General features: G+C 70.5%; 52 protein-coding genes and 2 rRNA genes (2 of these 54 only partly in view). 33 read left to right on the forward strand and 21 right to left on the reverse strand.

Annotation, left to right across the window (positions count from 1 at the left end; genetic code table 11):
• From ACICHK_RS22415 to ACICHK_RS22465, 11 genes are all read left to right on the forward strand, one after another.
• Window positions 1-1232 (forward strand): 23S ribosomal RNA (locus ACICHK_RS22415) (it extends 1890 nt beyond the left edge of the window).
• An 89-nt stretch (window positions 1233-1321) separates the two neighbouring features.
• Window positions 1322-1438: ribosomal RNA gene (gene rrf / locus ACICHK_RS22420) — 5S ribosomal RNA — on the forward strand.
• A 68-nt stretch (window positions 1439-1506) separates the two neighbouring features.
• Window positions 1507-2151, forward strand: coding sequence for an HAD family phosphatase (locus tag ACICHK_RS22425; RefSeq protein ID WP_151470783.1), 645 nt, complete (start codon window positions 1507-1509; stop codon window positions 2149-2151).
• 134 nt (window positions 2152-2285) lie between these two features.
• Complete coding sequence (locus ACICHK_RS22430; protein WP_406838294.1) at window positions 2286-3098, forward strand: VC0807 family protein; 813 nt, start codon at window positions 2286-2288, stop codon at window positions 3096-3098.
• A 60-nt stretch (window positions 3099-3158) separates the two neighbouring features.
• Window positions 3159-4379, forward strand: coding sequence for an MFS transporter (locus ACICHK_RS22435; protein WP_406838295.1), 1221 nt, complete (start codon window positions 3159-3161; stop codon window positions 4377-4379).
• Window positions 4330-5502 (forward strand): acetoin utilization protein AcuC, encoded by a 1173-nt coding sequence (locus ACICHK_RS22440; RefSeq protein ID WP_151470781.1) that lies wholly within the window; start codon window positions 4330-4332, stop codon window positions 5500-5502. The genes ACICHK_RS22435 and ACICHK_RS22440 overlap by 50 nt, the downstream gene beginning before the upstream one ends.
• Window positions 5503-5721: 219 nt before the next feature.
• Window positions 5722-6537 carry a phosphatase gene (locus ACICHK_RS22445; RefSeq protein WP_406838296.1) on the forward strand — a complete coding sequence of 272 codons (816 nt, stop codon included), beginning with the start codon at window positions 5722-5724 and terminating at the stop codon, window positions 6535-6537.
• A 129-nt stretch (window positions 6538-6666) separates the two neighbouring features.
• Complete coding sequence (locus ACICHK_RS22450; RefSeq protein ID WP_192582492.1) at window positions 6667-6876, forward strand: helix-turn-helix domain-containing protein; 210 nt, start codon at window positions 6667-6669, stop codon at window positions 6874-6876.
• A gap of 142 nt (window positions 6877-7018) precedes the next feature.
• A complete protein-coding gene (locus ACICHK_RS22455; protein ID WP_003948845.1) occupies window positions 7019-7117 on the forward strand; it encodes a 30S ribosomal protein bS22 in 99 nt (32 codons plus the stop codon).
• Window positions 7118-7545: 428 nt separating this feature from the next.
• Window positions 7546-8607 carry an NAD-dependent epimerase/dehydratase family protein gene (locus tag ACICHK_RS22460; RefSeq protein WP_406838297.1) on the forward strand — a complete coding sequence of 354 codons (1062 nt, stop codon included), beginning with the start codon at window positions 7546-7548 and terminating at the stop codon, window positions 8605-8607.
• Between the two features lie 14 nt (window positions 8608-8621).
• On the forward strand, window positions 8622-9674 hold the full coding sequence (locus ACICHK_RS22465; protein WP_406838298.1) for a lysophospholipid acyltransferase family protein: 1053 nt from the start codon (window positions 8622-8624) through the stop codon (window positions 9672-9674).
• A 102-nt stretch (window positions 9675-9776) separates the two neighbouring features.
• Here ACICHK_RS22465 and ACICHK_RS22470 read toward each other — a convergent pair whose 3' ends face one another.
• From ACICHK_RS22470 to ACICHK_RS22480, 3 genes are all read right to left on the reverse strand, one after another.
• Window positions 9777-11009 (reverse strand): DUF5667 domain-containing protein, encoded by a 1233-nt coding sequence (locus ACICHK_RS22470; RefSeq protein WP_406838299.1) that lies wholly within the window; start codon window positions 11007-11009, stop codon window positions 9777-9779.
• Window positions 11010-11263: 254 nt separating this feature from the next.
• Entirely contained in the window at window positions 11264-12034 is a 771-nt protein-coding gene (locus tag ACICHK_RS22475; RefSeq protein ID WP_037627370.1) for an ECF subfamily RNA polymerase sigma factor, BldN family, read from the reverse strand.
• Window positions 12035-12691: 657 nt separating this feature from the next.
• Window positions 12692-13633, reverse strand: a complete 942-nt coding sequence (locus ACICHK_RS22480; RefSeq protein ID WP_406838300.1) for an HAD family hydrolase — start codon at window positions 13631-13633, stop codon at window positions 12692-12694.
• 139 nt (window positions 13634-13772) lie between these two features.
• Between ACICHK_RS22480 and ACICHK_RS22485 the strand changes: the two genes are divergently transcribed.
• The 5 genes from ACICHK_RS22485 (at window position 13773) to ACICHK_RS22505 (ending at window position 19536) form a co-directional block, all read left to right on the forward strand.
• On the forward strand, window positions 13773-14072 hold the full coding sequence (locus ACICHK_RS22485; protein WP_103553008.1) for a glutaredoxin family protein: 300 nt from the start codon (window positions 13773-13775) through the stop codon (window positions 14070-14072).
• 343 nt (window positions 14073-14415) lie between these two features.
• Window positions 14416-15174, forward strand: a complete 759-nt coding sequence (locus tag ACICHK_RS22490; RefSeq protein ID WP_151470773.1) for a redox-sensing transcriptional repressor Rex — start codon at window positions 14416-14418, stop codon at window positions 15172-15174.
• On the forward strand, window positions 15171-16886 hold the full coding sequence (locus tag ACICHK_RS22495; RefSeq protein ID WP_406838301.1) for a glutamyl-tRNA reductase: 1716 nt from the start codon (window positions 15171-15173) through the stop codon (window positions 16884-16886). The genes ACICHK_RS22490 and ACICHK_RS22495 overlap by 4 nt, the downstream gene beginning before the upstream one ends.
• Window positions 16883-17842, forward strand: a complete 960-nt coding sequence (gene hemC / locus ACICHK_RS22500) for a hydroxymethylbilane synthase (RefSeq protein WP_151470771.1) — start codon at window positions 16883-16885, stop codon at window positions 17840-17842. The genes ACICHK_RS22495 and hemC overlap by 4 nt, the downstream gene beginning before the upstream one ends.
• A complete protein-coding gene (locus ACICHK_RS22505) occupies window positions 17839-19536 on the forward strand; it encodes a bifunctional uroporphyrinogen-III C-methyltransferase/uroporphyrinogen-III synthase (protein ID WP_151470770.1) in 1698 nt (565 codons plus the stop codon). The genes hemC and ACICHK_RS22505 overlap by 4 nt, the downstream gene beginning before the upstream one ends.
• Before the next feature lie 76 nt (window positions 19537-19612).
• Here ACICHK_RS22505 and ACICHK_RS22510 read toward each other — a convergent pair whose 3' ends face one another.
• Together ACICHK_RS22510 and ACICHK_RS22515 are read right to left on the reverse strand one after the other, a co-directional pair.
• Complete coding sequence (locus ACICHK_RS22510; RefSeq protein WP_406838302.1) at window positions 19613-19807, reverse strand: DUF397 domain-containing protein; 195 nt, start codon at window positions 19805-19807, stop codon at window positions 19613-19615.
• Window positions 19804-20595, reverse strand: a complete 792-nt coding sequence (locus tag ACICHK_RS22515; RefSeq protein WP_406841287.1) for a helix-turn-helix transcriptional regulator — start codon at window positions 20593-20595, stop codon at window positions 19804-19806. Before ACICHK_RS22515 ends, ACICHK_RS22510 begins: the two co-directional genes overlap by 4 nt.
• 210 nt (window positions 20596-20805) lie before the next feature.
• Between ACICHK_RS22515 and ACICHK_RS22520 the strand changes: the two genes are divergently transcribed.
• From ACICHK_RS22520 to hemB, 6 genes are all read left to right on the forward strand, one after another.
• Window positions 20806-21231 (forward strand): ATP-binding protein, encoded by a 426-nt coding sequence (locus ACICHK_RS22520; protein WP_406838303.1) that lies wholly within the window; start codon window positions 20806-20808, stop codon window positions 21229-21231.
• A 360-nt stretch (window positions 21232-21591) separates the two neighbouring features.
• Window positions 21592-22557 carry a helix-turn-helix domain-containing protein gene (locus ACICHK_RS22525; RefSeq protein WP_406838304.1) on the forward strand — a complete coding sequence of 322 codons (966 nt, stop codon included), beginning with the start codon at window positions 21592-21594 and terminating at the stop codon, window positions 22555-22557.
• Between the two features lie 20 nt (window positions 22558-22577).
• On the forward strand, window positions 22578-22952 hold the full coding sequence (locus ACICHK_RS22530; protein WP_406838305.1) for a hypothetical protein: 375 nt from the start codon (window positions 22578-22580) through the stop codon (window positions 22950-22952).
• A 104-nt stretch (window positions 22953-23056) separates the two neighbouring features.
• Window positions 23057-23941: a DNA-processing protein DprA gene (locus tag ACICHK_RS22535; protein WP_151470766.1), complete on the forward strand. Its 885-nt coding sequence runs from the start codon at window positions 23057-23059 to the stop codon at window positions 23939-23941.
• A gap of 13 nt (window positions 23942-23954) precedes the next feature.
• The gene (locus ACICHK_RS22540) at window positions 23955-24704 is read left to right on the forward strand and encodes a hypothetical protein (RefSeq protein WP_406838306.1); all 750 of its coding nucleotides are present in this window, start codon (window positions 23955-23957) and stop codon (window positions 24702-24704) included.
• A gap of 98 nt (window positions 24705-24802) precedes the next feature.
• Window positions 24803-25795 (forward strand): porphobilinogen synthase, encoded by a 993-nt coding sequence (hemB, locus tag ACICHK_RS22545; protein ID WP_151470764.1) that lies wholly within the window; start codon window positions 24803-24805, stop codon window positions 25793-25795.
• On the opposite strand, the gene ACICHK_RS22550 is transcribed toward hemB, so the two are convergent.
• On the reverse strand, window positions 25755-26543 hold the full coding sequence (locus ACICHK_RS22550; RefSeq protein ID WP_406838307.1) for a DUF4232 domain-containing protein: 789 nt from the start codon (window positions 26541-26543) through the stop codon (window positions 25755-25757). The genes hemB and ACICHK_RS22550 overlap by 41 nt on opposite strands.
• Before the next feature lie 86 nt (window positions 26544-26629).
• On the opposite strand from ACICHK_RS22550, the gene ACICHK_RS22555 reads away from it, so the two are divergent.
• The 3 genes from ACICHK_RS22555 to ACICHK_RS22565 all read left to right on the forward strand — a co-directional run bounded on the left by ACICHK_RS22555 (window position 26630) and on the right by ACICHK_RS22565 (window position 30631).
• Window positions 26630-28267, forward strand: a complete 1638-nt coding sequence (locus tag ACICHK_RS22555) for a helix-turn-helix domain-containing protein (RefSeq protein WP_406838308.1) — start codon at window positions 26630-26632, stop codon at window positions 28265-28267.
• 75 nt (window positions 28268-28342) lie between these two features.
• Entirely contained in the window at window positions 28343-29245 is a 903-nt protein-coding gene (locus ACICHK_RS22560; RefSeq protein WP_406838309.1) for an SAM-dependent methyltransferase, read from the forward strand.
• Between the two features lie 177 nt (window positions 29246-29422).
• On the forward strand, window positions 29423-30631 hold the full coding sequence (locus tag ACICHK_RS22565; protein WP_406838310.1) for a PLP-dependent aminotransferase family protein: 1209 nt from the start codon (window positions 29423-29425) through the stop codon (window positions 30629-30631).
• Window positions 30632-30659: 28 nt separating this feature from the next.
• Here ACICHK_RS22565 and ACICHK_RS22570 read toward each other — a convergent pair whose 3' ends face one another.
• Window positions 30660-31538, reverse strand: coding sequence for a DUF4253 domain-containing protein (locus tag ACICHK_RS22570; RefSeq protein WP_406838311.1), 879 nt, complete (start codon window positions 31536-31538; stop codon window positions 30660-30662).
• Between the two features lie 396 nt (window positions 31539-31934).
• Window positions 31935-33704, reverse strand: a complete 1770-nt coding sequence (gene argS / locus ACICHK_RS22575) for an arginine--tRNA ligase (protein ID WP_406841289.1) — start codon at window positions 33702-33704, stop codon at window positions 31935-31937.
• 167 nt (window positions 33705-33871) lie between these two features.
• On the opposite strand from argS, the gene lysS reads away from it, so the two are divergent.
• Window positions 33872-35614: a lysine--tRNA ligase gene (gene lysS, locus ACICHK_RS22580; RefSeq protein ID WP_406838312.1), complete on the forward strand. Its 1743-nt coding sequence runs from the start codon at window positions 33872-33874 to the stop codon at window positions 35612-35614.
• Window positions 35615-35701: 87 nt separating this feature from the next.
• Here the strand turns inward: lysS and ACICHK_RS22585 are convergent, their stop codons facing one another.
• From ACICHK_RS22585 to ACICHK_RS22595, 3 genes are all read right to left on the reverse strand, one after another.
• Window positions 35702-37048 carry a DUF2637 domain-containing protein gene (locus tag ACICHK_RS22585; protein ID WP_406838313.1) on the reverse strand — a complete coding sequence of 449 codons (1347 nt, stop codon included), beginning with the start codon at window positions 37046-37048 and terminating at the stop codon, window positions 35702-35704.
• 189 nt (window positions 37049-37237) lie between these two features.
• Window positions 37238-38119 carry a DUF3558 domain-containing protein gene (locus ACICHK_RS22590; protein ID WP_406838314.1) on the reverse strand — a complete coding sequence of 294 codons (882 nt, stop codon included), beginning with the start codon at window positions 38117-38119 and terminating at the stop codon, window positions 37238-37240.
• A gap of 147 nt (window positions 38120-38266) precedes the next feature.
• Window positions 38267-39130: a DUF3558 domain-containing protein gene (locus tag ACICHK_RS22595; protein WP_406838315.1), complete on the reverse strand. Its 864-nt coding sequence runs from the start codon at window positions 39128-39130 to the stop codon at window positions 38267-38269.
• Between the two features lie 202 nt (window positions 39131-39332).
• On the opposite strand from ACICHK_RS22595, the gene ACICHK_RS22600 reads away from it, so the two are divergent.
• On the forward strand, window positions 39333-40526 hold the full coding sequence (locus tag ACICHK_RS22600; RefSeq protein WP_406838316.1) for an RtcB family protein: 1194 nt from the start codon (window positions 39333-39335) through the stop codon (window positions 40524-40526).
• Between the two features lie 40 nt (window positions 40527-40566).
• Here the strand turns inward: ACICHK_RS22600 and ACICHK_RS22605 are convergent, their stop codons facing one another.
• The 4 genes from ACICHK_RS22605 to ACICHK_RS22620 form a co-directional block, all read right to left on the reverse strand.
• On the reverse strand, window positions 40567-41436 hold the full coding sequence (locus ACICHK_RS22605) for a hypothetical protein (RefSeq protein ID WP_406838317.1): 870 nt from the start codon (window positions 41434-41436) through the stop codon (window positions 40567-40569).
• Window positions 41437-41626: 190 nt separating this feature from the next.
• Complete coding sequence (locus ACICHK_RS22610) at window positions 41627-41818, reverse strand: hypothetical protein (RefSeq protein WP_406838318.1); 192 nt, start codon at window positions 41816-41818, stop codon at window positions 41627-41629.
• Window positions 41815-42582 (reverse strand): SDR family NAD(P)-dependent oxidoreductase, encoded by a 768-nt coding sequence (locus ACICHK_RS22615; RefSeq protein WP_151470753.1) that lies wholly within the window; start codon window positions 42580-42582, stop codon window positions 41815-41817. Before ACICHK_RS22615 ends, ACICHK_RS22610 begins: the two co-directional genes overlap by 4 nt.
• 80 nt (window positions 42583-42662) lie before the next feature.
• Window positions 42663-43001, reverse strand: coding sequence for a YnfA family protein (locus ACICHK_RS22620; RefSeq protein WP_151470752.1), 339 nt, complete (start codon window positions 42999-43001; stop codon window positions 42663-42665).
• A gap of 427 nt (window positions 43002-43428) precedes the next feature.
• On the opposite strand from ACICHK_RS22620, the gene ACICHK_RS22625 reads away from it, so the two are divergent.
• Window positions 43429-43932 (forward strand): MarR family winged helix-turn-helix transcriptional regulator, encoded by a 504-nt coding sequence (locus ACICHK_RS22625; protein ID WP_406838319.1) that lies wholly within the window; start codon window positions 43429-43431, stop codon window positions 43930-43932.
• On the opposite strand, the gene ACICHK_RS22630 is transcribed toward ACICHK_RS22625, so the two are convergent.
• Window positions 43905-44318 (reverse strand): helix-turn-helix domain-containing protein, encoded by a 414-nt coding sequence (locus ACICHK_RS22630; protein ID WP_151470749.1) that lies wholly within the window; start codon window positions 44316-44318, stop codon window positions 43905-43907. The genes ACICHK_RS22625 and ACICHK_RS22630 overlap by 28 nt on opposite strands.
• A 122-nt stretch (window positions 44319-44440) precedes the next feature.
• On the opposite strand from ACICHK_RS22630, the gene ACICHK_RS22635 reads away from it, so the two are divergent.
• Complete coding sequence (locus tag ACICHK_RS22635; RefSeq protein WP_406838320.1) at window positions 44441-45337, forward strand: NADP-dependent oxidoreductase; 897 nt, start codon at window positions 44441-44443, stop codon at window positions 45335-45337.
• Here ACICHK_RS22635 and ACICHK_RS22640 read toward each other — a convergent pair.
• Both ACICHK_RS22640 and ACICHK_RS22645 read right to left on the reverse strand, forming a co-directional pair.
• The gene (locus ACICHK_RS22640) at window positions 45334-46752 is read right to left on the reverse strand and encodes an MFS transporter (RefSeq protein WP_406838321.1); all 1419 of its coding nucleotides are present in this window, start codon (window positions 46750-46752) and stop codon (window positions 45334-45336) included. The two genes, ACICHK_RS22635 and ACICHK_RS22640, sit on opposite strands and share 4 nt — an antisense overlap.
• A 102-nt stretch (window positions 46753-46854) precedes the next feature.
• A complete protein-coding gene (locus tag ACICHK_RS22645) occupies window positions 46855-47670 on the reverse strand; it encodes a DUF6597 domain-containing transcriptional factor (RefSeq protein ID WP_406838322.1) in 816 nt (271 codons plus the stop codon).
• Between the two features lie 103 nt (window positions 47671-47773).
• On the opposite strand from ACICHK_RS22645, the gene ACICHK_RS22650 reads away from it, so the two are divergent.
• On the forward strand, window positions 47774-48871 hold the full coding sequence (locus tag ACICHK_RS22650) for an LLM class flavin-dependent oxidoreductase (protein WP_406838323.1): 1098 nt from the start codon (window positions 47774-47776) through the stop codon (window positions 48869-48871).
• A complete protein-coding gene (locus tag ACICHK_RS22655; RefSeq protein WP_406838324.1) occupies window positions 48868-49536 on the forward strand; it encodes an FMN reductase in 669 nt (222 codons plus the stop codon). Before ACICHK_RS22650 ends, ACICHK_RS22655 begins: the two co-directional genes overlap by 4 nt.
• 289 nt (window positions 49537-49825) lie before the next feature.
• On the opposite strand, the gene ACICHK_RS22660 is transcribed toward ACICHK_RS22655, so the two are convergent.
• The 3 genes from ACICHK_RS22660 to ACICHK_RS22670 form a co-directional block, all read right to left on the reverse strand.
• Window positions 49826-51316, reverse strand: a complete 1491-nt coding sequence (locus ACICHK_RS22660; protein WP_406838325.1) for an ATP-binding protein — start codon at window positions 51314-51316, stop codon at window positions 49826-49828.
• Window positions 51317-52042 carry a response regulator transcription factor gene (locus ACICHK_RS22665; RefSeq protein ID WP_406838326.1) on the reverse strand — a complete coding sequence of 242 codons (726 nt, stop codon included), beginning with the start codon at window positions 52040-52042 and terminating at the stop codon, window positions 51317-51319.
• Window positions 52043-52222: 180 nt separating this feature from the next.
• Entirely contained in the window at window positions 52223-54184 is a 1962-nt protein-coding gene (locus ACICHK_RS22670) for an amino acid transporter (protein WP_406838327.1), read from the reverse strand.
• 428 nt (window positions 54185-54612) lie between these two features.
• Between ACICHK_RS22670 and kdpF the strand changes: the two genes are divergently transcribed.
• Both kdpF and kdpA read left to right on the forward strand, forming a co-directional pair.
• Entirely contained in the window at window positions 54613-54702 is a 90-nt protein-coding gene (gene kdpF, locus ACICHK_RS22675) for a K(+)-transporting ATPase subunit F (protein ID WP_018566520.1), read from the forward strand.
• 32 nt (window positions 54703-54734) lie between these two features.
• Window positions 54735-55907, forward strand: the 5' portion of a protein-coding gene (gene kdpA / locus ACICHK_RS22680; protein ID WP_406838329.1) for a potassium-transporting ATPase subunit KdpA. 507 nt of this gene lie beyond the right edge of the window; only the first 1173 of its 1680 coding nucleotides appear in the window; it begins with the start codon at window positions 54735-54737; its stop codon lies beyond the right edge, outside the window.

Below are 55907 nucleotides of genomic sequence, written 5' to 3' on the forward strand. Positions count from 1 at the left end.
AAAATGCCCCCGTAACTTCGGGAGAAGGGGGGCCACGTCCGGTGATGAGTCTTGCACTCTGAGCTGGGGGTGGCCGCAGAGACCAGCGAGAAGCGACTGTTTACTAAAAACACAGGTCCGTGCGAAGCCGTAAGGCGATGTATACGGACTGACGCCTGCCCGGTGCTGGAACGTTAAGGGGACCGGTTAGTCAAGATTCGTCTTGGCGAAGCTGAGAACTTAAGCGCCAGTAAACGGCGGTGGTAACTATAACCATCCTAAGGTAGCGAAATTCCTTGTCGGGTAAGTTCCGACCTGCACGAATGGCGTAACGACTTCTCGACTGTCTCAACCATAGGCCCGGTGAAATTGCACTACGAGTAAAGATGCTCGTTTCGCGCAGCAGGACGGAAAGACCCCGGGACCTTTACTACAGTTTGATATTGGTGTTCGGTTCGGCTTGTGTAGGATAGCTGGGAGACTGTGAAAGCCGCACGCCAGTGTGGTGGGAGTCGTCGTTGAAATACCAGTCTGGTCGTGCTGGATGTCTAACCTGGGTCCGTGATCCGGATCAGGGACAGTGTCTGATGGGTAGTTTAACTGGGGCGGTTGCCTCCTAAAGAGTAACGGAGGCGCCCAAAGGTTCCCTCAGCCTGGTTGGCAATCAGGTGTTGAGTGTAAGTGCACAAGGGAGCTTGACTGTGAGACCGACGGGTCGAGCAGGGACGAAAGTCGGGACTAGTGATCCGGCGGTGGCTTGTGGAAGCGCCGTCGCTCAACGGATAAAAGGTACCCCGGGGATAACAGGCTGATCTTCCCCAAGAGTCCATATCGACGGGATGGTTTGGCACCTCGATGTCGGCTCGTCGCATCCTGGGGCTGGAGTCGGTCCCAAGGGTTGGGCTGTTCGCCCATTAAAGCGGTACGCGAGCTGGGTTTAGAACGTCGTGAGACAGTTCGGTCCCTATCCGCTGTGCGCGTAGGAATATTGAGAAGGGCTGTCCCTAGTACGAGAGGACCGGGACGGACGAACCTCTGGTGTGCCAGTTGTCCTGCCAAGGGCATGGCTGGTTGGCTACGTTCGGGAGGGATAACCGCTGAAAGCATCTAAGCGGGAAGCCTGCTTCAAGATGAGTATTCCCACCCCCTCGAGGGGTTAAGGCTCCCAGTAGACGACTGGGTTGATAGGCCAGATCTGGAAGCCCGGTAACGGGTGGAGGTGACTGGTACTAATAGGCCGAGGGCTTGTCCTCAGTTGCTCGCGTCCACTGTGTTGGTTCTGAAACCACGAACAACCGTCGTAGCCGTATGGCCCCGGCTCCGGTTGACAGTTTCATAGAGTTTCGGTGGTCATAGCGTGAGGGAAACGCCCGGTTACATTCCGAACCCGGAAGCTAAGCCTCACAGCGCCGATGGTACTGCAGGGGGGACCCTGTGGGAGAGTAGGACGCCGCCGAACAAATTGTGAAGAAAACCCCCGTGCCGGGGATACCGGTACGGGGGTTTTCTGCGTTTAGGGTCTTTGGTATGCGCTACGACCTGATTATTTTCGACAACGACGGCGTCCTCGTGGACAGCGAGCCGATCTCCAACACCTTGCTGGCCGCCTATCTCACCGAACTGGGACACCCCACCTCGTACGAGGACTCCCTTCGTGACTACATGGGCTCCGCGATGCACCGCATCCACGACCTCGTCCTGGAGCGCACCGGCCGGCGGCTGCCGGACGACTTCGACGACGTGTTCCACGCGCGGGTCTTCGCCGCCTTCGAACGGGAGTTGAAGCCCGTTCCCGGTGCCGGCCAGGTGCTGGAGAAGCTGGCCGCGGACGGCGTGCCGTACTGCGTGGCCTCCTCCGGTAGCCATGAGCGGATCCGGGTCGGGCACCGGACGACCGGGCTCGACCGGTGGTTCGACGCGGGGCGGGTCTTCAGCTCGCAGGACGTCGGGCGGGGCAAGCCGGCACCCGATCTGTTCCTCCACGCCGCCGAGCGCATGGGCGTACGGCCGGAGAAGTGCGCCGTCGTCGAGGACAGTCCCCTGGGCGTCCAGGCGGCCAACGCGGCCGGGATGGACGTGTACGGGTTCACCGCCATGACACCGGCGGACCGGCTCACCGGTGCCACCCAACTCTTCTCCGACATGGGGGAGTTGGCTGACCTGCTGGTATGACGGCACCCATCGGCGGGCGCTGACATTTGTCATGCGGAGACCCGGACGATCGTTTCTGTCGGCGGGTGGGGTCCGACCGCGAAGCTGAGTACATCGAAACGGGACGTGCACAGCGACGACGGAGGGACCCGATCATGAGCATCACCGCCACCGAGATCAGCACCGGAGAGATCGCCCGCGCCGACCGGGCGGAAACGGCCACCGCTCAGGAGACCGCCGCCTCCAAGCCGAGCTTCCTGCCGCTGATCCTGGACGTGGCGGTGCCCGTCGGGTCGTACTACCTGCTCAAGAACGGGTTCGGGATGAGCACGATGGCGGCCCTCGGCTGGAGCAGCGTCGTGCCGGCCGTGCGCACGGTGTGGGGCGTGGTCAAGGAGCGCAAGTTCAACGCCCTCGCCGCGCTGATCCTGTTCGTGAACGTGGTCGGTCTCGCGCTCAGTCTGGTCGCCGGTGACCCCCGGCTGATGCTGGCGAAGGACAGCGGGGTCAGCAGCACGATCGGGATCGGCATCCTGGTGTCCGTGAAGCTCGGGCGGCCGATGATGACGCAGGGGATGAAGCCCTTCCTCGTGAAGGGCGACACGGCGCGGGCCGCGGCCTGGGACCGGCTGGCTGCGGGCTCGGAGGCGTTCCGGAAGGCCGAGCGGACGTTCTCGCTGGTCTGGGGCACGGTCCTGCTCGGTGAGTGCGTCGCGAAGGTCGTGGGCGCCTACACGCTGCCGATCGACACCATGGTCTGGCTCGGCACGGTCGTCACCGTCGCCTCGATGGCCCTCGCCTTCTTCCTCAGCGGGCGCTTCGCCGTCGTCCCGATGGAGAAGATGCTGGAGCAGGAGCTCGCCGCCGGGTCCGGGACGCACAGCTGGACCGCCCCGCCGGGCGGACCCGGACGGGTCCGCCGCGAAGACCTCGACCGTCTCTCCCCATCCCCACCCCCGAAGAGCTGAGCAAAATTCATCTTCGGCTTGATCTACCCACTGGTAAGCCGGGGCCCTACGCTCGCCGCCATGACAGATGTGCTGCGGCGCGGTAGGGCCTCTTTGGCGTTCAGCTTCTTCGCTCAGGGTGCCGCCTTCGCGCTGCTCGTGACGCGTATCCCGGCCATCCAGGACCGTTACGGGATCTCCGACGCGCTCCTGCCGGTGTTCCTGGCGGCCGTCCCGGTCCTCGCCGGGCTGGGCAGCGTCACCACCGAGCATCTCGTCAAGCGCATACGCCCCAGCCGGATCCTGCGGTGGTCGCAGCCGGTCGTGCTGCTGGCCCTGCTCGGCGTCGGCGCCGGTGACCAGCTCGTCGAGGTGGCCGTCGCCCTCGGCGCCTTCGGCCTCGCGGTCGGCGGGCTCGACGCCTCGATGAACATGCTCGGGGTGAGTCTCCAGCGGTCGTACGGGCGCAGCATCATGCTCGGTTTCCACGCCGCGTACAGCCTGGGCGGGATCGTGGGCGCCTCGCTCGCGTGGGCCGGGGCGCACTGGCACCTGTCGCTCTTCGTGTCGTACCTGCCGGTCGTGCTGGTGCTGCTGCCGCTGTGCCTGGTGGGCAGCCGTTGGTACGTCGACGGGGGCGCGGACGCGGACGGCGGGGCGGTGGAGGCCGGCGCCGGCGCGGGGCCGCTCGTCTTCAAGCTGCTGCTGCCGCTGTGCCTGGTGATGACGTTCGCCTACATCGGGGACTCGACGGTCTCCAACTGGAGCGCGAAGTACCTCAAGGACGTGCTGGGCAGCTCGGAGCAGACGGCGACCGTTCCGTACAACGTCTACATGGTGATGACGCTGGTGGGGCGGGCCGTCGGGGACTTCGGCGTGCGGCGGTTCGGGGCCGTGGCGGTGGTGCGGCTGGGTGCGGTGGTCGCCGCCCTCGGGTTCGGTGTGGTCGCGGTCGCGCCGGGGGCCGGGGTGGGCATGCTGGGCTTCACGCTGCTGGGGCTCGGGCTGTGCGTGATCGTGCCGCAGACCTTCGCGGCCGCGGGAAGGCTCTTCCCGGGGGCGTCGGACACGGCGATCGCGCGGCTGAACATCTTCAACTACGTCGGGTTCCTGATCGGGTCCCCGTTGGTGGGCGCGCTGGGCGACGCGTGGAACTACCGCGGGGCCATGCTCGTACCGATGGTGCTCGTCCTCGCGACCTTGGGGTACGCCCGCTCGTTCGAACCTCAACCGGACCGATACGGTGACGTGCATGAGCGGCCGCGCACAGCTGATGTGGGACGAGGCAGTAACGGGGTATGACTTCGGTCCGGACCATCCGATGGATCCGGTCCGGCTCCGGCTGACCCGGGGACTCGTCGACGCCTTCGGGCTCGACCGTGATGTCGCCGTCGTCGCGGCGAAGCCCGCCGGGGACTCGACCCTGCGGCTGGTGCACCGGGAGGACTACGTGGCGGCGGTCAAGGCCGCGTCCGCCGATCCCCGGTCGGCCGACCAGGCGTACGGCCTGGGTACCGAGGACGATCCGGCGTTCGCCGGGATGCACGAGGTGTCCGCGATGATCGCCGGACAGTCGGTGGGGGCGGCGGAGGCGGTGTGGCGGGGGGAGGCGCTGCACGCGGTGAACTTCGCCGGCGGGCTGCACCACGCGATGCCCGGCAGCGCTTCCGGCTTCTGCGTCTACAACGACGCGGCCCTCGCCATCGCCCGGCTGCTGGAGCTGGGCGCCGAGCGGGTCGCGTACATCGATGTCGACGTGCACCACGGTGACGGTGTCCAGGCGGCCTTCTGGGAGGATCCGCGGGTCCTGACGATCTCGCTGCACGAGCATCCGCGGACGCTGTTCCCGCAGACCGGGTGGCCCGAGGAGACCGGGGCGGGCGGCGCGGAGGGCTCGGCCGTCAACGTGGCGTTGCCGGCGGGGACCGGGGACGCGGGCTGGCTGCGGGCGTTCCACTCCGTGGTGCCCGAGCTGATCGCCGACTTCCGGCCGCAGGTGCTGGTCACCCAGCACGGCGCGGACACCCACTTCGAGGACCCGCTCGCGCACCTCGCCGTCTCGCTCGACGCGCAGCGGGCGGTGCAGGTCGCCTGTCACGACCTGGCGCACACGTACGCCGACGGGCGCTGGGTCGCGCTGGGGGGCGGCGGATACGCGGTGGTGGAGGTGGTGCCGCGCTCGTGGACGCACCTCGTGGCCGTGGCGGCGGGCCGTCCCGTCGAGCCCGAGACGGTGATCCCGGAGAGCTGGCGGCAGGAGGTCTTCGCCCGTACGCGGCAGTTGGCGCCGATGCGGATGACGGACGGACGGTGGCCGGTGCCCTGGAAGGACTGGGAGGCGGGGTACGACCCGGCGGACCGCCTCGACCAGGCGATCGTGGCCACCCGCAAGGCCGTGTTCCCGCTGCGGGGGATGCTCCCTTAGACCTCGCGCGGGCCGCTCGGCCGTCGTCCCGCCGCCGGTACCGCCGACGCCGTCACCACTTGTCACCGCTGTCACGGCTGTCACCGCTGTCGTCGGTGGCAGGACCGCTGTCGTCGCTCTCGTCGGTGTCGTCGGTGACAGGCGGACCGCTAGGCCAACTGTGGGGCATAGCGCGCATTCCGCGCATCCGGTACCGGCGGATGCGCGAGCATCGCCGATGTGTTGAGCACCGGAGCTTTGCGTGCACATCTGCTGGCCGCCCGGCTGGCCGGGCCCGTGGCCACCTCGCGCGAGGAGAGCCTGCGCAGCTACCGGCTCTTCGCCGCCCGCGACCCCCGTCTGCTGCTCGGACTCGACCCCGAATGGACGTGGGGCCAGCGGGATCTGATCGGGTTGATGGCCGACAAATGCGGAGTCTCGGCTGATCCGTCACACACTTCGGGGCATGATGTGATCGACCCGGAGCGGACCCTGTCGGCCCTCGACGCCTTCGCGGAACGGCTCGCCGAAGCGGCCCGCCGTCGTCACCCCGTGCTCCTCGGTACCGGTCACCCGCACCGGCTGATCGATTTCTACGCCGCGCTCGCGGACGCCCTGTCGGCGGCTGGATGTACCGTCCTCACCCCCGCGCAGGGTAGCTCTATCGACATAACGACCCGGTTCGGTCTACGCACGTACAACATCGACTACGTACAAGGTGTCGCGCTGGTGCGCGAACCGGAGGCGGGAGCCGCCGGTCGCACGACCGGCGCACACACCCATTCACCCCTCCCGGTCCGGACCGTCCTGGCGGCCGCGGCGGAGGGGGGAGGGCCCCTCCCGGAGCTGGTCATCGGAGACCACGGATGGGTCTGCGGTGCAGGTCAGCTGGGGTTCGATGCCATCGGGCTGGCCGATACGGACGACCCCGCGCTGTTCGTCGGGGAGGCGGAGGGGCGTGTGGCCGTCGCCGTTCCGCTGGATGACGCTGTGCGGTCTGATTACTACCGTCCGCTTACTCGCTATGTACTCGATCGGGCGTGTCTGTCACAGTAGGCGGCCGATGGCATCCCCTCTTCCCCACTCGCATCACCCGCCCCTACATTGGGGAGTGAGTGCGCAACGACGAAGAGTCACCGGAAGGGGAAGCCGGTGGCCGTCGAGTGCGGAAGGTTCAGGTGTGACATGGCTGCAGGCGACAGGCCTCTGAACGAGGTTCAGTTCCTTACCGTGGCGGAAGTCGCCTCGGTGATGCGGGTGTCGAAGATGACCGTGTACCGCTTGGTGCACAGCGGTCATCTGCCGGCGATCCGGGTGGGGAGGTCCTTCCGGGTGCCGGAGCAAGCGGTTCACGAGTACCTCCGTGAGAGCTATGTGGGGGTGGAGACCGCCTGACGGCGTTCCGGGAGACCGTTCGTGATCTCCCGGAAACACCTCGATTACGACCTTGGCCCTCGGGCGGGTAGGCTGGCCCCTCATAGGTCGTGTGGGCCCATGCAGCCCAGCACCGAGTAAAGAGAAGTGAGCGAGGGTAGTCGTGGGCTCTGTTATCAAGAAGCGGCGCAAGCGGATGGCGAAGAAGAAGCACCGCAAGCTGCTCAAGCGCACTCGCGTTCAGCGTCGCAACAAGAAGTAAGCGGCGCCGCGGAAACGCGTACTGTGGCCTCTCACCGGCTGGTGGGGGGCCACAGGCGTACCCGGCCGCGAAAGGGCCGCTCCAGGAGCGGCGGAGGGCCGGGACGGGGCCCGCCGGGCCGGCGGGCCGGCCGGAATCCGACGGGGGGCCTGACCGAGGTGTCCTCGCGGCCGCCGAGAACCGTCGGTACGACAATGGCAGAGAAGGAGCGCCCCGAAAGACCGCTCGGCCGTCGAACGTGTTCGGCCATGTGTGCCGCGTACGCCTGTGGGCCGAATGGCTGGGTCTGGTCGTATGTCCATGACTGTCGTCACTTCGTGCATCGGGCGGTCATCACAGCGCAACATCGACCCGCTAAGTTGGCCGCACACGGGGAACTCGGCAGTACGAGCGGAGCTACGTCCAGTTCAGGAAGGAAGGCGCTGATCTTGGGGAAGGTCGTGCTCGTGACCGGGGTGGCCCGGCAGCTGGGAGGCCGGTTCGTACGACGGATCCAGCGTGACCCCCAGGTGGACCGGGTGATCGCCGTGGACGCGGTGCCGCCCGAGCACCACATCGGCGGCGCCGACTTCGTGCAGGCCGACATCCGGCAGCCCACCGTCGCCCGGGTGCTCGCCGAGTACTCCGTCGACACGGTCGTCCACATGGACGTGACGGGCACGGCGCTGGGCTCCGGCAGCCGGACCACGGTCAAGGAGACCAACGTCATCGGCACCATGCAGTTGCTCGGTGCCTGCCAGAAGTCCCCGACGGTCAAGCGACTCGTCGTGAAGTCCAGTACGAACGTCTACGGCTCGGCGCCGCGCGATCCCGCCGTCTTCACCGAGACCACCGCGCCCAAGTCGCTGCCCAGCGGCGGCTTCGCGAAGGACACGACCGAGGTCGAGGGATATGTGCGCGGCTTCGCGCGCCGCCGGCCCGATGTCGCCGTGTGCGTGCTGCGGTTCGCCAACATCCTCGGCCCGAGCGCGGATTCGCCGCTCGCCTCGTACTTCTCGCTGCCGGTGCTGCCGACGGTGTTCGGTTACGACCCCCGGCTCCAGTTCGTCCACGAGAGGGACGTCATCGAGGTCCTGCGGCTCGCCTCGCACGAGCCGCGGCGGGGCACGCTCAACAGCGGCACGTTCAACATCGCCGGTGACGGTGTCCTGCTGCTCTCGCAGTGCGCGCGGCGCCTGGGCCGGCCCACGGTCCCGCTGCTGCTGCCGGCCCTCAGCTGGGCCGGTACGGCCGTGCGTACCCTGGGAGTGACGGACTTCTCGCCGGAGCAGCTGCGGCTGCTCACGCACGGCAGGGTGGTCGCGACGGTCCAGATGCGCGAGACCCTGGGCTACGAGCCGAAGTACACGACGGCGGAGACCTTTGCGGACTTCGCCCGGAGCAGGGGCCCCGGACTCCTGCCCCCCGAGGCCCTCGCGGGGGCCGTGGACAGGATCGCCGCACTGCCCGTTCTGGGCGGCGGTCACCCCCCGACGCAGAGCGCCAACTGAGGAGCGCATCAACGATGGCGGACGCCAAGGTCATTCCGTTCGACGACGACCGCTCGCGCGGGGCCGCTGTGCAGCGCCCGGCGAGGCGCCGGGCCGCGGGGAGCCGGCGCAAGGGTGAGCCCGTGGCCGTCCGCGAGGTCCAGCCCGCGCCCGGCCGGGTCCTCCCGCAGGATGATGTCCCCGTGACGCAGGAGGAACAGCCGGCCCCGGAGGCCCGGCCGGGCGGTACGAGCCTGGAGCGGCGCATCGCGGGAGGCCTGTCCTTCCTGCGGCGCAGGCTCACCGGCGACTACGAGATCGACGAGTTCGGGTACGACCAGGAGCTGACCGACCAGGTCCTGATGTCGCTGATCCGGCCGGTGTACGAGAAGTACTTCCGCGTCGAGGTGAAGGGCGTCGAGAACATCCCGTCCGACGGCGGTGCCCTGATCGTCGCCAACCACTCGGGCACCCTTCCGCTGGACGGCCTGATGATGCAGGTCGCCGTCCACGACAACCACCCCGCGAACCGGCATCTGCGCCTGCTCGCCGCCGACCTGGTGTTCATGCTGCCGGTCGTCAACGAGCTGGCCCGCAAGGCCGGGCACACCCTGGCCTGCGCCGAGGACGCCGAGCGGCTGCTGGAGCGCGGTGAACTGGTCGGGGTGATGCCGGAGGGCTTCAAGGGCATCGGCAAGCCGTTCAGCGAGCGCTACAAGCTCCAGCGGTTCGGCCGGGGCGGCTTCGTCTCGACGGCGCTGCGCGCGGGCACCCCGATCATTCCGTGCTCGATCGTGGGGGCGGAGGAGATCTACCCGATGATCGGCAACGCGAAGACCCTCGCGCGGCTGCTGGGCTTCCCGTACTTCCCGATCACCCCGACCTTCCCGTGGCTGGGCCCGCTCGGCGCGATCCCGCTGCCGACCAAGTGGACGATCCAGTTCGGCGAGCCGATCCGCACGGACGGCTATCCGCCGGAGGCGGCCGACGACCCGATGTTGATGTTCAACCTGACCGACCAGGTCAGGGAGCAGATCCAGCACACCCTGTACAAGCTGCTGGTGCAGCGCAGGTCCGTTTTCTTCTGATCATGCAGTTACGATTCTGTTGATCATGTCCTGATATGCCGATACGCGGATGGGGCGCCCTCCTCGAGGAGGGCGCCCCATCCGCGTATCGCGGTGGCCCGGTCAGTCGCTGTTCTGCGTGTCGATGCCGAGGCCCGGCAGGAGGCCGGGGAGCAGGGGCGGCAGGGTGACGTCGGGCTCGCTCGTCGTACCGCCCTTGCTGCTGGCGCTGGACGACGGGGTGGAGCTGCTGTCGTCCTTCGGCGGGTCGAGCAGACCGCCGGTGCCGCCGCCGAGCAGCCCCTCGGCGCTGCTGCTCGAACTGGACGGCTCGGGCTTGCCGCTGCTGTGGCCCGCGCTCGCGGAGCCGCTGCTGGCACTGGGCGTCGGAGTGTCCGCACCGGGGGAGCCGGCGGTCTCCTCGCTCTTGCCCCGGTGACGGCCGGTGCCCTCGGGGGCGGGCGTCCTGGGCAGCAGCGAGCGCAGCGGGTCGACCTCTTCGTCTATGGCCTCGAAGACCGACGAGACCTGGTCACTGACGTCACCGAGTTGCACGGGAAGCCGGTCACGCAGTGCGCCCCAGGCCTCGCGATGAGACTGGGAGAAGGCCGAGAGGGTCTGGATGGGACCGAGCGAGCCGTCCCGTTCGTACGCCTCGTGCAGCAGCCGGTGGCCCTCGGAGGCGTCGTGCTGCATGCCGGACAGGGCGCGGCGGATCTCGCCCATGGACTCGTGGTCGAGGTGTCCCGAGCGGCCCCGCTCCATCAGCCGACGGGCTTCGTTCAGGCGGGTCGAGGCCTGGTCGAGGTAGAGCTCGCCCCGGTCGTTGTCGCCGTCGGCCAGCCCCAGCTTGATGTCCTCCATGCCCCGTTTGAGCCCGTAGAGCGAGTCACCGGGCAGGGCGTCGGAACTCGCGGCGGCCACGCCGCCGAAGGCCCCGGCGGCCACACCGACGGTGAGCCCGCCCGCGGCGAGCCCCTTGGACAGCCGGGACCGGGGCCGCAGCTTCCCCAGCCCGGTCGCCCGGTGCGAGCCCTTGGCCCGATGGGACCGCTGCTCGGGCAGGGCGCGGTCCGGACCCTCGCCTCCGGCGGCGGTGCCTTCCTGCAGCATGGCCTCCATCGCGGCGACGAGCTGGGCTCGCTGCACGATCTTGACCTCGGGGTCCAGCTCCGGTACGGGCAGCTCGCCGAGACCGGTGGCGAGGGCCAACAGCAGCCCTTGCTCGGTCTGTTCCGCAGCAGCCCGGGACGGTGGCGACCCATCGGGCTGCTCGGCCGCCGTGCCCTGGTCGATCTCCTCCAGGGCCTGGGCGAAGGCGTTCGCCCGCCGGTGTGCCGATACGTTCGCGATCACTGGCGGCACCTCCTCTCGTCATGACGGTCGACTCCCCAGGGGGTCCTGAGGGTTGCGCCCCCTGACCGCACCCACACGATCGGGTGATCGGCGTCGGCCAAGGGGTGACCACAGGGAGCCTGTATCCCGCACAACGAGCGTCACGGCACCTTGGTTACGGACGACAGACATACGGCCCGTGAAGTCAACAGACTTTTACAGAAGGTGAGTTGGGCATCGCCGAGCGGGTGGGGTCCCGGTGGCCGGAAGCGGGCTCAGCGGACGTCGTCGGGCAGGAGCCGGGCCAGCGTACGGACGGCCCGGTACTGGAGGGTCTTGATGGCGCCCTCGTTCTTGCCCATCACCCGGGCGGTCTCGGCGACCGAGAGCCCCTGGAGGAAGCGGAGCGTCACGCACTCCTGCTGCTGGGGGTTGAGCCGGCGCACCGCGTCGAGCAGCGCGGCGTTCGACAGGGACTCCAGGACGGAGTCCTCGGGGGAGCGCTCGACCTCGTTGGCGTCGAGCATCTCGCCGGTGGTCACTTCCAGCCGGAAGCGGCTGGACTTGAAATGGTCGGCCACCAGGTTCCGGGCGATGGTCACGAGCCAGGCGCCGAAGTCGCGCCCCTGCCAGGTGAAGGTGCCGATCCGGCGCAGCGCCCGCAGAAAGGTCTCGCTGGTGAGGTCCTCGGCGGTCGCCTTGCCCCCCACCCGGTAGTAGATGTAGCGGTAGACGGTGTCGCTGTACTGGTCGTAGAGCCGTCCGAAGGCGTCGGCCTCGCCGGCCTGGGCGCGCTCCACGAGATCCATCATCCGGGCGCTGTCACTGTCCGCGGCCGGACGGCGTGCGGTGGTGGCCGAGCCTGAGCGGCCCCGCCTGCCGACCGCCGCGTTGCCGTCGGCCAGGGCGTAGCAGGGTCCGACGGGCGCGGGGAGGGCGAAGGCGGGGACGGCGTACGCGGTGGGGACGAAGCCGCGTAGACGGTCCAGGACCGTTGCGCGCAGCGTAGCCAGGCCCGAGGCGTCAACCCCGACGTGTGAGTACACGGGACTCCCAGAGGCAGAGCTTCCATCACGTGCAGTGCGGGACCTTTCACCCGTCGTAGCGACGGAGGGGTACCGGTTTGCGTCTGAGGAGAATAACGCTTCGTACAGGCAGCACTACACCCAGTTGCTAAAATCATCGATTGCGACGCTTTTGGCACGGATCGGTGCGCGTTCAAGTGCTGGCCGGTGACCGCTTGTTGATCGGAACGGTTCACGTTCCGTCTGAGTACAGAGCGTGTTGTGCCCGCCTGCGGAGGGCGTGACTGAGTCGCCCATGGCATGGGTAGGACGATGTGATTGCCTGCACGGCGGGCGCCCCCGTCCCAGCTCCGGACAGGTTTTCGCCCCTTCCGCCCCCACCCGTCTCAACCTGGGACTCCGCCCCCGGACCCGGCTCCTCAAACGCCGGAGGGGCTGAAATTTCCCGGCCGGGCTGAAACGTGCCTGCGGGACAGACATGGCGCCAGCCGCGAAGCACCCGCACCCGGCGACGCGCGGGAGGGGCCGTGCCGGTACATCGAATGCCCGCAGGCCGGACGGATCGGAACCCACCCGCACTTCGAAACCCCGGGGGGATCCGTTCGGATGCGGGCGGATGTACCGGCACGGCCCCGACCCACCCACCGGCACCGAACCCGGAAACGCCTCCGGCGAGGCTCAGCGGCGGCGCCGGTGCAGTGCGATCGCGGCCGCCGTGCCGCCGGCCACCGCGCCGACCCCGGCCGCGGCGGGAATCCCGACCTTCGCGGCCTTGCGCGCGGTGCGGTAGTCCCGCAGCCGCCACTCGAAGTCCCGCGCGTGCTTGCGCAGCTTCGAGTCCGGGTTGATCGCGTACGGATGCCCGACCAGCGAGAGCATCGGAATGTCGTTGTGCGAGTCGCTGTACGCCGCGCAGCGCGACAGGTCCAGGCTCTCCGCGGACGCCAGCGCCCGTACGGCCTCCGCCTTCGCCGGCCCGTGCAGCGGCTCGCCGACCAGTTTCCCGGTGTAGATCCCGTCCACCGACTCCGCGACCGTCCCCAGCGCACCCGTCAGGCCGAGCCGCCGCGCGATCACCGTGGCGATCTCCACCGGCGCCGCCGTGACGAGCCACACCTTCTGCCCGGCGTCCAGGTGCGCCTGGGCGAGCGCGCGGGTCCCGGGCCAGATCCGCTCGGCCATGTACTCGTCGTAGATCTCCTCGCCGATCGACATCAGCTCGGAGACCCGGTGGCCCTTCACGATCGACAGCGCGGAGTCACGCGCTTCCTGCATGTGCTCGGGGTCCTCGACGCCGGCCAGCCGGAACCACGCCTGCTGCCAGGCGAACTTCGCGAGGTCGCGGGTCTCGAAGAACTTCCGCTTGTACAGCCCGCGTCCGAAGTGGAAGAGGGCAGCACCTTGCATCACGGTGTTGTCGAGGTCGAAGAACGCGGCGGCCCTGTCGTCGCCGAGCACCGGGAAGTCGGGTTCCTCCACGGCGTCCGGTGGCGCCAGTTCTTCCAGTTCCTGCAGTTCCTGCGAGGTCTTGCGCGCTGCCTCCGCCGAGGCCTCGCCTGCCAACACGCTCCGCGCGGTCGCGGAGCGCCTACGGGGAGTGAGCCATCCGAGAGCGGCCATGTCGTGAGCATAGCCAGTCCGTTCGGCGCTTCCGGAGTCGACAGGATTCGGCGCTGTGAACTCTCCGCGGCCATGCCGTTAAACGACGAGTGCCCGAGCGTGCCCGCCGGGGCGTCCGGGGCGGGGGAATGGCGCGAGAATGGCGTGCATGAGCCCCATGTTCCGGCGCAGCGACCGCCGTACGGAGAGCAAGGCGCCCGCGGAGCACCTGGTCACGCTGATCAGGAAGCCCGGGTGTCATCTGTGTGATGACGCACAGGAAGTGATCGAGAAGGTGTGTGCCGACCTCGGGGTCCCCTGGGAGGGGAAGGACATCACCGAGGACGAGGAGCTGCACCGCCAGTACTGGGAGCAGATCCCGGTGGTGCTGGTGGACGGCGCCCAGCACACCTTCTGGCGCGTGAACGAGGAACGCCTGCGCAAAGCGCTCGCGGGGTGAGCCCGTGCCCGGCGGGGCCGTGGGTACTCGCGATGTATCCCGACTTGTGACCTGACGGACCAGTCCAGGGGGTCCGGAAAGTCGCCTAGGATCGACGGCGATTGGTCTCGGGGGCGGGAAACGGTGAGGAGAGTGTGCGTTTTTGCCCCCTTCAGATGCGCAGCGGAGTCGTCCGAGCGCCGGTCGCGAGCGGGCGTGTCGGGCCCGCGTGACCCCTGTCACGTTGGCCGGGCAAATCGGACATCATCTTTGTGCACGCGTTCACAAAGACATAGCCTGCACCGGACGGGGCGGTCTGGGGACATGTGACCGCCTGCAGCCCCGCTCTACCCGCAGGAGCACCGTGGCAACTGGCCGAACTCACCGACCGGCGACCCGCAGCCGAGGAATTCCCGAGGCCACCGTCGCCCGGCTTCCGCTGTACCTCCGTGCCCTGACCGCACTGTCGGAGCGCTCGGTGCCCACCGTCTCCTCCGAGGAGCTCGCGGCCGCCGCGGGGGTCAACTCCGCGAAGCTGCGCAAGGACTTCTCCTACCTCGGTTCCTACGGGACCCGTGGGGTGGGCTACGACGTCGAGTATCTCGTGTACCAGATCTCCCGCGAACTGGGCCTGACCCAGGACTGGCCGGTCGTGATCGTCGGTATCGGAAACCTCGGCGCGGCACTGGCCAACTACGGGGGGTTCGCCTCCCGTGGATTCCGTGTGGCGGCGCTCATCGACGCCGACCCCGCGATGGCCGGCAAGCCCGTCGCCGGCATCCCGGTGCAGCACACGGACGACCTGGAGAAGATCATCGACGAGAACGGCGTCTCGATCGGTGTCATCGCCACCCCGGCCGGAGCCGCCCAGCCCGTCTGCGACCGCCTGGTCGCCGCCGGAGTCACCTCCATCCTGAACTTCGCGCCGACCGTCCTGTCCGTCCCGGACGGCGTCGACGTGCGCAAGGTCGACCTCTCCATCGAGCTGCAGATCCTCGCGTTCCACGAGCAGCGCAAGGCCGGCGAGGAGGCCGAGGCGCAGGCCGGTGCCACCGCCCCGGCCGAGCGGGAGAACAACGGCAAAGGGCCCGACGGGGACGTTCCCGCCGTGATGCCGGCATGAGTCTCCTCGTCGTCGGACTGAGCCACCGCAGCGCTCCGGTCAGCGTCCTCGAACGGGCCGCGCTGTCCGCGGACGCGCAGGTCAAGCTGCTCCAGGACACCCTCGTCGCCGAGCCCGCCGCCGAGGGCGCGGTGCTCGCCACCTGCAACCGCATCGAGCTGTACGCCGACGTGGACAAGTTCCACGCGGGCGTCGCCGAGCTGTCCACGCTCCTCGCCCAGCACAGCGGCGTCGGCCTGGAGGAGCTCACTCCCCACCTGTACGTGCACTACGAGGACCGGGCCGTCCACCACCTCTTCTCGGTGGCCTGCGGCCTCGACTCGATGGTCGTCGGCGAGGGCCAGATCCTCGGCCAGATCAAGGACGCGCTCGCCACCGCGCAGGAGCTGCACACCGCGGGCCGTCTCCTGAACGACCTGTTCCAGCAGGCCCTGCGGGTCGGCAAGCGCGCCCACTCCGAGACCGGCATCGACCGCGCCGGACAGTCCCTGGTCACCTTCGGCCTGGAGCAGCTGTCCGCCGGACGGCCCGTCGAGGCCTGGGCCAAGGGCAAGAAGGCCCTCGTCATCGGCGCGGGCTCGATGTCCTCGCTGGCCGCCGCGACGCTCGCGCGCGTCGGTGTCGGCGAGATCGTGATCGCCAACCGCACCCCCGACCGCGCCGAGCGGCTCGCCGAGATCCTCAGGGGCGGCGACGACACGGACGTGCTGGCCCGCGCGGTACCGATGGACTCGGTGCCGGTCGAGCTGACACGTGCCGACATCGCCGTCTCGTGCACCGGTGCCACCGGGCTCGTCCTGACGGCCGACACCGTCGCCGCCGCCGTCGAAGGACGTACGGGAACGCCCGCGGCCCTGCGCGAGACGGCGGCCGGCCCGGCCGGTCACCTCGCTCCCGCCGACGTCTGCGGCGACGACGCCTGCCCGCTGGACCTGTCCGCCGTGCAGGGCGCCACCGGTTTCTCCGTCATGGGCGAGGCGGCCGTGGCCGGCATGGACGCCGCCACCCTGGAGCAGCACGCGGCCTGGGTGGACAAGGGCACCGGGACCGTCGAGCGCCGTGACGGCCGTCGTACGCCCGGCGAGGACGCCGAGGCCGACGCCGACCTCATCGCCGCGCTGGCCGCCACCGCCGCGACGGTCGGCCGCATCCCCGAGCGCCGGAGGCCCGAACCCGTCGCCGAGGCACCCCGCCCCGCGCCGGTGCTCGCGCTGCTCGACCTCGCGATGCCCCGTGACATCGACGCTACCGTTCACCGACTGCTCGGTGTACGGTTCGTCGACCTGGAGACCCTCGCCGAGGCCTCCGCGGACGCGCCGATGGCCGCCGACGTGGACCAGGTGCGCCGGATCGTCTCCGACGAGGTGGCCGCGTTCGGCGCCGCCCAGCGGGCCGCGCACATCACGCCCACCGTCGTGGCGCTGCGCGCGATGGCCGCCGACGTCGTCGCGAACGAGATCGCGCGGCTGGACGGACGGCTGCCCGACCTCGACGACAAGCAGCGCGGCGAGATCACCCAGACCGTGCGGCGCGTCGTCGACAAGTTGCTGCACGCCCCGACCGTACGGGTCAAGCAACTCGCCGCCGAGCCCGGCGGCGCCGGGTACGCGGACGCGCTGCGGACCCTGTTCGACCTGGACCCGGAGACGGTCGCCGCCGTCTCGCGGGCCGAGAACAACACCGAGAACGCCAAGAACCGAGGGCGAGCATGAGTGAGCAGGCTTTGAGGCTGGGGACGAGGCGCAGCAAGCTCGCCATGGCCCAGTCCGGGCAGGTGGCGGAAGCCGTGAGCCGGGTGACCGGACGGCCCGTCGAGCTCGTTGAGATCACGACGTACGGCGACGTCTCCCGCGAGCACCTCGCGCAGATCGGCGGCACGGGCGTCTTCGTGACCGCGCTGCGGGAGGCCCTGGTGCGCGGGGAGGTCGACTTCGCCGTGCACTCCCTCAAGGATCTTCCGACCGCGCAGCCCGAGGACCTCGCGCTGGCCGCCGTGCCGGTGCGCGAGGACGTCCGTGACGTGCTCGTGGCCCGCGACGGACTGACCTTCGAGCAGCTGCCGGACGGCGCGCGCGTCGGTACCGGCTCGCCGCGCCGCATGGCGCAGCTGAACGCCTACGCGCGCAGCCACGGCATGACGATCGAGACGGTCGCCATCCGGGGCAACGTCGACACCCGGATCGGGTACGTCCACGCCGGGGAGCTCGACGCCGTCGTGCTCGCCGCCGCCGGACTGAGCCGACTCGGCCGCATCGAGGAGGTCACCGACTTCCTGTCGGCCGACACCGTTCTGCCCGCCCCCGGCCAGGGGGCCCTGGCGATCGAGTGCGCCGCGCACGACGCGGACCTCGTCGCCGCGCTCGCCGAGCTCGACGACCCGTTCACCCGGGCCGCCGTGACCGCCGAGCGATCCCTGCTCGCGGCCCTGGAGGCCGGCTGCAGCGCTCCCGTGGGCGCGTACGCCGACCTTCTGGCCGACGGGCAGATTGTCAAGGAGATGCGCCTGCGCGGCGTCGTCGGCACGACCGACGGCTCGACGCTGGTGCAGCTGTCCACCACCGGTCCCGTGCCCGAGACGCATGACCAGGCGATGTCGCTCGGCCGTGAACTCGCCGCCGAGATGCTTGCCAAGGGCGCGGCCGGTCTGATGGGGGAGCGAGCACTTTGAGCCCCACCAACCTTCCCACCAAGCCGGTCCACGGGCACGTCACCTTCCTGGGTGCCGGACCCGGAGATCCAGGGCTGCTGACACTGCGCGCCGTGGAGGCGCTGGCGAACGCGGACGTCCTCGTCGCCGAGCACGACGTGCTCGACGTAGTGCGTGTTCATGCCAGACAAGGCGTCGCCGTCCTGAACACGGATCCGGACACTTCGCCGGTTCCGTACCCGGGCACGCCTCAGCTGACGGTCGTTGACGGCGCGTCGACGACCGTTGGTGACCCCGCGTCGAGGGACGCCGCCAATCTTGTCATGGCGGCCGCACGGGGCGGCAAGCGGGTCGTGCGTGCGGTGTCCGGGGACCCGGGACTTGATACGTACGCGGCCGAGGAAATGCTCGCCTGCGTCGCCGCGGGTGTTCCGTTCGAGGTCGTGCCCGGCATCGCGGCCGCCGTCGGTGTGCCCGCGTACGCGGGTGTTCCGCTGCGGGACGCCGAGGGCGCGGACGTACGGTTCGTCGACGCGCGGACCGCCTCGAACCGCTGCTGGACCGAGGTCGGCGCCTCCGACGGCACCGTCGTGGTGTCGGCGACGCTCGACTCCGTGGCCGCGGCCGCCGGTGAGCTGGTGGCCTCCGGCCGCAAGCCCGACACCCCGATGTCCGTGACGATCGCCGGTACGACGACCCGCCAGCGCACCTGGTCGGCCACCCTCGGCACGATCGCGCAGACGCTGAAGCAGGCGAAGGTGCTGCCGTCCCCGGACGGCGGCCGGCCGGTGATAGCCGTGGTCGGCGAGCGTTCCGCCGCCGCCCAGCGCGACCAGTTGTCGTGGTTCGAGTCCAAGCCGCTGTTCGGCTGGAAGGTGCTCGTGCCGCGTACGAAGGAGCAGGCGGCGTCGCTCTCCGACCAGCTTCGCTCGTACGGGGCCGTGCCCTACGAGGTGCCGACGATCGCCGTCGAGCCCCCGCGCACGCCCCAGCAGATGGAGCGCGCGGTCAAGGGCCTGGTGACGGGCCGCTACGAGTGGATCGCCTTCACCTCGGTCAACGCCGTCAAGGCGGTCCGGGAGAAGTTCGAGGAGTACGGCCTCGACGCGCGCGCCTTCGCGGGCATCAAGGTCGCCGCGGTGGGCGAGCAGACCGCGAACGCGCTCGTCGCCTTCGGCGTGAAGCCGGACCTCGTGCCGAGCGGCGAGCAGTCGGCCGCGGGCCTGCTGGAGGACTGGCCGCCCTACGACCCGGTCTTCGACCCGATCGACCGCGTCTTCCTGCCCCGGGCCGACATCGCCACGGAGACCCTCGTCGCCGGGCTCATCGAGCTGGGCTGGGAGGTCGACGACGTCACGGCGTACCGCACCGTGCGCGCGTCGCCGCCGCCGGCGGACACCCGTGAGGCGATCAAGGGCGGCGGTTTCGACGCGGTGCTCTTCACCTCGTCGTCGACCGTGCGGAACCTGGTCGGCATCGCGGGCAAGCCGCACAACGTGACGGTGATCGCCTGTATCGGCCCCGCGACGGCCAAGACGGCCGAGGAGCACGGGCTGCGGGTCGACGTGATGGCCCCCGAGCCCTCGGTGCACAAGCTGGCGGAGGCACTGGCCGACTTCGGCCTGCGCCGCCGTGCGGCCGCCCTGGACGCCGGTGACCCGGTGACCCGCCCGAGCGAGCGCCGTCCGGGCTCGCGCAGGCGCCGGACGACCTGACCGCAGGTGAGAACGCCCCGCTGCCTCCTACGGGAGACGGCGGGGCGTTCTTCGTTGTGTGCCCGGCCTGGCCCGGTCAGGCGGACGGCAGGAAAGCGGCCCAGGCGCCCGGGGTGAGGCTGAGGCGGGGGCCGTCGGGGTTCTTGGAGTCCCGGACGAGGACGCGGTCCCGGGCGGGGGCCACTTCGACGCAGTCGGGGCCGTCGGATGTGCTGTAGCTGCTCTTTATCCATTCCGGCTTGGTGCCGGTTCCCGGAGCCTTGAGCGTCATGTCCTTATATCTCCCAGTGCTTTCTCGATCAGAGGCAACGAGTCCTGTGGGCTGAGAGCCTGGGCGCGCAGAGCTCCGTAGCGGATGTCGAGGACCGTCGTTTCCTTGGGGTCTGCGGTCACTCTGCTGCTGAGGGGTGATTCGCTGAACGCGACTGTGGCTCCGCCCTTGAGCTTAAGCAGTCGGAACGAACCGCCAGTCCCGGAGTTCACTTCGCGGCCCAAGGGAAGGACTTGGAGGTCCACGTTGCGCAATTGGGCCGCCTCCAACAGTCGTTCGAGCTGCCGACGCATCACCATTCTGCCTCCCATCGGCCTGTGAAGCGTCGACTCGCACTGAACAAAGCTGAAGACGCGCCGCCCGGTCATGAGATCAAGGATCTCCTGTCGAGCCAAGCGTGCCGCGACCTGCTGCTCAACCTCGTCCTCGGTGAGCGCTGGTCGATGTGCGTTGAATACAGCCCGCGCGTACTCCTCGGTCTGTAACAACCCGTGGATGACAGAGTTGTTGTAAGACCCCAGCTCAACGGCTTCCGCCTCCAGTTTCTTCAGATCCCGTACCTTCTTCGGGTACCGGACCTCCGTCAAGTCCTCCTTCAGTGCCGCGATTCTGCCGCCCGCCGCGAGGGTCTCGTCCGCGCGGTCCAGGTACTCGGGCCGGGGGATGCGCCGCCCCCGCTCCACCGAGGAGACCAGTTCCTCCCCGTACCCGATGGCCGCCCCGAACTCGGCCTGGGTCAGACCCGCCGACTCGCGCCACAGCTTCAGCTGGCGCGCGACCGTTCTCATCACCGCTCCGGCCTCGTCGTCTTCCAGCCCCACGTCCCAGTCGTCCACGCAGTCCACCGCCTTCCGCCACGCCGCCAGTTGCCCAACCGTCGTCCTTCGTGCCGCGTCACCCCGTACGGCCCGTACGGAACCGGACACCATCCGGACGGACACCGTCCGCACGGGCCGCTCTCCTTCACAGGTTACGTACGGAAGAACACGCTGAGTGACGTGAATCAGCGAACTGCGCACCCCCCGCTCCACCACTTCTCGGTGCCGCTCTCCGCCACCCGGCGCGGCGCTCGCCTCGCCCGGCTGCTCGCGGCCGAGCAACTGCACGACTGGGGGCTGCCGTTGGACCCGGCCCGGCTCGTCGTCGCCGAACTCGCCGCAAGCGCCGCCCTGCACGGCCGGGTCCCCGGCCGGAGCTTCCGTCTGACTCTCTTCGTCCGCGCTCCCCAGACGCTGTGCGTGGAGGTCGCCGACGCCCGGGGGGAACGGTGGCCGGTGCGGGCGCGGGCCGCCGCTGGGGACACGGCCGAGTCCGGTTACGGGCTGCTGTTCGTAGGGGAGTTCGCGGACCGCTGGGGTGTGCGGTCGGGGCCCGTGCCGTGCAAGACGGTGTGGGCGGAGCTCGATCTCGGGCCCGGCCGGTGACGTCCGGACCGGAGCCCGGTGACACGTCCTTCGGTGGCGGGTCGGCCGGGTCGGCGGGCGGTAAAAGACCAAAGAACCCGGGGAAAAAACCAACCAACCAGCCAAACCGGGCCCATGTCACACGAGCGGGTGAAAGGGGCCGGTGCGGGTGGCGCGAGGACGGCTCGGACGTGCACGCTCGCCGCAGGCAACATCCACAACTGTGCGACCCCACACATGCTTCGGCCCCCGCCGGGACTGCAATCCCATTGCGAGGGCCTGACCAGCGAGGAAGAAGAGAGCTTCCCCATGGCTGTCATCAAGTCTATCGATGCCTTGCGCCCGAGTCAGGGAGTACGACGCAACACCACCCACTCCGGTGTGACCCACGTACGTGAGTACCAGCCCGACCAGTACACGATCGTCGGCAACCACCTCGCCCAGCACCGGGGTCTCTCCGCTGCCGCGATCGGGATCGCCGTGCACATCCTGTCGCTGCCCGAGGGCGCGCGGGTCGACATCCGCAGCCTCGCCGAGCGGTTCCCCGAGGGCCGGGACCGGATCGCCTGCGCGCTGCGGGAGTTGGAGGAGCGCGGCTATGTCGAGCGGGTGCGGGAGCGGCTCCCCTCCGGGCGGATGGTCACCCGTACGTACGCCTTCCACGCCCCCGCGCTCACCCGGGCCCGGCGTGAGGCGGAGCCGGAAACGGCGGCCGCCCCGGTGGCTTCGGCAGCCCCGGCCGCGACGGTCCCGGCAGCCCAGGCGTCCCCGACGATCCCGGCCGCGACGGTCCCGGACCTCGCTGTCCTGGACCTCGCCGTCTCCGGAGGTCCGCCCTCCGGCGTGGAGTCGGCCACCCGGACACAAGTCCCCGAGCCGGCCGCCGCCCGCGCCGAGCAGGAGTCGACCTGTGGTGAGCACCGCGACAAGGCCGAGGCGCTGCTCGCCGGGCTGCGCAGGACCGACATCCGGCTGACGCTGTCCGGGCGGGAGGTGCGAAGGCTGGCTCCCCTGGTCGTCGCCTGGTTCGAGAACGGTCTCGGCAGGGCGTCGGTGATCCACGCCCTGACCGACGACCTTCCTCTCCACGTGCGGCACCCGGCCGGCTTCCTCCGCAACCGCCTGCTGGACCTGCTCCCACCGGCGCTGCCACCGCTTCCGGGGGCGGGCGAGTCCGAGCCGCTCCCGAGTCGGCCTTTGCCACCTCCACCCGCCATGGCGACCTGCGAAGGCGGCTGCGACAGGGGTTTCCGAGCACCGTTCCCAGGGGCGTGGTGCCGCGACTGCCGCGCCGCCCGGCCCGGGGAAGCCCCCGTGGCTCCGGCGGGCGTGACAGCCCTCGTCTGAGTCTCCCGAGAGGAACGACCATGCACGTACACGCGACCCACTCCGCCTACGCGGACGTCTACCACGACCTGCTCCAGGCCTCCAGCGCCCTCGACACGCTGCGAAATGCCGGTACCGGTGACGCCCCAGACGTCGAGCCGTACGCGGGGGCGGCCATGTGGGGAGTCCGGTTTGCTCTGGCCATGCTCCACCGCGACCTGCCCTGCCAGCCTCCACCGCCCCACGGCGCCCGGACCACCGAGGAGCTCCTGGCCCTTTGCGCCAACTGGCGCGACGCCGCGCTGGGAATCGGCGAGTTCGCACCGGAACTCTCCCTGCGGCTCGTCACGGAAGACGCGGGACGGCAGTCCGATCCCGTGCCTGGTACCGATTCCGGAGGGGTGGCCGTGCGATGAAGACAGGACATCGTGTCGCTACCGGCTGTCAGGGGATCGTCCCGTCCCGAAGAGATCGCTCATGTTCAGCCGCCCGGCTGGTATCCCCTTCCTATACTTGCCGCATGGATCAGGAGCTGGAGCGCGCCGCCCTCGTCGCCCTGCTGCGGCGCGGCGATCGCTCCTGGCCTGACCTCACGGATCAGATCGAGACCGTTGGTAGCGCCCTCGAAGTCCTGGAGAACGCGCTGGACGCTTCGGGTCAGGGTGCGCTCTTCGACACCGGCCCCACTGCGGATCTCGACGAAGTCGCAGCCGAGATCGCGGCCTGGGAGCGCGAGGGCATGCGGTTGGTCACGATTCTCGACGAGGACTACCCGCTCTATCTCAGACTGGTCCACCAGCGTCCGCCATTCCTGTTCCTGCGCGGTGACTCCGCCGAAGCGGACCTGCGGGTCGCCGTGGTCGGAACCCGCACCCCCAGCCCCGAGGGTGTCGCCCACGCTCGTGCGATCGGGGGCGGCCTTGCCGAGCGTGGCGTCACCGTGGTGAGCGGGCTTGCCGCCGGAATCGACACCGCCGCCCACGGATCCGCTCTCGACGTGGGCGGGCATACAGTCGCCGTCATCGGCACCGGTCTGCGACACGCCTACCCCGCGCAGAACGCACTGCTTCAGCAGGAGATCGCCGAGCGTGGACTGCTGATCTCCCAGTTCTGGCCGGACACACCACCGTCCAAGACGTCCTTTCCCATGCGGAACGCGGTGATGAGCGGCTACAGCCTGGCGACCGTCGTCATCGAGGCGGCCTACCGCAGCGGCGCCCGAATGCAGGCCCGCCTCGCGCTGGAGCACGGTCGACGGGTCTTCCTCATGCGCTCCCTCATGACACACGAATGGGCGAGGGAATACGCGGCCCGGCCCAATACCACCGTCATCGACGGTCCCGAGGACGTATTCCGTCGGCTGGACTCCCTCGTCCCGGTCACGGGCGAGCTGACCTGGGCATAGGGGCGCTGCCAGGATGGCGACCGTCGTCGGGCTCTCCGACCGTTATGCCAACTTCCTCATCCACCCGTTGCCGTCCGGTCCGGGCGTGTGCCAGATCTGCCGGGGCCCGGCCCGAAGCGGATATCCGGCCTGCTTACGGTGCCAGCAGGCGGCCACGGCGCTCGGAGCGGGTATCGCCGACACCGTGGTCCCGATCAGCCTGGCCTTGAAGGGGGAGCAGTACGCCAACGAACTCTGGCGCTACAAAAACGCTCCAGGCGCCCAGCAGCGGTACTTCCGTACGGGACTCGCGGCCGTTCTGTGGCGCTTCCTCGCCCGGCACGAGCGCTGTATCGCGTATCAATGCCGGGTCCCTGGCTTCGACACCGTCACGACAGTGCCCAGCACGAGCGGCCGGGCGGAACATCCCCTGCGCGTCATGGCCGCCGACATGGTGGGTGTCACGCGTGAACGCTATCGCGACCTCCTTGTACCGGCACCGAAAGCGGCTGATCTCGGCCGCGAGGTATCGCTTTCGCGTTACGTCTCGACGGCACTGTGGGGTGAGAACGTGCTGCTGCTCGACGACACCTGGGTCACCGGAAAACATGCGCAGTCCGCGGCTGCCGCGCTCAGAGCCGCCGGCGCCGGAAGTGTCGCCGTCGTGGTCCTGGGACGTCATCTCAATAAGAACTACGGGGACACGGCAGTCCACATCGAGCAGGCACGGCTTCGGCGATTCGCCTGGGACGTCTGCCTGCCGCGCCCCTGGAGTCACGACTGACGGGTACGGTTACCCGTCTCCGGTCTCGGCTCATGGCCCTTCGGGCTCCGACGCCGAGTCGGTAAAGGTGCCCCCGTGGCGGGCGTAGCGTAGAGCGCATGACGAAGTACGGATCCTTCCCCGGTACGCGTCCCCGGCGGCTGCGCACCACGCCCGTCATGCGCCGGATGGTCGCCGAGACCCGGCTGCACCCCGCCGACCTCATCCTCCCCGCCTTCGTCCGCGAGGGTGTGAGCGAGCCGGTGCCGATCGGCTCGATGCCCGGTGTCGTGCAGCACACGCGGGACAGCCTGAAGAAGGCGGCCGTGGAGGCGCTGGAGGCCGGGGTCTCCGGGATCATGCTCTTCGGGGTGCCCGAGGACGAGAAGAAGGACGCCGTCGGGACGCCCGGCACCGACCCGGACGGGATCCTCCAGGTCGCGCTGCGCGACGTGCGCGCCGAGGTCGGCGACGAACTGCTCGTGATGTCCGACCTGTGCCTGGACGAGACCACCGACCACGGGCACTGCGGTGTGCTCGACGACCAGGGTCGCGTCGACAACGACGCGACCCTGGAGCGGTACGCCGAGATGGCGCAGGTGCAGGCCGACGCGGGTGCCCATGTGGTCGGACCCAGCGGCATGATGGACGGTCAGATCGGCGTCGTCCGCGACGCGCTCGACCAGATCGGCCGCGAGGACGTGGCGATCCTCGCCTACACCGTCAAGTACGCCTCCGCCTTCTACGGCCCGTTCCGGGAGGCCGTCGGCTCGTCCCTGCGGGGCGACCGCAAGACGTACCAGCAGGACCCGTCCAACGTCGGTGATTCCATGAGGGAGTTGGCGCTGGACCTGGAGGAGGGCGCCGACATGGTGATGGTGAAGCCCGCCGGTCCCTACCTCGACATCCTCGCCCGCGTCGCCGACGTGTCCGACGTGCCGGTCGTCGCCTACCAGATCTCCGGTGAGTACTCGATGATCGAGGCCGCCGCGGAGAGGGGCTGGATCGACCGGGACAAGGCGATCCTGGAGTCCCTGACCGGCATCAAGCGCGCCGGCGCGCAGAACATCCTCACGTACTGGGCGACCGAGGTGGCCCGCGGCCTGCGCTGACGCCGAGCGCGTCGTCCAGGCTCTGCTGCCAGTACGTCACCGTGAGGCGGTCGTCGACGTAGACGCCCTTCGCGGGCAGCGCCGGGGTTGCTCCGCGGCCCTTGTCGAAGCCGATCTCCAGGGTCTTGGCCGTGTAGCCGTTGCCCCCGCTGCCGTCGGCGGCGGACAGCAGCACGCCCGCGTAGCCGGATTCGCCGGGGGCGAGGGTGACGACCGCCTGCGGGTGGGTCTCCTCCGCGACCGGCGGAACGGACTGGGCCTCGCCGAAGCGGGCGATCGGATAGCCCGTCAGGTCGCAGTTGCGCGTACCGGTGTTGGTGACGGTGAGCAGCAGGTGGTTGAGCGGCCGGGACACGACGGTGGCCGTCGTCTTGGTGTCGGAGCCGTCGCAGGCCACGTTCCTGCTGCCGGTTCGTGCGGGCGAGCCGCCCTTGGAGCCGGTGCCGTTCTTTCCGGCCGAGCCGCCCGTGGAACCCCCGGTGGAGCCGGTGCCGGAGCCGTTCTCCTTCGCGTGCGAACGGCCTGCCGAGCCGCCGGTGCCGGTGCTGGTGCCGGTGCCCGCGGGCTTCGCCGTCGTCCCTCCGCCGGCCGTCGGCGCCGCCGACTGTGACGTGGACGCGGCGGGCGAGCTCTGGCCCGGACCCTCGCTGCGTACGCCCTTGCCGTTGTCGCACGCCGAGAGGGCGAGCGCCGCGAGCGCGACCGTCGTGGCGGCGAGCAGTCGGGTGCGGGTGGTGCGTGCGGACATGATTGATCCCCCTGTGGATGGTGCTGTGCGTGTGAGTGGCCTGATGGAACGGCCGCCCGGCCGGCCCGGAAGGGCGGCGTGCTTGGATGGCCACAGCTTGGGCGGTGATCCGTCCCGGCCGCCACGACCGGCGGCGGATACGGGACGCCGGAACGGCGGAACGGGGTCTGACCTGGGGGAACGACAGGCCCCTGGAACACCGGCCCGGAACACGGGGAGTGGAGGAACGGGTGGCGGGGAACGAGTTCGCGGGCTTACTGGGGGAGCTGAAGCAGCGGTCCGGGCTCAGTTACGGGGTGCTCGCCAAACGGCTGCACGTGAGTACGTCGACGTTGCACCGGTACGTCAACGGGGATGCCGTACCGACGGATTACGCGCCCGTGGAGCGGCTCGCGCGCGCGTGCCGGGCCACCCCCGAGGAACTGGTGGAGCTGCACCGCCGGTGGGTCCTCGCGGACGCGCTGCGGGGACAGGCGAACGGGACCGAGGCGAATCGGGCCGAGGCGAATCGGGCTGAGGCGAATCGGGCCGGGGAGAGTCGGGCCGAGGCGAACGGGGCCGGGGAGGGCGGGACTTCGGGCGGCTCCTCCGGGGCGGCCGACGGGCCCGACGGCAGCGCGGCGGACGTGCCGGGTTCCGCACCGGAGACCGGGTCCGGGAACGGGCGGGGGACCGGTTCCGAGCCCGGGAACGGGCAGGAGGCCGGGCCCGGGGACGTGGTCGGGGGCGAGACCGGTGTCGGACGGAAGCCGGGGCGTGCCGCCGCTTCGGTGCCGGTGCGATGGAGCCGCCGGGCCGTGGTGCTCGCCGGAGCCGGGGCCGTCGTGGCGGCCGCGGTCGTGTCCACCGCGCTGACCGCGCGGTTCGAGTCCGGTGCCGGCGAGGACGACACGAAGGGGAAGTCCGTCGCCCTCGGCGCCCCGCCCGTCCCGAGCGCGAGCCGCACCGGTGTGACACCCGGCACGCACCCCGGGTCCGCCTCGGCCTCCCCGTCGCACGGCGCCCGCCCCCGGCCGACCGGTTCGACGACCGCCGGGGCCGTCGGCGGGCACGGCGCGGTCGACGGCGGTACCGACGGCGGGGCGGCCCACGACGGCGCGGCCGGCAAGGGCGCGGACGGGGCCGAAGCGCCGATCGTCGTGGCCGACGCGTACAAGTGGGACACCCCGTGCAGCCAGCACTACCTGGTGAACCGGGACGCCCCACAGGTGCCTCCGCCGCCGCCGAACGAGTCGGACGCCCGGGGCTGGGTCACCGCGCTCGGCGGGGTCGCGAGCGGTGAGCAGATGATCGCGCTGACGGTCCAGGGCACCGGCAGGGCGACCGTCGTCCTGGAGGCGCTGCACGTGCGGGTGGTGCAGAAGGGTGCGCCGCTCGCCTGGAACGACTACGCGATGGGCGTGGGCTGCGGCGGCGACGTGCAGACGAAGTCCTTCACCGTGGACCTCGACGCGGGGAGCCCCGCGACCGGGCTCAAGGGCGGACAGCGGGATTTCCCGTACAAGGTCAGCGAGTCGGACCCCGAGGTCTTCTACGTGTTCGCCGACGCGCTGGCGCACGACGTGAGCTGGTACCTGGAGGTCGACTGGTCCAGCGGGACCAGGAGCGGCACGGTGCGCGTCGACGACCACGGCAAGCCGTTCCGTACGAGCGGGAACGCGGGACGGCCGGCGTACGACCATCCGCTCGGCAGCAGCGAATGGTCACCGGCTTCCACCGGGTGATGACGCCACCATCAAGTCCTTTCAGGAGTTAGGTTGTTGGCCGTCAGGTGACGCGACCCTCCAGGGAGATGCCCGATGTCCGGTGACGCCCTCAGTCAGGATCCCGCCGAGCTGAGAAGGAGGATCGACACCACCAAGGCGCACCCCGCCCGGGTCTACGACGTCTTCCTCGGCGGCAAGGACAACTACCCCGTCGACCGGAACGCGGCCGCCGCCGCTCTCGTCGCCAATCCGCGCGGTTACCTCGACGTCCGGCACAACCGCGACTTCCTGCGCCGTGCCGTGACCGCGCTGGCGGAGGAGGGCGGCATCCGGCAGTTCCTGGACATCGGCACCGGACTGCCCACGCAGGAGAACGTCCACCAGATCGCCCAGCGGATCATCCCGGACGCGCGGGTCGTGTACGTCGACAACGACCCCGTGGTCCTGGCCCACGCGCGCGCCCTGCTCACCAGCGGCCCCGAAGGCCGTACGGACTACATCGACGCCGACCTCAAGGAGCCCAAGCGGATCCTCGAACAGGCCGCCGAGACGCTCGACTTCGGGCAGCCCGTCGCCCTCGTCCTCGTCGCCGTCCTGCACTTCGTCGAGGACGCGGAGGCCTACCCGATCGTGCGCGGGCTTATCGACGCGCTGCCGTCCGGCAGCCGGGTCGTCATCAGCCACCTCACCGAGGACCTGAACGCCGAGAGCATCCGCGCCGTCCAACGGACCTTCACCGAGCGCGGGTTCACCTTCGTCCTGCGCTCCCGGGCCGAGGTCGAGCGCTTCTTCACCGACAACGGCCTGGTGCTGGACGAGCCCGGTGTCGTCCCCGCCCACCACTGGCGTCCCGACGGCAACACCCCGACCCCCGAGGCCGCCGACCCCGCCTTCCTGGCCACGCTCGACGACATCGACAAGGTCCGCTACCTCGGCATCGGCGACGTCACGGACGCCGACATCAACATCTACGCCGCCACGGGCGTCAAACCCTAGGCTCAGTAAGTGATTTGGCGTCGCGTCCGCATCCCGGAACCGACGTGTGTAGACGGCACGCAACGGCCTAGGGTGCGGTCGGGGGCGGCTCCGGCGCGACGGGGTCGCCCGCGAGGACGCCACCCGCGAGGACGCGTCCCGCGAAGACGCCGCCAGCAAGGACAAGGAGTCGTCACCGTGACCGTCATCGATCCCACCACCACGACCGCACCCGTGCCCCCGCTCGCCGCGAGGGCCACCGCGATCGGCGGTTCGCCGGTACGGGACATCCTCGCGGTCACCGCACGTCCCGAGGTGATCAACTTCGCGGGCGGGCTGCCCGCCCCGGAACTGTTCGACGCGGACGGCATCGCGGCCGCCTACCGGGACGTCCTCGCCGAGGAACCCGACCGCGCCCTGCAGTACTCGACGACCGAGGGCGAACCCGCTCTGCGGGCGGCCCTCGCCGACCGCACGAGCGCCCGCGGACTGCCGACCGGACCCGACGACGTCCTCGTCACCACCGGCTCGCAGCAGGCCCTGTCGCTGCTCGCCACCGCCCTGATCGAACCCGGTGACACCGTCCTGGTCGAAAGCCCCTGCTACCTGGCGGCACTCCAGGCGTTCGCCTTCGCCGGGGCGCGCGTGGTGGCCGTGCCGGGCGACGACGAGGGCATCGACCCCGAAGCCCTCGGCGAACTGGTGGCCCGGGAGCGCCCGAAGCTGCTCTACACCGTGCCCACCTTCCAGAACCCGACCGGACGCACCCTGCCGGCCGGCAGGCGGGCCGCCGTCGCCCGTGCCGCCGCCGCGCACGGCCTGTGGATCATCGAGGACGACCCTTACGGAGAGCTGCGCTTCGAGGGCGAGCGGGTCCCGTGGATCGCCTCCCACGAGGGCGCCGGGGACCGCACGGTCCTCCTCGGCTCCTTCTCCAAGGTGATGGCGCCCGGCATGCGGCTGGGCTGGCTGCGCGCGCCCGCGGCCCTGCGGCGCGCCTGCGCCGTCGCCAAGCAGGCCGCCGACCTGCACACCCCCACCGTGAACCAGCTCGCCGCCGCCCGCTATCTGGCCGACCGCGACCTGGACGCCCACGTGGCGAAGGTCGCGGCCGTCTACCGCGAACGGCGCGACGCCATGCTCGCGGGCATCGGCGCCGCCCTCCCGGACGGATCCACCTGGACCCGCCCGGAAGGCGGCATGTTCCTCTGGGCCCGCCTGCCCGAGCGGTACGACACCACGGCCCTGCTCCGCCCGGTGGTGGACCGGGGCGTGGCCTACGTCCCCGGCGCGCCCTTCTACGCGGGCACACCGGAGACGTCGACCCTGCGCCTGTGCTTCGTCACCCAGACCCCGGCCGAGATCGCCGAGGGGCTGCGGAGGCTGGGGACCGGGCTGCGGGGGTAGGGCCCACCCGGTGGGCCGGAGGAACGGCTCAGTCCCACCAGAAGGACCACACCCGCCCGTTCAGCACCTCGTGCTCGGCGTACTCCCGCAGGGTGTCGTGGTCGCCCTGGTCGATGTTGTCCGGGCAGAACGCGAAGTGCTCCGCCGCGACCGCCTCGGCCTCGGCCGCGGTGGCCGGCGGGGCCGCCACGGACAGCACCAGCCGGTCGAAGGTGAGGGCGACCACGCGTATGCCGAAGCGGTCCTCCCACGAGCGGAGCACGGCGCACAGCCGCGCCACGTCGTTCTCGTGGTTCAGAGGGCCGCACCAGCCGATGGCCGCCGGGATGTCAGCGCTACGGCGGGCCGGGACGAGCGCGACCCGGGGATCCTTCAGCCAGGAGCCGGATCCTGTCAGGGAGTCGGCGATCTCGGCGGCACGGGCGTCCGGATCCGCGTCGAGCGGGGTGGCGGCGGCCAGGCCCGGCCAGAGAGGCCCGTACGGCGCGATCGTCCCGTCGAGGGCGGGCTGCTCCCCGAAGACCTCGACGACCTTCTCCTTGCCGGGGTGGTCCTCGTCCGGATCGGGCGCGTCCGCCGCGTACTCCTCCCAGAACTCCGCCAGCACCTCTTCGGCGTCGTGGTCGCCGGGATACGACATCGCGTCGGGCGACAGCTCCCATTCCTCCGGGCCGCCGTGCGGGCCGCCCACGTCCAGCAGCACCGGCAGCAGACCGGAGGACCGGGCCGGGGACAGGGCCGCCCAGCCCCCGGGAGCCGGCCGGTCCTCGGCGTGCCACAGCAGCGGCTCGTGCCACGGGCCGTCGTCGGTCGCGTCGACCAGCCTGCCGGCTGGGAGGTCGAGTCCGAGCGCGCGCCCGCTCGGGTCTGCCGTCAGCCGCGGCAGCGGATTGGGAAGGGTCGCCATGCCGGTGACTGTAGGGCCCGGCACTGACACCGGGGCTGGGGCCCGTCCCTCCACCGGGGCCGGGACCCGCTGTCGGTGGCGGTGCCTACAGTGGCAGCACGTGAGGCGAACGGGGGACTGACGTGCTGGTGTGGCGGGTTGAGGCGGACGGGTACTCGGGCGGGCTGGACGAGGACCTGGAGTTCGCGGAGTGGCGCAACCCGCGGGGGCGGGTGCTCAAGCAGGTGCCGGCGGCCCTGGAGGGACACCGCTGCCGTACGCGCGAGAGCACCGGTCCACGGCGCACACGGCGGTCGTGCCGTGCGTGCCGGTCCCGGTGCTCTTCGAGAGGGCCTGGGTGCGGAGGGCCTGAACCCGGGCTTCCCGGGGGCCTGGACCCAGGCCCCCGGCGGGGTGTCAGAGGCGCTCGGGCGTCCTGATGCCCAGCAGGGTCATGCCCTGGTGGAGCGTGCGGGCCGTCAGGTCGCACAGGAACAGGCGGTTCTCCGCGACCTCCTGCTCCGGGGCCGGCTTGATGACCGGGCACTGGTCGTAGAACGCCGTGTACAGCGAGGCCAGTTGGTACAGGTACGCCGCCAGCTTGTGCGGGGCGTACTCGGCCGCGACCTCGTCCAGCGTCTCCCCGAACCGGTCCAGGTGCAGGCCCAGCGCCCGCTCCGCCGGGGCCAGTTCGAGCTCCGGGTGCGCCAGCGGGGTGCGGTCGCCGGCCTTGCCGAAGATGGAGCGGATACGGGCGTACGCGTACTGGAGGTACACGGACGTGTCACCGTTCAGCGAGACCATCTGGTCCAGGTCGAACTTGTAGTCCCGCACGGCCGAGGTGGACAGGTCCGCGTACTTCACGGCGCCGATGCCGACGAACCGGCCGTTCTCCTCGATCTCCCGCTCGCTCAGGCCCACCTTCTCGGCCTTCTCGCGCACGACGGCCGTCGCCCGGTCGATCGCCTCGTCCAGCAGGTCGACCAGCCGGACCGTCTCGCCCTCACGCGTCTTGAACGGCTTGCCGTCCTTGCCCAGCACCGTGCCGAAGGCGAGCTGGTGGGCCTTGACGTCGTCGTTCAGCCAGCCGGCCCTGCGCGCGGTCTCGAAGACCATCTTGAAGTGCAGGGACTGCCGGGCGTCCACGACGTAGATCAGGCTGTCGGCCTTCAGGTTGAAGACACGGTCGCGGATCGCGGACAGGTCGGTCGCCGCGTAGCCGTAGCCGCCGTCCGACTTCCTCACGATCAGCGGCACCGGGTTGCCGTCCGGGCCCTTCACGTCGTCGAAGAACACGCACAGCGCGCCGTCCGAACGGACCGCCACGCCCGACTCCTCCAGGAGGCGGCACGTCTCGTCCAGCATGTCGTTGTAGCCCGACTCGCCGACCACGTCCGGGTCCCGGATCTCCATGTCCAGCTTGTCGAAGACCGAGTAGAAGTAGATCTTCGACTCGTCCACGAACTTCTGCCACATGGCCAGCGTCTCGGGCTCGCCCGCCTGGAGGTCCACCACCCGGCGCCGCGCCCGCGTCTTGAACTCCTCGTCGGAGTCGAAGACGGTCCGCGCCGCCTTGTAGAGCCGGTTCAGGTTCGACATGGCCTCCTCGCCGGAGACCTCGCCGCCCTTGTGGTCCAGCTCGTGCGGGTGCTCGATCAGGTACTGGATGAGCATGCCGAACTGCGTGCCCCAGTCGCCGATGTGGTGCCGGCGCACGACGGACTCGCCCGTGAACTCCAGGATCTGCACCACCGCGTCACCGATCACCGCGGACCGCAGGTGGCCGACGTGCATCTCCTTGGCCACGTTCGGCTGCGCGTAGTCGATGACCGTCGTGCCCGGGTTCGCCGCGAGGGGCACCCCGAGGCGCTCACCGTCCGCGTACCGCTCGGCCAGGTTCGACACGATCGCCCGGTCGGTGATCGTGATGTTCAGGAAGCCGGGCCCGGAGACCTCGATGTCCTTGATCACGTCACCGGACTCGACCCGCTCCACGACCTGCGTCGCCAGCTCGCGCGGGTTCGCCTTCGCCTTCTTGGCGAGGGCCAGGATCCCGTTGGCCTGGAAGTCGGCCCGGTCGCTTCGGCGCAGCAGCGGGTCCGCGGAACCGGCCTCCGGCAGGGCTGCCGAGAGGGCGTCCGCGAGGCGCTGGTGGACGGAAGCGGTGAGGGACGTGACCGAGGCCATGGAGTGGCTGCCGTTCTGCTCGGGTTCCGGAGAGTGCGCGTACACGGTGAGTACGAGCTCAGTACAGGAAAGCCAGTATCCCACGCGGTGAAAAGCCGTTTTCGCGGTTCGGGTCCGAGCTGGGAGAATGGGCGCGTCAGCCGTACTCGCGTTTGAGGAAGAAGGACGTGCCGATCGTGGCTCAGAGCACCGAGACCACCGACTGGGTCTCCCGTTTCGCGGATGAGGTCATCGAGGAGTCGGAGCGTCGGGCCCCGGGCAAACCGGTCGTCGTCGCGTCCGGCCTCTCCCCCTCGGGCCCGATCCACCTCGGCAACCTCCGCGAGGTCATGACCCCGCACCTCGTCGCCGACGAGATCCGCCGCCGCGGGCACACCGTGCGCCACCTGATCTCCTGGGACGACTACGACCGCTACCGCAAGGTCCCGCTCGGCATCCCCGGCGTCGACGGCTCCTGGGCCGAGCACATCGGCAAGCCGCTGACCTCCGTCCCGGCCCCGGCCGGCTCGGCGTACCCGAACTGGGCCGAGCACTTCAAGGCCGCCATGACCGAGGCCCTGGCCGAGCTCGGCGTCGAGTACGACGGGATCAGCCAGACGGAGCAGTACACCGCGGGCGCCTACCGCGAGCAGGTCCTGTTCGCCATGAAGCACCGCGGCGACATCGACGCGATCCTGGAGCAGTACCGCACCAAGAAGGCCCCCGCCAAGAAGCAGCAGGGGCAGAAGCCGGTCGACGAGGCCGAGCTGGAGGCCGCCGAGGGATCGGGCGCCGCCGCCGAGGACGACGGCAGCTCCGCCTCCGGGTACTACCCGTACAAGCCCTACTGCGGGCAGTGCGAGAAGGACCTGACCACCGTCACCGCCTACGACGACACGACGACCGAGCTGTCGTACACCTGCTCCGCCTGCGGCTTCGCCGAGACCGTCCGGCTCAGCGAGTTCAACCGCGGCAAGCTGGTCTGGAAGGTCGACTGGCCCATGCGCTGGGCCTACGAAGGCGTGATCTTCGAGCCGAGCGGCGTCGACCACTCCTCCCCGGGATCCTCCTTCCAGGTCGGCGGCCAGATCGTCGGGATCTTCGGCGGCAAGCAGCCCATCGGACCGATGTACGCCTTCGTCGGCATCTCCGGCATGGCCAAGATGTCCAGCAGCAAGGGCGGGGTCCCCACCCCGGCCGACGCCCTCCAGATCATGGAGCCGCAGCTGCTGCGCTGGCTCTACGCCCGCCGTCGCCCCAACCAGTCCTTCAAGATCGCCTTCGACCAGGAGATCCAGCGGCTCTACGACGAGTGGGACAAGCTCGCAGGCAAGGTCGCCGACGGCTCGGTCCTCCCGGCCGACGCCGCCGCGTACAGCCGTGCCGTCCGCACCGCCGCGGGCGAGCTGCCCCCGACCCCCCGCCCGATGGCGTACCGCACCCTCGCCTCCGTCGCCGACATCACCGCCGGTGCCGAGGACCAGACCCTGCGCATCCTGAGCGAGCTCGACCCCGAGAACCCGCTCGCCTCCCTGGACGAGGTCCGGCCCCGCCTCGACAAGGCCGAGACCTGGATCAACACCCAGGTCCCCGCCGAGGAGCGCACCGTCGTCCGCGACGAGCCCGACGCCGAGCTCCTGAAGTCCCTCGACGACCAGGGCCGCGAATCGCTGCGCCTGCTCCTCGAAGGACTGGAGGAGAACTGGTCCCTGGACGGCCTCACCCACCTCGTCTACGGCGTTCCCAAGGTCCAGGCGGGCTTCTCCGCCGACGCCACCGCCAAGGAACTCCCCGCCGAGATCAAGGTCGCCCAGCGCACGTTCTTCGCGCTGCTGTACCACCTGCTCGTCGGCCGTGACACCGGGCCGCGCCTGCCCACGCTGCTGCTGGCCGTGGGCCAGGACCGGGTGCGCAAGCTGCTCTCGGCATAGCGGCTTCGGCTGTACGAGGAAGGGGCTCCCGGTGATCACCGGGAGCCCCTTCCTCGTACACGCCGGCGCGTCCGATCGCCGACGTGCCTAGGCGATGTGGTCCTCCTGGAGCTCCGCCGTGTGGCGGTTGGTGAAGCGCTGGACCATGCGGTCGGCCTCACGCTGCGGGAGCGTGAGGCGGTACGTCGCCTCCACGTCACCTCTGAACTGGCCAGAGGTCGGGTAGCTGCCGTCTATCGACTTCTTGAAGACCAGGTAGTAGTCCTCCTCGGTCGGCTCCGTGCTGCCGCCCGAACCCAGCCCACGGGTACGGCCCGGGCCGGACGGGATCGGGAAGGTACCGGTGTCCTCCGGGGCGGGCTCGGGGGCGGGAGCCGACGGCTCCTCGTACTGCTGCCCGAACTGCCGCTGCTCCTCGAACCTCTGCTGCTCCTCGAACCGTTGTTGTTCCTGGAACTGCTGAGTGGCCCAGAACTGCTGCTCCTGGAACAGCTCGGCCTGCTGCTGCTCCGCGAACCACTCCCGGTACGCCGCGTCCGGATCGTAGTCGCCCTGGTACTCGATGGACTGGGGGTTCCGCGCCTGGAGCCACGGATTCTGCGGCTCGGCGTAGTCCGGCGACCCGGGGCGTTCGCTCCCCTCGGGAGCGGGGCGCTGCTCGACGGGCTGGGGCTGAAGGGCCGCCGCGGGCTCGGGGGCGCGACCGCCCGCGGACGCGTCGGCCGGCGCCAGGGCCGGTGCGGGAGCGGGCGCCGGTGGCAGTACCGCCGGCTCGATGCCCGCCGCCGCGAGACCCGCCGGGGCCGTCTCCGCGAGGGGAACGCCGTAGCGGGCCAGGCGCAGCGGCATCAGTGCCTCCACGGGGGCCTTGCGGCGCCAGGCGCGGCCGAAGCGGGAGTGCAGGCGGGCCTGGTAGACGAGACGTTCCTGCTCCAGCTTGATGACGTGCTCGTAGGAGCGCAGCTCCCACAGCTTCATCCGGCGCCACAGCAGGAAGGTGGGGACGGGGGAGAGCAGCCAGCGGGTGAGGCGGACCCCCTCCATGTGCTTGTCGGCCGTGATGTCGGCTATGCGGCCGATCGCGTGCCGGGCCGCCTCGACCGCGACGACGAACAGCACCGGGATGACCGCGTGCATGCCCACGCCCAGCGGGTCCGGCCAGGCCGCCGCGCCGTTGAACGCGATCGTCGCCATCGTCAGCAGCCACGCCGTCTGGCGCAGCATCGGGAACGGGATGCGGATCCAGGTCAGCAGGAGGTCGAGGGCGAGCAGGACGCCGATACCCGCGTCGATGCCGATCGGGAAGACGTACGAGAAGTTCCCGAACCCCTTCTTCAGCGCCAGCTCACGGACCGCCGCGTACGAACCGGCGAAGCCGATTCCGGCGATGACGAGCGCACCGGCGACGACCACGCCGATGAGAATCTTGTGCATCCGTGTCAGCTGTATGGGCGCGGCCACCTGTACTCCCCTCTCCTTGCGTGTTGTTGCGCGCAACAGAGTGGCACATGTGTGTGGCGTACGGATGCGCGGTATGGAAGGAGCCCGGTTCCGGAGGGAACCGGGCCCCGTGGACTTGTCTGCCGGGGCCCTGGCCGGGCCCCGTGTCCGGCCGTGGCCGGGTCAGCTCTTCTTCGCCGCCGACTGCGACGGGGAGGCGCTCTTGGAGGCGCTCTTGGACGGAGAGGCCGACGGCGCCTTGGACGAGGACGGAGCCTTCGACGAGGTGGCCGGATCCGGCGAGCCCGCGCTCGCCGCGCCACCGTCCCCGTTCGCGGCGGCCACCGCGGCCACCGCCTCCTTCGTGGCCTTCTCGGCCGCCTTCAGCAGCGTGGCCGGGTCCGGGGTCTTCTCACCCGCGAGACCGGCGCCGTTGTAGTCGAGCGTCACGACCACGTTCTCGACGCGCGCCACGACCGTCTGCTGCTTGAAGGAGCCCTCCTTCTTCTTCAGGCCGTACCGCACGGCCGTCGCCTCGTCGCCCGTGCCGGAGACCGGCGTCGACTTGCTGTCCAGCGCGCCCTCCGCCGTCTGCGCGGCCGAGACCTGCTTCTGGAAGTAGTCGTGGGCCTGCTCCTCGCCCGTGCCGCGCGCGTCCGAGTCGAAACGCAGCAGTGCCACGTTCAGCCAGCGGAACTGGGAGCCCTTCACCCCGTTGTTGTCGAGGCTGGTCCAGTTGCAGTTGCCGCGCTGCTTCGGCTCGTCCAGCTTGCCGGACTTGCCCGACTTGGAGCCCTTCGGTATGAGTTCGTCCAGCGTCTTCTTCGACAGTACCGAGCACGCCTTGGGCAGGGTCGCGTACGCGGCGGGCTGGACGGTGGGGGTCGAGGCGCTCTCGGACACCGTCGGCCCCGGGGCCGCGCTCTCGTTCTTCTGCGCGTCGTCACCGGAGCCGGAGTCCGAGGAACAGCCCGCGGCGACGAGCATCACCGGGACGGCGGCCGCGCTGACAAGGATGCGGGTGAGTCGCTGTGCTCGGCCTGCTCGCTGTACTGGTCGGTGCATGGTTCCTTCACTCGTGGCGCTCGTGGTACGGCCGCACATGGAGCGTGCGGCCGGTCGGGTCCGAGGGGCCACGGTACGCGGTGGGGCGCCAGGGCGGTTCCCGTTCGGGGGGTTTGCGCCGGGGTGCCCCCAGCGGCCGCGGGGGCGCTAGTCGTTGAGCCGGGAGGCCAGCTTCCGGGCCAGTTTCTGCGCCCTGTCCTGCATTTCCTCGCTGTCCGGGGTGTCCGTGGAGGACGTCGGCTGCTCGGAGTATTCGATCGTCACGATGACGTTGGACGTGCGGAACACCACAGTCACCGTGCGCTGCTGAGCCGTCGACGAGCCGGTGTTCAGCTTGTCGTCGAGGAACGCCTCGTCGCCCAGATCGTCGAGCACGCGCGGCTGGAGATCGGCCGGGGTCTGCGAGGGGGAGGCGGTGGCGGAGGGGGCCGAGGGGGCGCCGGACCCGCTGCCGTTGTCGCCGGCCGAGCCGCTCGCGCCGTCACTCGGGCTGCCGCTCGGGCTGCCGCTCGGGCTCGGGGTGGCGCCGCCGGACGCGGGCGCGGACGCGGACGCGGCGGGCTCCGGGAGGTCGGCGCCGCTCTGCCTGGCGCCGTAGAGCTCCCCGGCCTTCTCCTCGTCGCTCACCGTGTTGTCGTACGAGACCACGCGCTCGAAGTCGACGAAGAGGTGATCGGTGGCGGCCGTGGACGCCACCTTCCAGTCGCAGCCGTCACGCCGGTCCGTGTCGTAGGTGAGCGTGGCCTCGCCCGCGTACGCCTTCTCCTGCAGCGTCTCGTCGGTCATCTCCTGGATGCCGGGCAGCAGCGTGTCGAGCGTGTCGTGATCGACCGCGCCGCACGCCTCCGGGAGGGTGCGGTACTTGCCCGGCTGGGCCACCGGGGCCGTCGTGCCCGTGTCGCCGCCCTTGGAGTCCGGAGCCGGACTCCCCACGCCCGAACCGCCCGTGCAGCCCGCCAGCACTGCCGCGAGCAGCACGGCGGCGCCGGATACGTACGCCTTCCGCTGCACGGTCAGGCTCCTCTCGACGGTTCCCGACGGCGCTCCGGCCCGGGTGTCCTGTGGTTATTGGGTTGCCGCACGGGGGCGGACCCTGGAGACAATGTGTATCGCACGCACAGCCGTGGACGCCGGTCCGTTGTCCTATACGTCGACCTAGGCGCCGGTTTTGCGATTTAAGACTTCTGATGTGTTTCTGTGGATAGAGGACGATATGTCGTACGTAGAGATGCCGGGGGCGCAGGTCCCCATCCGCATGTGGACCGACCCCGCTTCGGTCGAGGACGTCGCGCTCCGGCAGCTCCAGAACGTGGCGACCCTCCCCTGGATCAAGGGCCTCGCCGTCATGCCGGACGTCCACTACGGCAAGGGCGCGACGGTCGGCTCGGTCATCGCGATGCGGGACGCGGTGTGCCCGGCGGCGGTGGGTGTCGACATCGGCTGCGGCATGTCCGCGGTGAAGACCTCCCTCACCGCCAACGACCTGCCGGGCGATCTCTCGCGGCTCCGCTCGAAGATCGAGGAGGCGATCCCGGTGGGGCGCGGGATGCACGACTCCCCGGTCACCCCGGACCGCTTCCACGGCCTGGCCACCGCCGGGTGGGACGACTTCTGGGGGCGGTTCGGCGGGGTGGCGGACGCGGTGAAGTTCCGCGAGGAGCGGGCCGTGAAGCAGATGGGGACGCTTGGATCCGGAAATCATATGATCGAGACTTGTCTTGATGAGTCAGGTTCGGTCTGGCTGATGCTGCATTCCGGCTCCCGGAACATCGGCAAGGAACTCGCCGAGCATCACATCGGTGTCGCGCAGAAGCTCCCCCACAACCAGGGCCTGGTCGACCGCGACCTCGCTGTCTTCGTCTCCGATACGCCTCAGATGGCGGCTTACCGTAGCGATCTCTACTGGGCGCAGGAGTACGCCAAGTACAACCGCACGCTCATGATGGCGCTCCTCAAGGACGTGATCCGCAAGGAGTTCAAGAAGGCGAAGCCGACCTTCGAAACGGAGATCTCCTGCCACCATAACTACGTGGCGGAGGAGCGGTACGAGGGCATGGACCTGCTCGTCACGCGCAAGGGTGCGATTCGCGCCGGCCGCGGGGAGTTCGGAATCATTCCGGGTTCGATGGGCACCAGCTCGTACATCGTGAAGGGACTCGGCAACGAGAAGGCATTCAACTCGGCCTCGCACGGCGCGGGCCGGCGCATGAGCCGGAACGCCGCCAAGCGCCGTTTCACGACGAAGGACCTGGAGGAGCAGACGCGGGGCGTGGAGTGCCGCAAGGACTCCGGCATCGTGGACGAGATCCCGGCCGCGTACAAGCCGATCGAACAGGTGATGGAGCAGCAGCGCGACCTCGTGGAGGTCGTGGCGAAGCTGAAGCAGTTCATCTGTGTGAAGGGCTGATGCCGGCGAGGCCCCGTCCGGGGCCTCGCCGTTCGGTCGGTCAGGCGTCTGCCGGAAGAGGTGTCTTGCCGGTCCGCAGGCGCCAGAGGCGGACGTAACAGCTCTTCTCGGTCCTGCCGAGTTCCTTGGCGGCCGCGGCGTCGTTGTTCAGCGCCAGCAGCAGTCGGTCTTCCGATGGCGTCCAGCGACGGCGATCGGGCGCTACGCGCATGTTGGCCGGGCGGGACCAAGTGGAGAGGTGCGCGGCGGCAGTCCGCTTGCGGTCCAGTGACAGGCAGCCCGGGTAGTAGAGATGGGTGGCCAGTTTCTGGGCCGCTTCCTTCGTGTACAGGATGTTGAAGATGCCGTCGCGGGCATTGCGCTTGAGGGACCGTTCGGCACCGGTGATCCTGCCCGCGTGGAAACACAGATAGGCACCGATGGCGGCGCTGGCCGTGGTGAGGGAGATGAAGGGGAAGCCCTTGGCGGTGAAGCCCACCGAGCCGTCCGCGTCGATCACTCCGCGGAGATAGTCGCGTTGTGAGAAGGGGACGCGAGGGGGCGTGATGGTCCTGGACTTGCGGCCGTACGGCAGGCCGAGTTCGTTCAGTTTCGTTCTTGCTTCGAGGGCGCACAGGGTCCAGATGGAAGTCTCGTGCGACGCGGCGAAGTTCGTGGTCCGAGTCCGTCCGGTGATGCTGCTGTTGTACGGGGTCAGGCGTTGGAACTCGCGCAGAATGTCGACGTCGCGAGCGCTGAGCTCGACGGTCATGCGCCCTTTCTGACCTGTTCCCTTGGAGAGGTGGCCGTCGGCTTGCAGGAAGCCGAACATGTAGGCGTACTCGGGGTTTTCGAGGTCCATGAAGCCCGTTGTCGCGCTTCGGGTCTGGTCCGGAGCGCAAGGGAGCGCGTTAGGCTCGCGTTCAGCCATCAGGAAGGCTCACTTCCGTGCTGGTCAGGCCCTCGGCCGGGATGGCAGTCCTGGCCGAGGGCCGTCGTGTTCGATGTCTTGGCGCGAGCCTAGGTCGGACGTTCGGCGGGCATGCGGGTGATCGAGCGAGTTCACCCGTGTGAGGTATGCGTGGGGCTGTTGGGGTGGGGCGCTGTCCTCGGCTGGTGGGTCACTTCGTGGACATGACCGCGTAGATCATGACGAAGGCCACGATGTGGATGCCGAAGAGGAAGTACGCCAGGTAGTACCAGACGTAGCGTTCGCGCTTTTTCTCCAGGGCGAGGCGGGCCTGTTCGTCGGCCGGGGGCGGTGGCTGGGGTACCTGGTCCGGCCGGCTCGGGGGCGACGGGTCCGTTGTCACAGCTCGCGGTGGATCTTCGTGTTCGACGCCTGGGCGCGGGGGCGGACCACGAGGAGGTCGATGTTCACGTGGCTGGGGCGGGTGACCGCCCACGTGATCGTCTCGGCGACGTCGTCCGCGGTGAGGGGCTGGGCCACGCCCGCGTAGACCTTGGCCGCCTTCTCGGTGTCGCCGCCGAAGCGGGTGAGGGCGAACTCCTCCGTCTTGACCATGCCGGGGGCCACCTCGATCACGCGGACCGGCGTACCGACGATCTCCAGGCGCAGCGTCTCCGCGAGCACGTGCTCGGCGTGCTTGGCGGCCACGTAGCCGCCGCCGCCCTCGTACGTGGCGTGGGCCGCCGTGGAGGACAGGACGACGACCGTGCCGTCGCCGCTGGCGGTGAGCGCCGGGAGGAGGGCCTGGGTGATGTTCAGGGTGCCGATGACGTTCGTCTCGTACATCTGGCGCCACTGGGCCGGGTCGCCGGTCGCGACCGGGTCGGCGCCGAGCGCGCCGCCCGCGTTGTTGACCAGTACGCCGATGGTCTTGAACGCCGTCGCGAACTCGTCGACCGCGGTGCGGTCCGTGACGTCCAGGGCGTACGCGGTGGCCTGGCCGCCCGCCGCGGTGATCTCCTCCGCCAGCGCCTCGATGCGGTCCTTGCGGCGGGCCGTGAGGACGACGCGGTAACCCTCGGCCGCGAGCTGCCGGGCCGTCGCGGCGCCGATTCCGCTGCTTGCACCGGTGACGACGGCGATACGGGACGCGGCGGCGGGGGTCATACGGCTGCTCCTTGGAGGTGTCTGGGGTCTGCTGTCGGGTGCCTGGTGTCTGGGGTCTCTGCGGCCAGGATAGGCGGGGGTCAATTGCCGCCTCGGGGCGCGTACATGATCACGGCGGCTCCGGCCAGGCAGATTAGGGCGCCGGTGATGTCCCAGCGGTCGGGGCGGTAGCCGTCGGCGATCACGCCCCAGGCGAGGGAGCCGGCCACGAAGACGCCGCCGTACGCGGCGAGGACGCGGCCGAACTCGGCGTCCGGCTGGAGCGTGGCCACGAAGCCGTACAGGCCGAGTGCCATGACTCCGGCGCCGATCCAGAGTCCGCCGCGGTGCTCGCGGACGCCCTGCCAGACGAGCCAGGCGCCGCCGATCTCCAGGAGGGCGGCGAGGACGAACAGGAGCGCGGAGCGGGCGATCAGCATGGGGTCACTGTGTCAGGACGCGGGTTCGCTGCGCTGGCCGTCGCGGGTGCGGTGCCGGTTCGGTGGGGGGTCGGGGCCGTGCCGGTACATCCGCCCGCATCCGAACGGATCCCCCCGGGGTTTCGAGGTGGTCGTGGGTGATGATCCGTCCGGCCTGCGGGCATTCGATGTACCGGCCCAGCCCCTCCCGTGCGCGGCCGACTGCGGGTGCGTCGTGGTGGCCGTTCGGCCCTGGCCGGGGAAAGTCCAGCCCCTCCCATGCGTGAGATTCAGCCCCTCCGGCGTTTGAGGAGCGGGGGTCCGGGGGCGGAGCCCCTGGGTATGGGTCGGGTAGGGGCGGAGGGGGCGAAGAGATGCTTGTGGGGCGCTGGATTCCGGTGAAGGGAGGGTGGCGGCGTACGATTTCGGCTGGTGGAAAGGGGGCCCCATGGATGTCGACGGGGAAGCGCGCGGGCGGCTGCTGGAGGAGCTGGCGGACGTGTCGCGCCGGTACATGGCCTCGTACGCGCTGTTCAACCAGGCCCTCGCCGACCACGTCGGGCTGCATCCGACGGACGTGCAGTGCGTGAACCTGCTCAGCCTGGAGGACGGGCCCGTGACCACCGGGCGGATCGCCGAGATGACGGGGCTGACCACCGGGTCGGCCACACGGCTGGTGGACCGGCTGGAGAAGGCCGGCTACGTGGTGCGGGAGCGCGACGTGGTCGACCGGCGGCGGGTGCTGGTGGCGACCGTGCCCGAGAAGATCGCCGAGTTCGGGCGGATGTGGGAGCGGCTGGGCGCCGGCTGGTACGGCCTGTTCGACGGGCTCGACGAGGACGGGATCGCTCTGATCATCGGGCACATGCGCCGCACGGTCGACTTCAGCGCCGAGCAGGTCGCCCGGCTGCGGTCCGGGGACTTTCAGGAGGCCTCGGACGAGGCGTCGTAGCGCTCGCGGGCTTCCACGACCTCCTCGATGTGGTGCTCCGCCCAGTCCTTGACGGCGGTGAGCAGGCAGCTCAGGTTCGTGCCCAGGGGCGTGAGTTCGTAGTCGACGCGGACCGGTACGGACGGGGTGACCGTGCGGGAGACGATGCCGTCGCGCTCCAGTGACCGCAGGGTCTGCGTCAGCATCTTGGGGCTGACTCCGGCGATCTTGCGGCCGAGGTCGCTGTAGCGCATCGGTCCGCCCGCGTCGGCGAGCGCGCTCACGATCAGGCTGACCCACTTGTCGCTGATGCGGTCCAGGAGCTGGTTGGTGGGGCAGCTCTTGATGAAGGCGTCGTACTCGATGCGGGCCTGCTGGCGCCGTTGGGCCGCCGTCGTGGTCGCCATGACTCACCTCCGGGTGACGTACGCACCTTCAGGTGCCTACTTACCAATAGATAGTAGCTCTTCCTAGGGTTGTTGTGGCGGGTGAGAGACCCGCGGATGACCTACAGATGGGGTGAGCTGGGATGCGTGCAGCGGTTGTGACGTCGTTCGGTGGTCCGGAAGCCGTCGAGATCGTCGAGGTCGCCCTGCCGGAGCCGGGGGCCCGGCAGGTGCGGATCAAGGTGGCGGCCGCGGGGATCAATCCCGTGGACGCCGGGGTGCGTGCCGGTGTCTTCGGGGGCGCGGGGAAGCGGCTGGGGCTCGGCTGGGACGTGGCGGGTGTGGTGGAGGCGGTCGGGGTCGCCTCGGGGTGGAGCGTGGGCGACGAGGTGGTGGCGCTGGTGTACGGGACCGCCAAGGCCCTCGGTACGCACGCCGACCACGTGGTGGTCGACGCCGACGCGGTGGCCGTGGCGCCCCGCTCGGTCGACGCGGCGCACGCGGCGAGCCTGCCGCTCAACGCGCTGACCGCGGCCCAGGCCCTGGACGGGCTGGACCTGGAGCCGGGCGCGAGCCTGCTGGTCACGGGGGCCGCGGGGGCGGTCGGCGGGTACGCCGTGCAGCTCGCCGCCCGGCTCGGGGTGAGCGTGACCGCGCTGGCCCGCGAGGGCGACGAGGAGTTCGTGCGGTCCCTGGGGGCGGACCGGTTCGTGTCGGAGCCGGAGGCGGTGGCCCCGGGGAGCGTGGACGCGGTGCTGGACGCGGCGATCCTGGGCGAGGTCGCCCTGGAGCGGGTGCGGGACGGGGGTGCCTTCCTGGGCGTCATCCCGGGGGCCCAGCCGGCGTCCGTGCGCGGGGTGCGGACCGGCGCGGTCGAGGTCGCCGCCGACGGGGCCCGGCTCGCGGAGCTCGTGGCGCTCGTCGACGAGGGGGTGCTGACCACCCGGGTCGCCGGGACGTACGCGCTCGACGAGGCCGTCGAGGCGCACGCGCGGCTCGCGAAGGGCGGACTGCGGGGCCGGCTGGTCCTCGTGCCCTAGTGGTGCTGCTCCGGTGCCTTGAGGGGGAGCAGGCGTACGAGGGGGCAGCACAGGAGGGTGATGGCGGCGACGACGGTGAGGCTCACGGTGGTGGCGTGGGCCCCGTCGCCGGTCCGGAAGTAGACGGTGGTGACGGCGGCGGCTCCGATCGCGTTGGCGAGCTGCTGGACGGCGCCGAGCGAGCCGCCCGCGCTGCCGGCCTCCTCGGGTGAGATGTCGCCGATGGTGACGTCGTAGAGCGAGCCGAAGCAGGCGCCCATGCCGAGGCCGATGACGAGCAGCGGCGGGACCAGGGACCAGCCGTCGGTGTCCGTGCCGGAGACGGTGACCAGGGCGAGGAGGTGGGCCGTTCCGGCGAGGGTGACGAGGAAGCCGACGAGGACGAGACGGCGGCCCAGGCGGCCGATCAGGCGGTAGCAGGCGATCGAGGCGACGACGATGCCGGCGGACAGGGGTGTCAGGGCGAGCGCGGCAGCCGCGGGGGAGCGGCCGAGGCCCTGCTGGAGGAAGAGGGAGACGACGTAGAGGAGGCCGGCGACCGCGGCGAAGAAGACGACGCCGATGACCAGCCCCGAGGTGAAGCCGCGGTTGTGCAGGAGGGAGGGCCGGATCAGGGGACCGGGCGCGGTGCGCTGGCGCCGGCAGAACCCGGCGAAGAGCGCGAGTCCGGCGAGCAGGAGGAGGACGGGGATCGCGTCCCAGCCGTGGGCCGAGCCCTCGATGAGGCCGGTGAGCAGGGCGAGCATGGTGGCGCCGAGGAGGACGGAACCGGGGACGTCGACGGGGGTCGCGCGGTCGCCGGTGTCGCGGGGGAGCAGCCGGGCGGCGGCGAGGAGCGCGGCGCCGCCGAGGACGATGTTGATGAGGAACATCGGGCGCCAGCCGAGGCCGGCGAGGTCGGCGTCGACGATGAACCCGGCGAGGACCGGGCCGCCGACGGCGGACAGGCCCATCACCGGTCCGAACAGGCTGTACGCCTTGCCGATCTGGTCCCGGGGCCAGGTCGCGCCGAGGATGCCGAAGCCCTGCGGGATGACGAGCGCGCCGAACGCGCCCTGGACCAGGCGGGCGGCGACGAGGGTTCCCGGGGTGGGTGCGAGGCCGCAGGCGGCCGAGGCGGCGGTGAAGCCGGCGAGGCCGGTCAGGAAGAGACGGCGGCGGCCGTACTTGTCGCCGAGCCGGCCGCCGAGGACGAGCAGGACGCCGAGCGCGAGGGCGTAGGAGGCGCCCAGCCACTGGATGAGGGCGGTGCCGCCGCCGAGGTCGTGGGTGATGGTCGGGGCGGCGATGTTGGTGATGGTGCCGTCGAGGAGGTCCAGGACGTCGGCGGCGAGGACGACACCGAGGATCGCCCAGCGGACACGGGCGGGTGGATGGCTTCCGGTTTCATGTGCGTCATGCAGTATCTGTGTCACGCAGATAAATGTCGGGCATGGGGCGGGGCGCGGTCAAGCGGGATATCGCGCGGACGGGGCGGTGGGGGCTCGCGCGGGGTGCGGCGAGAGTGGAGGGGGAGGTCAGGCGGGTCCGTGGCCGGCCGCGTACGACGTCGGGGGGACCCCGACCGTCGCGGTGAAGTCCCGGACCAGGTGGGCCTGGTCGGCGTAGCCGAGGTCGGCGGCCAGGGCGGCCCAGTTCACCGGCTCGGAACCCTCGGCCCGTTCCAGGGCTTCGTGGATGCGGTAGCGCAGGATGATCCACTTCGGGCCGACGCCGACGTACGCGGAGAACAGGCGCTGCAGGGCGCGGACCGTCATGCCCCCGGTCTCGGCGAGCGCGCCGACGGTGCGGATCGCGCGGTCGGCGCGGACGCGGTCGACCAGGCCCGCCGCCAGGGCGGCCTGTGGGTCCGGCTGCGGATCGAGGTCCAGGAGGAAGGTGTCGAGGGCGGCCACCCGGTCCCGCTCGTCGTCCGGGTCGAGGGCGGCCGTGGCGGCGCTCCCGGAATCCGGGAAGACGTCGGGGAGGGGGAGTCGCTGTCCGGTGAGGGCCGACAGGGGGCGGCCGGGGGCGAAGGGGCGGAAGCCGCCGGGCCGGAACTGGATCCCGCACACCCTTCCCCGGCCCTCCAGCTTCTGGGTGAACAGGCCGAGCCCGATGCCGGCGACCTCGCCGAAGGGGTCCTGTCCCGCGTACCGCTGGAAGACGACGTTGACCGAGGGGTGCGGGACCACGTGCGAGGCGTAGGGCTGGGTGAGGTCCCAGTCGATCAGCCAGTAGTGCTCCAGGTAGGGGCGCAGCGGCTCGGCGGGCTCGTGACGGCGGAAGCGGACGCGCGCGAAGAGTTCCGCGGCGTCGACGATGCCTCGGGTGTCACGGCGTGGGGAGGCCATGCCGGGATCGTAGGGCGGGGCACTGACAGTCGCGGAATAGTCCGGGCGGGGTGGTGGTTCACGAGTATAGTTGAAGCGTCAACAACTTGGAGGGTGAGCGACCATGCAGTTCGGGATCTTCAGCGTCGGTGATGTGACACCGGACCCCACCACGGGCCGGGAGCCGACCGAGCGCGAGCGCATCAAGGCCATGGTCGCCATCGCGCTGAAGGCCGAGGAGGTCGGCCTCGACGTCTTCGCGACCGGCGAGCACCACAACCCGCCGTTCGTGCCGTCGTCCCCGACCACGATGCTCGGCTACATCGCGGCGCGCACCGAGAAGCTCGTCCTGTCCACGTCCACGACGCTGATCACCACCAACGACCCGGTGAAGATCGCCGAGGACTACGCGATGCTCCAGCACCTCGCGGACGGCCGGGTCGACCTGATGATGGGCCGCGGCAACACCGGGCCGGTCTACCCCTGGTTCGGGCAGGACATCCGGCAGGGCATCAACCTCGCCGTCGAGAACTACGCGCTGCTGCACCGCCTGTGGCGCGAGGACGTGGTGACCTGGGAGGGCAAGTTCCGTACGCCGCTCCAGTCGTTCACGTCGACCCCGCGCCCGCTGGACGGTGTCCCGCCGTTCGTCTGGCACGGCTCCATCCGCTCGCCCGAGATCGCCGAGCAGGCCGCGTACTACGGCGACGGCTTCTTCCACAACAACATCTTCTGGCCCGCCGACCACACCAAGCGGATGGTCGAGCTCTACCGCGAGCGGTACGCGCACTACGGGCACGGCACGGCCGAGCAGGCGATCGTCGGCCTCGGCGGCCAGGTGTTCATGCGGCCCAACTCGCAGGACGCCGTACGGGAGTTCCGTCCGTACTTCGACAACGCGCCGGTCTACGGCCACGGCCCCTCCCTGGAGGACTTCACCGAGCAGACCCCGCTCACCGTCGGCTCTCCGCAGCAGGTCATCGAGAAGACGCTGTCCTTCCGCGAGTACGCCGGTGACTACCAGCGCCAGCTCTTCCTGATGGACCACGCCGGGCTGCCGCTCAAGACGGTCCTGGAGCAGCTCGACCTGCTGGGCGAGCAGGTCGTGCCGGTGCTGCGCGAGGAATTCGCCAAGAACCGTCCGGCCGACGTGCCGGACGCGCCGACCCACGCGGCCCGGGTGGCCGCGACGGAGGAGAAGGAAGAGGTGAGCCGCGCATGAAGCTCGTCGTCGTCTCGGCGGGGCTGAGCGTCCCGTCGTCCACGCGGCTGCTGGGCGACCGGCTGGCGGCCGCGACCGTCGGCCGGGCGTCCGGTGAGGTGGACCTCCGGGTCGTCGAACTGCGCGACCTCGCGGTCGAGATCGCGCACAACCTCACCAACGGCTTCCCCGGCCGCGCCCTGTCCGCCGCGATCGACGACGTGACCTCCGCGGACGGTCTGATCGTCGTCACGCCCGTCTTCTCCGCGTCCTACAGCGGTCTGTTCAAGTCGTTCTTCGACGTGCTCGACAAGGACGCGCTGGCGGGCAGGCCCGTGCTGATCGCGGCGACCGGGGGGACCGGGCGGCACTCGCTGGTCCTCGAACACGCGCTGCGTCCGCTGTTCGCGTACCTGCGGGCGGTGGTCGTGCCGACCGGGGTGTACGCGGCGTCGGAGGACTGGGGGGCCGAGGGGCTCGCGGAGCGGATCGATCGGGCCGGGGGTGAGCTGGCCGCGCTGATGTCGGCCCTGGCCGGCTCCGTGGAGCCCGGCCCGACCCCGGCGCCCTCCTCGGCCCAGGCCGGACCCGAGGCGGCCGCTGTCCCTGCCCAGCCTTCGTCCGGCCGTGCGGACGGTTTCCACGTGGTCCCGTTCGCGGAACAGCTCGCGGCGCTGCGGGCGTAGCGGGTTTTTCGCCCCCTCCGCCCCTGCCCTTCCCACCCCTGGGGCTCCGCCCCAGACCCCGCTCCTCAAACGCCGGAGGGGCTGAAAATCACGCCGATGAGGGGCTGCGCCCACCACATCGCACCCGCACCCGGCGACGCGCGGGAGGGGTCGTGCCGGTACATCGAATGCCCGCAGGCCGGACGGATCGGAACCCACCCGCACTTCGAAACCCCGGGGGGATCCGTCCGGATGCGGGCGGATGTACCGGCGCGGCCCCGACCCCCACCGGACCGGACCCGCCGGTACCTCAGCCGATCGGAGGTGCGCCCTCCACCGTGAAGCCGATCACCGTTCCGCCGCCCTTCCGGGGGTGGGCGAACGGGGTGCCTCCGTGCGCGGTGGAGACCTCGCGGACGATCGAGAGGCCGAGGCCCGAGCCGGGGAGGCTGCGGGCGTCGGCGGTTCGGTAGAAGCGGTCGAAGACACGCTCGAGGTCGTCGTCGCCGATGCCGGGCCCCCGGTCGAGCACCTCGACGCACACCGATCCCTGCTGGCTCGAGGACCCCGCAGACCCCGCAGATCCCGCGGAGCCCACGAAGGCGGCCGGGCCCGTGGGGCTCGCGGGGGTCGGCCCCGTCACCACCACCTCGATCGGCGCCCTCCCGCCCAGGTCGAACTTGGCGGCGTTCTCCACGAGGTTGGAGACCGCGCGCTGGAGGGCGGTCGGGCGGCCGTCGACCGCGGTGTCGCCGGCCGCCCGGACGGTGATGTCCCGCCCGGTGCGGCGGCGGGCGACGATCGCGACGTCCTCGGCGAGTTCGGCGAGGTCGAGCCGCCGTACGGGCTCGGTGTCCGACTGGCCGGCCGCGAGGGCGACGAGTTCGTTGACCAGGTCGGTCAGCTCCCGGGACTCCAGGGCCAGATCGGCGACGAGTTCCTCGCGGGCGTCGGGCGGCAGTTCGTCGATCCGGCGGAGCATGGAGATGTTCGTACGCAGGGAGGTCAGCGGCGTACGGAGTTCGTGTCCCGCGTCCTGGACCAGACGGCGCTGGTCCTCCTCGGACTGGGCGAGACGGCCGAGCATCCGGTCGAAGGACCGGCCGAGCCGGGCCACCTCGTCATGGCCGGTGACCGGCACCTGGATGCCGAGACGACCGGTGCGCGCCACGTCCTCGGCGGCCCCGGCGAGCCGCACCAGGCGCCGGGTGATGCGCCGGGCCAGCCACCAGCCGAACAGCCCCGCGGCGATCACGACGGCCCCGACGAGCAGGACCGTCCGCTGCTGGAGCTCCCGGAGCAGGTCCTCCGTGTCGCTGAACTGCTGGGCGACCTGTACGGCGCCCCGTCCGCCGCCCAGCGACACGGTGGTCAGCCGGTAGCGGTCGCCGGCGACGTCGACGTCCTTGTGCTCCACCAGGGCGCCCGCCGCGGCGTGGCCGGCGACCGCCCGGTCGCGGCCGTTCACGGGCAGGGGCGGAACGCCCCGGTCGATGATCGCGCCGCCCGCCCCGAGCACCTGCACGTCGGTGCGGCTGGGCCGGATGATGTCCTCCAGGGGCCCGGCGTGGTCCAGGTCGGAGGGGGCGAAGTCGCCCGGGTCCAGCGGGCGTTCCCGCACCTGGTCGCGCAGGTCCTGCACCACCTCGGCGAAGACGGTCTGCTGGTCCACCCGCACCAGCCGCGCGGCGGCGTCGTAGCTGAGGAACCCGACCAGGACCGTGACGGCGGCGGCGACGGCGGCGAAGGACACGGTGAAGGTGGCCCGCAGGGAGGACACCTGCCGCAGCCGTCGTCGCACTCAGTCCTCCCTCAGGACGTACCCCACGCCTCGCACGGTGTGGATCAGCGCCGGAGCGCCGGGCTCGTCGAGCTTGCGCCGCAGGTAGCCCACGTACACGGCGAGGTTCTTGGAGCCGGGGCCGAAGTCGTAGCCCCAGATCCGGTCGTAGATGGTGGAGTGGTCGAGGACGATGCCCGCGTTGCGGACGAGCAGTTCGAGGAGCTCGAACTCGGTCCGGGTCAGTTCCAGCTCGCGCTGCCCGCGCCAGGCCCGGCGGGCCTGGATGTCCATGCGCAGCCCGGCCGCGGAGATCTGCGCGCCGGACGTCCGCGGTTCCCGGGGCGCGGGCGTCGGGGCGTCCTCGTCGAAGGCGCCGTTGCCGGTGCGGCGCAGCAGGGCGCGCAGCCGGGCGAAGACCTCCTCGACGTCGAACGGCTTGACGACGTAGTCGTCGGCGCCCGCGTCGAGACCGGCGATGCGGTCGGCGGTCTCGACGAGCGCGGTGAGCATCAGGATGGGGGTGCGGTCGCCCTCGGCGCGCAGCACGCGGCAGACCTGGAGGCCGTCGATGCCGGGCATCATGACGTCGAGGACGAGGACGTCCGGCGGGGTGCGGTGGGCCTGGGCCAGCGCCTCCACCCCGTCGGCCACGGCCGTCACCCGGTAGCCCTCCAGCGTCAGTGCCCTTTCCAGGGCATGGCGGATGGCGCGGTCGTCCTCGGCGAGCAGTACGTTCTGGGGCACTCGACCAGTCTGCCAAGCGGTCGGCGGGATGCGGCCTGGTGAGCGGGTCCGCGACGGGCCTTCTTACCGGCCTCTCACTTCTTTCCGGTGTGTCGGACGTGCCGGAAAGGTCCTGGTCGGATCCGGCGTCCGGACGGACGCCACGGGACCGCACCCGTCCTCGCCGTGCCCCCGGAGGCGTCAGCCGACGTGCACCCGCGGCCGTCGTGCGCGGTCGGGCTCGGCCTCGCGCAGGACTTCCCTGGTGACGGGGGCGACCTCGCCCTGGCCGAAGAGGAAGAAGCGCAGGAAGTTGGTGAAGGGGCTGCCCTCGGTCCACTCGAAGTAGATGTGCGGGATGCCGCCGGTGGTGTCGCGCACATAGAGGAGCAGAGAGGCGAGGGCGTTGGGGATGGAGGCGGATTCCAGGGTGAGGACGCGGTAGCGGCCGTGCAGGACTTCGCCGCGTACGTTCATGACGGACTCGAACTCCGAGGGGTCGCCGACGGTGACCTCCAGGAAGACGAAGTCCTCCTGGGCGGGGAGGTCGTGGTCGGCGCGGATCTGCTCGATCTTCTCGCGGTACTCGGTGATGTCGCGCTTGTCGGGTTCGTTGGCGATGAAGCGCATCCGGCGGCTCGCGATGTCCCGGACGAACCGCTCGGCCATGTCGTCCATGGTCATGCTGGTCACGCGCAGCTCGAAGGCCCGGGCGAGCCGGGAGAGGAAGGAGACGAGCATGATGCCGGTGATGAAGCAGGCGCCGATCTTCACGCCGTCGGGACGCTCGATGATGTTGACGACGGTCGTGTAGAGGAAGACCGCCGAGATGACCGCGAAGAGGACGGTCCAGTGTTTCTGGCGGGCCTTGCGGGCGGCGATGGTGACGGCGATGGCGGCGGAGCTGATCAGGACGAGGACACCGGTGGCGTACGCGCCGCCCTGGGCGTCGACGTCGGCGTCGAAGAGCCAGGTGACCAGGAACGCGATCAGGGTGAAGACGATCACCATGGGGCGGACGGCGCGGGCCCAGTGCGGGGCCATGCCGTAGCGCGGGAGATAGCGCGGCATGAGGTTGAGCAGTCCGGCCATCGCGGAGGCGCCGGCGAACCACAGGATGCAGATCGTGGAGATGTCGTAGACCGTGCCGAAGGCGTTGCCGAGGTACTCGTGGGCGAGGTAGGCGAGGGCGCGGCCGTTGGCCTGGCCGCCCGGCTCGAACTCCTTCTCCGGGATCAGCACGGTGGTGATGAAGCTGGTGACGATCAGGAAGACGCTCATGATCACGGCGGAGGTGGTCAGCAGCTTCTTGGCGCCGCGGATCCGTCCGGCGGGCTTCTCCTCGGTGTCGGCCGGGTCGCCCTCCACGTGCGGCATGACCGCGACCCCGGTCTCGAAGCCGGACAGGCCGAGCGCGAGTTTCGGGAAGACGAGCAGGGCCACGCCGATCATGGCGAGGGCGTTGCCGTGTTCGGCGGTCAGTGCGGTGGTCCAGTCGGTGACGAGGTGCTCGTGGGTGGCGACCTCCCAGAGTCCCGCCACGGCGACGACGACGTTGAGTCCGAGGTAGATGCCCACCAGCACCACCGCGACGCCGATCGCCTCCAGGAAGCCCTTGAGGAAGACCGCTCCCAGCAGGGCCACCAGGAACAGGGTGATCACCATCTGCTTGTCGTGCAGGGCGCTGTTCAGATGGGGGTTCTCCACCAGGTGGGTGGAGGCGTCGGCCGCCGAGAGGGTGATGGTGATCAGGAAGTCGGTGGCGGCGAAGCCGAGCAGGGTGAGGACGAACAGCTTGCCCTTCCAGAAGGAGAGCAGGCGTTCGAGCATCGCGATGGAGCCCTCGCCGTGCGGGCTCTCCTCCGCGACCCGGCGGTAGACGGGCAGCGCTCCGGCCAGGGTGACGATGACGAGCACGATCGTCGCGATCGGGGACAGGAGGCCGGCCGCGAGGGCGGCGATGCCGGGCTGGTAGCCGAGGGTGGAGAAGTAGTCGACGCCGGTCAGGCACATGACGCGCCACCAGCGCTGTCCCTTGTGGACGGGCGTGGGTTCGGCGGCCGGCTGCGGCAGCCGACGGCCCTTGCTCTTGCTGATGTCGGACAGGCCTTCCAGCATCCACGCCCGCAAGCGGCTCGGCGGGGCGGGCTCGGTGCTGGCCATCGGTGACTCTCCTGACGTACGTCTCTTCGAACGGTTCCGGCCATCGAGGAGACGGCGCCCATCAGCGTATGCAGAGAGTGATGCACGGGCCCGAGCGTCCAGGGGCCTCAGGCGTCAAGCTTGCGTTAAGACCTGCTGGTCGCGCATCACGGGACCGCCGGAAGAGCAGCGGTCCGTCGCCCGTTCAGGCGTCGGCCGGCGCGCGGACCGGCGGGCTCCGCCCTGTATGGGATGCGTCAAGGGGGCGCCGTGCCCCGTATGGGAGGCGTCAACGGCGGCCGCGTCCGGTGTGTGAGGGGTTTTGCTCGGAGTGTCCGTCCGAAACCGAACCTCCCCTAGGAGCTCACGATGGCCGACGTGGCCTTCGTCGTCACCACGATCGCGGTGTTCGCGCTGGTGGCCCTCGTCGCCAAGGGGGTGACGAAGCTGTGACCGCCGAGAACGTTGTCGGCCTGATCGTGGCCGTCGCCCTGCTGGGCTATCTCGTCCTCGCCCTGATCTTCCCGGAGAGGTTCTGACGGTGACATCGACTGTTACCGCAGCGGGAGACATGGGTTCCGTACTCGCGGGTGTGCTCCAGCTCGTCGCCCTCGTGGGCGCGCTGGCGCTCGTCCACGTCCCCGTCGGCGGCTACATGGCCAGGGTCTACTCCTCCACCAGGCACCTCAGGGTGGAGAAGTGGATCTACCGGGGCATCGGTGCCGACCCGGACGCACCGATGCGCTGGCCCGCCTATCTGCGCGGCGTCCTGGCCTTCTCGGCGGTCGGCGTGCTGTTCCTCTATCTGCTGCAGCGGCTGCAGGGCGTGCTGCCCGGCTCGCTCCGCTTCTCCTCGGTCGGCCCGGCGCAGTCGTTCAACACGGCCGTGTCGTTCGTGACGAACACGAACTGGCAGTCGTACTACGGCGAGCAGACCATGGGGCACGTCGTGCAGACCGCCGGTCTGGCCGTGCAGAACTTCGTCTCCGCGGCCGTCGGCATGGCGGTCGCGGTGGCGCTCGTGCGCGGCTTCGCGGGCTCCCGCACCGGTGAACTGGGCAACTTCTGGACCGACCTGGTGCGCGGCACGCTGCGGATCCTGGTGCCGATGGCGGCCGTCGCCGCGGTGGTCCTCGTCGCCCGCGGCGTGATCCAGAACTTCTCCGGCATCCACGAGGTCGGTCAGTTTTTCGATGGACACGGCACGGGGGGCTCGCGGCAGTGGAACGGCGGGGCGGTCGCCTCGCAGGAGGCCATCAAGGAGCTCGGCACCAACGGCGGCGGCTACTTCAACGCCAACAGTGCCCACCCCTTCGAGAACCCGACCCCGTTCACCAACCTCTTCGAGGTCTTCCTGATCCTGCTCATCCCCTTCTCCCTGACCCGCACCTTCGGCGTGATGGTCGGCTCGGTGAGGCAGGGGTACGCGATCCTCGCCACGATGGTCACCGTCTGGCTGGGCTTCACCGCGCTGATGATGTGGACCGAGTTCGCCCACCACGGTCCGGCGCTGCAGGCCGCGGGCGGCGCGCTGGAGGGCAAGGAGACCCGGTTCGGCGTCGGCGGCTCGTCGATCTTCGCGGTGGCGACGACGCTGACCTCGACGGGCGCGGTGGACTCCTTCCACTCCTCCTTCACCGGTCTGGGCGGCGGCATCGCGATGCTCGGCATGATGCTGGGCGAGATCGCGCCCGGCGGTACCGGTTCCGGTCTCTACGGCATGCTGATCATGGCGGTGATCGCG

This window comes from Streptomyces sp. AHU1 (assembly GCF_045343905.1).
In the GTDB taxonomy this organism is placed as follows: domain Bacteria; phylum Actinomycetota; class Actinomycetes; order Streptomycetales; family Streptomycetaceae; genus Streptomyces; species Streptomyces triticiradicis.

What these genes read in the sequence shown, in the direction of transcription:
- ACICHK_RS22495 (WP_406838301.1), top strand. Translation starts at nt 15,171, where the DNA reads ATGAGTCTCCTCGTCGTCGGACTGAGCCACCGCAGCGCTCCGGTCAGC.
- ACICHK_RS22645 (WP_406838322.1), bottom strand. Translation starts at nt 47,670, where the DNA reads ATGGCCTCCCCACGCCGTGACACCCGAGGCATCGTCGACGCCGCGGAA.
- ACICHK_RS22600 (WP_406838316.1), top strand. Translation starts at nt 39,333, where the DNA reads ATGTCGTACGTAGAGATGCCGGGGGCGCAGGTCCCCATCCGCATGTGG.
- ACICHK_RS22655 (WP_406838324.1), top strand. Translation starts at nt 48,868, where the DNA reads ATGAAGCTCGTCGTCGTCTCGGCGGGGCTGAGCGTCCCGTCGTCCACG.
- ACICHK_RS22540 (WP_406838306.1), top strand. Translation starts at nt 23,955, where the DNA reads ATGGCGACCGTCGTCGGGCTCTCCGACCGTTATGCCAACTTCCTCATC.
- ACICHK_RS22560 (WP_406838309.1), top strand. Translation starts at nt 28,343, where the DNA reads ATGTCCGGTGACGCCCTCAGTCAGGATCCCGCCGAGCTGAGAAGGAGG.
- ACICHK_RS22630 (WP_151470749.1), bottom strand. Translation starts at nt 44,318, where the DNA reads ATGGCGACCACGACGGCGGCCCAACGGCGCCAGCAGGCCCGCATCGAG.
- hemC (WP_151470771.1), top strand. Translation starts at nt 16,883, where the DNA reads ATGAGTGAGCAGGCTTTGAGGCTGGGGACGAGGCGCAGCAAGCTCGCC.
- ACICHK_RS22550 (WP_406838307.1), bottom strand. Translation starts at nt 26,543, where the DNA reads ATGTCCGCACGCACCACCCGCACCCGACTGCTCGCCGCCACGACGGTC.
- ACICHK_RS22620 (WP_151470752.1), bottom strand. Translation starts at nt 43,001, where the DNA reads ATGCTGATCGCCCGCTCCGCGCTCCTGTTCGTCCTCGCCGCCCTCCTG.
- ACICHK_RS22605 (WP_406838317.1), bottom strand. Translation starts at nt 41,436, where the DNA reads ATGGCTGAACGCGAGCCTAACGCGCTCCCTTGCGCTCCGGACCAGACC.
- ACICHK_RS22465 (WP_406838298.1), top strand. Translation starts at nt 8,622, where the DNA reads ATGGCGGACGCCAAGGTCATTCCGTTCGACGACGACCGCTCGCGCGGG.
- ACICHK_RS22425 (WP_151470783.1), top strand. Translation starts at nt 1,507, where the DNA reads ATGCGCTACGACCTGATTATTTTCGACAACGACGGCGTCCTCGTGGAC.
- hemB (WP_151470764.1), top strand. Translation starts at nt 24,803, where the DNA reads ATGACGAAGTACGGATCCTTCCCCGGTACGCGTCCCCGGCGGCTGCGC.
- ACICHK_RS22530 (WP_406838305.1), top strand. Translation starts at nt 22,578, where the DNA reads ATGCACGTACACGCGACCCACTCCGCCTACGCGGACGTCTACCACGAC.
- ACICHK_RS22480 (WP_406838300.1), bottom strand. Translation starts at nt 13,633, where the DNA reads ATGGCCGCTCTCGGATGGCTCACTCCCCGTAGGCGCTCCGCGACCGCG.
- argS (WP_406841289.1), bottom strand. Translation starts at nt 33,704, where the DNA reads ATGGCCTCGGTCACGTCCCTCACCGCTTCCGTCCACCAGCGCCTCGCG.
- ACICHK_RS22440 (WP_151470781.1), top strand. Translation starts at nt 4,330, where the DNA reads ATGAGCGGCCGCGCACAGCTGATGTGGGACGAGGCAGTAACGGGGTAT.
- ACICHK_RS22485 (WP_103553008.1), top strand. Translation starts at nt 13,773, where the DNA reads ATGGCGTGCATGAGCCCCATGTTCCGGCGCAGCGACCGCCGTACGGAG.
- ACICHK_RS22450 (WP_192582492.1), top strand. Translation starts at nt 6,667, where the DNA reads ATGGCTGCAGGCGACAGGCCTCTGAACGAGGTTCAGTTCCTTACCGTG.
- ACICHK_RS22635 (WP_406838320.1), top strand. Translation starts at nt 44,441, where the DNA reads ATGCGTGCAGCGGTTGTGACGTCGTTCGGTGGTCCGGAAGCCGTCGAG.
- ACICHK_RS22615 (WP_151470753.1), bottom strand. Translation starts at nt 42,582, where the DNA reads ATGACCCCCGCCGCCGCGTCCCGTATCGCCGTCGTCACCGGTGCAAGC.
- ACICHK_RS22670 (WP_406838327.1), bottom strand. Translation starts at nt 54,184, where the DNA reads ATGGCCAGCACCGAGCCCGCCCCGCCGAGCCGCTTGCGGGCGTGGATG.
- ACICHK_RS22585 (WP_406838313.1), bottom strand. Translation starts at nt 37,048, where the DNA reads ATGCACAAGATTCTCATCGGCGTGGTCGTCGCCGGTGCGCTCGTCATC.
- ACICHK_RS22510 (WP_406838302.1), bottom strand. Translation starts at nt 19,807, where the DNA reads ATGACGCTCAAGGCTCCGGGAACCGGCACCAAGCCGGAATGGATAAAG.
- ACICHK_RS22570 (WP_406838311.1), bottom strand. Translation starts at nt 31,538, where the DNA reads ATGGCGACCCTTCCCAATCCGCTGCCGCGGCTGACGGCAGACCCGAGC.
- ACICHK_RS22435 (WP_406838295.1), top strand. Translation starts at nt 3,159, where the DNA reads ATGACAGATGTGCTGCGGCGCGGTAGGGCCTCTTTGGCGTTCAGCTTC.
- ACICHK_RS22555 (WP_406838308.1), top strand. Translation starts at nt 26,630, where the DNA reads ATGGCCACAGCTTGGGCGGTGATCCGTCCCGGCCGCCACGACCGGCGG.
- ACICHK_RS22535 (WP_151470766.1), top strand. Translation starts at nt 23,057, where the DNA reads ATGGATCAGGAGCTGGAGCGCGCCGCCCTCGTCGCCCTGCTGCGGCGC.
- ACICHK_RS22590 (WP_406838314.1), bottom strand. Translation starts at nt 38,119, where the DNA reads ATGCACCGACCAGTACAGCGAGCAGGCCGAGCACAGCGACTCACCCGC.
- ACICHK_RS22430 (WP_406838294.1), top strand. Translation starts at nt 2,286, where the DNA reads ATGAGCATCACCGCCACCGAGATCAGCACCGGAGAGATCGCCCGCGCC.
- ACICHK_RS22625 (WP_406838319.1), top strand. Translation starts at nt 43,429, where the DNA reads ATGGATGTCGACGGGGAAGCGCGCGGGCGGCTGCTGGAGGAGCTGGCG.
- ACICHK_RS22650 (WP_406838323.1), top strand. Translation starts at nt 47,774, where the DNA reads ATGCAGTTCGGGATCTTCAGCGTCGGTGATGTGACACCGGACCCCACC.
- ACICHK_RS22515 (WP_406841287.1), bottom strand. Translation starts at nt 20,595, where the DNA reads ATGAGAACGGTCGCGCGCCAGCTGAAGCTGTGGCGCGAGTCGGCGGGT.